The organism is Thiovibrio sp. JS02, from assembly GCF_053485635.1.
On sequence record NZ_CM130715.1, the window covers coordinates 1,881,415 to 1,939,085 of the forward strand.

Annotated in this window: 38 protein-coding genes, 2 tRNA genes, 5 rRNA genes, 1 other RNA gene and 1 riboswitch (2 of these 47 only partly in view); of the genes, 22 read left to right on the forward strand and 24 right to left on the reverse strand. The window is 56.8% G+C overall.

Annotation, left to right across the window (positions count from 1 at the left end; translation table 11 throughout):
• Both ACUUL3_RS08760 and ACUUL3_RS08765 read right to left on the reverse strand, forming a co-directional pair.
• A protein-coding gene (locus tag ACUUL3_RS08760) for a TonB-dependent receptor plug domain-containing protein (protein ID WP_448550606.1) crosses the window boundary here: on the reverse strand, nt 1-974 show its 5' end (the start). 1,015 nt of this gene lie to the left of the window's left edge; the window shows 974 of its 1,989 coding nt (coding positions 1-974); it begins with the start codon at nt 972-974; the stop codon falls past the left edge of the window.
• Between the two features lie 39 nt (nt 975-1,013).
• Nucleotides 1,014-1,316 (reverse strand): energy transducer TonB, encoded by a 303-nt coding sequence (locus tag ACUUL3_RS08765; protein WP_448550607.1) that lies wholly within the window; start codon nt 1,314-1,316, stop codon nt 1,014-1,016.
• Between ACUUL3_RS08765 and ACUUL3_RS08770 the strand changes: the two genes are divergently transcribed.
• The 6 genes from ACUUL3_RS08770 to ACUUL3_RS08795 all read left to right on the forward strand — a co-directional run bounded on the left by ACUUL3_RS08770 (nt 1,302) and on the right by ACUUL3_RS08795 (nt 7,254).
• On the forward strand, nt 1,302-1,490 hold the full coding sequence (locus ACUUL3_RS08770) for a hypothetical protein (protein WP_448550608.1): 189 nt from the start codon (nt 1,302-1,304) through the stop codon (nt 1,488-1,490). The two genes, ACUUL3_RS08765 and ACUUL3_RS08770, sit on opposite strands and share 15 nt — an antisense overlap.
• 163 nt (nt 1,491-1,653) lie before the next feature.
• A complete protein-coding gene (locus tag ACUUL3_RS08775) occupies nt 1,654-1,818 on the forward strand; it encodes a hypothetical protein (RefSeq protein ID WP_448550609.1) in 165 nt (54 codons plus the stop codon).
• 379 nt (nt 1,819-2,197) lie between these two features.
• Nucleotides 2,198-2,384: riboswitch (cobalamin riboswitch) on the forward strand.
• Between the two features lie 260 nt (nt 2,385-2,644).
• Complete coding sequence (locus tag ACUUL3_RS08780) at nt 2,645-4,663, forward strand: TonB-dependent receptor plug domain-containing protein (protein ID WP_448550610.1); 2,019 nt, start codon at nt 2,645-2,647, stop codon at nt 4,661-4,663.
• Nucleotide 4,664: 1 nt separating this feature from the next.
• A complete protein-coding gene (locus ACUUL3_RS08785; protein WP_448550611.1) occupies nt 4,665-5,552 on the forward strand; it encodes an ABC transporter substrate-binding protein in 888 nt (295 codons plus the stop codon).
• A 232-nt stretch (nt 5,553-5,784) separates the two neighbouring features.
• Entirely contained in the window at nt 5,785-6,141 is a 357-nt protein-coding gene (locus ACUUL3_RS08790; RefSeq protein WP_448550612.1) for an ArsR/SmtB family transcription factor, read from the forward strand.
• Nucleotides 6,142-6,144: 3 nt separating this feature from the next.
• Complete coding sequence (locus ACUUL3_RS08795; RefSeq protein ID WP_448550613.1) at nt 6,145-7,254, forward strand: SO_0444 family Cu/Zn efflux transporter; 1,110 nt, start codon at nt 6,145-6,147, stop codon at nt 7,252-7,254.
• A gap of 70 nt (nt 7,255-7,324) precedes the next feature.
• On the opposite strand, the gene ACUUL3_RS08800 is transcribed toward ACUUL3_RS08795, so the two are convergent.
• Nucleotides 7,325-8,683, reverse strand: a complete 1,359-nt coding sequence (locus ACUUL3_RS08800; protein ID WP_448550614.1) for a PAS domain-containing protein — start codon at nt 8,681-8,683, stop codon at nt 7,325-7,327.
• Nucleotides 8,684-8,856: 173 nt separating this feature from the next.
• Complete coding sequence (locus ACUUL3_RS08805; protein ID WP_448550615.1) at nt 8,857-10,587, reverse strand: ATP-binding protein; 1,731 nt, start codon at nt 10,585-10,587, stop codon at nt 8,857-8,859.
• A gap of 400 nt (nt 10,588-10,987) precedes the next feature.
• Between ACUUL3_RS08805 and ACUUL3_RS08810 the strand changes: the two genes are divergently transcribed.
• Nucleotides 10,988-11,410 carry a hypothetical protein gene (locus ACUUL3_RS08810; RefSeq protein ID WP_448550616.1) on the forward strand — a complete coding sequence of 141 codons (423 nt, stop codon included), beginning with the start codon at nt 10,988-10,990 and terminating at the stop codon, nt 11,408-11,410.
• Nucleotides 11,411-11,504: 94 nt separating this feature from the next.
• Here the strand turns inward: ACUUL3_RS08810 and rrf (ACUUL3_RS08815) are convergent.
• From rrf (ACUUL3_RS08815) to ACUUL3_RS08835, 5 genes are all read right to left on the reverse strand, one after another.
• Nucleotides 11,505-11,621, reverse strand: a 5S ribosomal RNA gene (rrf, locus tag ACUUL3_RS08815).
• Nucleotides 11,622-11,799: 178 nt separating this feature from the next.
• Nucleotides 11,800-14,756, reverse strand: a 23S ribosomal RNA gene (locus ACUUL3_RS08820).
• Between the two features lie 173 nt (nt 14,757-14,929).
• Nucleotides 14,930-15,005 (reverse strand) — tRNA-Ala (locus ACUUL3_RS08825).
• Nucleotides 15,006-15,022: 17 nt separating this feature from the next.
• Nucleotides 15,023-15,101, reverse strand: a tRNA-Ile gene (locus tag ACUUL3_RS08830).
• Nucleotides 15,102-15,220: 119 nt separating this feature from the next.
• Nucleotides 15,221-16,782 (reverse strand): 16S ribosomal RNA (locus ACUUL3_RS08835).
• The 16S, 23S and 5S rRNA genes sit together here with 2 tRNA genes alongside, the layout of an rRNA operon.
• Before the next feature lie 495 nt (nt 16,783-17,277).
• Here ACUUL3_RS08835 and amrS point away from each other — a divergent pair.
• The 11 genes from amrS to ACUUL3_RS08890 all read left to right on the forward strand — a co-directional run bounded on the left by amrS (nt 17,278) and on the right by ACUUL3_RS08890 (nt 34,195).
• Nucleotides 17,278-18,297, forward strand: a complete 1,020-nt coding sequence (gene amrS / locus ACUUL3_RS08840; RefSeq protein ID WP_448550617.1) for an AmmeMemoRadiSam system radical SAM enzyme — start codon at nt 17,278-17,280, stop codon at nt 18,295-18,297.
• 161 nt (nt 18,298-18,458) lie between these two features.
• Nucleotides 18,459-19,787 carry a 3-deoxy-D-manno-octulosonic acid transferase gene (locus ACUUL3_RS08845; protein WP_448550618.1) on the forward strand — a complete coding sequence of 443 codons (1,329 nt, stop codon included), beginning with the start codon at nt 18,459-18,461 and terminating at the stop codon, nt 19,785-19,787.
• A 21-nt stretch (nt 19,788-19,808) separates the two neighbouring features.
• A complete protein-coding gene (carA, locus tag ACUUL3_RS08850; RefSeq protein ID WP_448550619.1) occupies nt 19,809-20,921 on the forward strand; it encodes a glutamine-hydrolyzing carbamoyl-phosphate synthase small subunit in 1,113 nt (370 codons plus the stop codon).
• Between the two features lie 45 nt (nt 20,922-20,966).
• Nucleotides 20,967-24,182, forward strand: a complete 3,216-nt coding sequence (carB, locus tag ACUUL3_RS08855) for a carbamoyl-phosphate synthase large subunit (RefSeq protein ID WP_448550620.1) — start codon at nt 20,967-20,969, stop codon at nt 24,180-24,182.
• 237 nt (nt 24,183-24,419) lie between these two features.
• Entirely contained in the window at nt 24,420-26,243 is a 1,824-nt protein-coding gene (gene ftsH, locus ACUUL3_RS08860) for an ATP-dependent zinc metalloprotease FtsH (protein ID WP_448550621.1), read from the forward strand.
• A gap of 91 nt (nt 26,244-26,334) precedes the next feature.
• A complete protein-coding gene (folP, locus tag ACUUL3_RS08865) occupies nt 26,335-27,174 on the forward strand; it encodes a dihydropteroate synthase (RefSeq protein ID WP_448550622.1) in 840 nt (279 codons plus the stop codon).
• 45 nt (nt 27,175-27,219) lie between these two features.
• A complete protein-coding gene (locus ACUUL3_RS08870; protein WP_448550623.1) occupies nt 27,220-29,193 on the forward strand; it encodes a class I adenylate cyclase in 1,974 nt (657 codons plus the stop codon).
• A 26-nt stretch (nt 29,194-29,219) separates the two neighbouring features.
• Nucleotides 29,220-32,189 (forward strand): sensor histidine kinase, encoded by a 2,970-nt coding sequence (locus tag ACUUL3_RS08875; RefSeq protein ID WP_448550624.1) that lies wholly within the window; start codon nt 29,220-29,222, stop codon nt 32,187-32,189.
• Nucleotides 32,186-32,848, forward strand: a complete 663-nt coding sequence (locus tag ACUUL3_RS08880; protein ID WP_448550625.1) for a response regulator transcription factor — start codon at nt 32,186-32,188, stop codon at nt 32,846-32,848. The genes ACUUL3_RS08875 and ACUUL3_RS08880 overlap by 4 nt, the downstream gene beginning before the upstream one ends.
• A gap of 44 nt (nt 32,849-32,892) precedes the next feature.
• Nucleotides 32,893-33,159, forward strand: a complete 267-nt coding sequence (locus tag ACUUL3_RS08885) for a thioredoxin family protein (protein ID WP_448550626.1) — start codon at nt 32,893-32,895, stop codon at nt 33,157-33,159.
• A gap of 109 nt (nt 33,160-33,268) precedes the next feature.
• The gene (locus ACUUL3_RS08890) at nt 33,269-34,195 is read left to right on the forward strand and encodes an HDOD domain-containing protein (protein WP_448550627.1); all 927 of its coding nucleotides are present in this window, start codon (nt 33,269-33,271) and stop codon (nt 34,193-34,195) included.
• A 93-nt stretch (nt 34,196-34,288) separates the two neighbouring features.
• On the opposite strand, the gene ACUUL3_RS08895 is transcribed toward ACUUL3_RS08890, so the two are convergent.
• From ACUUL3_RS08895 to ACUUL3_RS08910, 4 genes are read right to left on the reverse strand one after another with little or no spacing between them, the layout of a single operon-like run.
• Entirely contained in the window at nt 34,289-35,617 is a 1,329-nt protein-coding gene (locus tag ACUUL3_RS08895) for an HD domain-containing phosphohydrolase (RefSeq protein WP_448550628.1), read from the reverse strand.
• 48 nt (nt 35,618-35,665) lie between these two features.
• The gene (locus ACUUL3_RS08900; protein ID WP_448550629.1) at nt 35,666-36,487 is read right to left on the reverse strand and encodes a response regulator; all 822 of its coding nucleotides are present in this window, start codon (nt 36,485-36,487) and stop codon (nt 35,666-35,668) included.
• Between the two features lie 4 nt (nt 36,488-36,491).
• Entirely contained in the window at nt 36,492-37,667 is a 1,176-nt protein-coding gene (locus tag ACUUL3_RS08905; protein WP_448550630.1) for a sensor histidine kinase, read from the reverse strand.
• Between the two features lie 44 nt (nt 37,668-37,711).
• Complete coding sequence (locus ACUUL3_RS08910; protein WP_448550631.1) at nt 37,712-39,310, reverse strand: ATP-binding protein; 1,599 nt, start codon at nt 39,308-39,310, stop codon at nt 37,712-37,714.
• A 232-nt stretch (nt 39,311-39,542) separates the two neighbouring features.
• Between ACUUL3_RS08910 and ACUUL3_RS08915 the strand changes: the two genes are divergently transcribed.
• A complete protein-coding gene (locus ACUUL3_RS08915; protein WP_448550632.1) occupies nt 39,543-41,831 on the forward strand; it encodes an ATP-binding protein in 2,289 nt (762 codons plus the stop codon).
• A 4-nt stretch (nt 41,832-41,835) separates the two neighbouring features.
• On the opposite strand, the gene ACUUL3_RS08920 is transcribed toward ACUUL3_RS08915, so the two are convergent.
• Nucleotides 41,836-42,594, reverse strand: a complete 759-nt coding sequence (locus ACUUL3_RS08920) for an ABC transporter permease (protein ID WP_448550633.1) — start codon at nt 42,592-42,594, stop codon at nt 41,836-41,838.
• A gap of 72 nt (nt 42,595-42,666) precedes the next feature.
• Entirely contained in the window at nt 42,667-43,596 is a 930-nt protein-coding gene (locus tag ACUUL3_RS08925; RefSeq protein ID WP_448550634.1) for an ABC transporter ATP-binding protein, read from the reverse strand.
• 282 nt (nt 43,597-43,878) lie between these two features.
• On the opposite strand from ACUUL3_RS08925, the gene ACUUL3_RS08930 reads away from it, so the two are divergent.
• The 3 genes from ACUUL3_RS08930 to ACUUL3_RS08940 all read left to right on the forward strand — a co-directional run bounded on the left by ACUUL3_RS08930 (nt 43,879) and on the right by ACUUL3_RS08940 (nt 50,171).
• A complete protein-coding gene (locus tag ACUUL3_RS08930) occupies nt 43,879-44,865 on the forward strand; it encodes a serine O-acetyltransferase (protein ID WP_448550635.1) in 987 nt (328 codons plus the stop codon).
• Between the two features lie 238 nt (nt 44,866-45,103).
• Nucleotides 45,104-48,649: a pyruvate:ferredoxin (flavodoxin) oxidoreductase gene (nifJ, locus tag ACUUL3_RS08935; protein ID WP_448550636.1), complete on the forward strand. Its 3,546-nt coding sequence runs from the start codon at nt 45,104-45,106 to the stop codon at nt 48,647-48,649.
• A gap of 283 nt (nt 48,650-48,932) precedes the next feature.
• On the forward strand, nt 48,933-50,171 hold the full coding sequence (locus tag ACUUL3_RS08940) for an LL-diaminopimelate aminotransferase (RefSeq protein WP_448550637.1): 1,239 nt from the start codon (nt 48,933-48,935) through the stop codon (nt 50,169-50,171).
• A gap of 85 nt (nt 50,172-50,256) precedes the next feature.
• Here ACUUL3_RS08940 and ACUUL3_RS08945 read toward each other — a convergent pair whose 3' ends face one another.
• The 9 genes from ACUUL3_RS08945 to ACUUL3_RS08985 all read right to left on the reverse strand — a co-directional run.
• A complete protein-coding gene (locus ACUUL3_RS08945) occupies nt 50,257-50,778 on the reverse strand; it encodes a hypothetical protein (protein ID WP_448550638.1) in 522 nt (173 codons plus the stop codon).
• 163 nt (nt 50,779-50,941) lie between these two features.
• On the reverse strand, nt 50,942-52,153 hold the full coding sequence (gene tyrS / locus ACUUL3_RS08950) for a tyrosine--tRNA ligase (RefSeq protein WP_448556462.1): 1,212 nt from the start codon (nt 52,151-52,153) through the stop codon (nt 50,942-50,944).
• 37 nt (nt 52,154-52,190) lie between these two features.
• Entirely contained in the window at nt 52,191-53,750 is a 1,560-nt protein-coding gene (rny, locus tag ACUUL3_RS08955) for a ribonuclease Y (RefSeq protein ID WP_448550639.1), read from the reverse strand.
• Between the two features lie 497 nt (nt 53,751-54,247).
• Nucleotides 54,248-54,429, reverse strand: a non-coding RNA gene (gene ssrS / locus ACUUL3_RS08960) — 6S RNA.
• 12 nt (nt 54,430-54,441) lie between these two features.
• Nucleotides 54,442-54,723, reverse strand: coding sequence for a cell division protein ZapA (locus ACUUL3_RS08965; RefSeq protein WP_448550640.1), 282 nt, complete (start codon nt 54,721-54,723; stop codon nt 54,442-54,444).
• A gap of 58 nt (nt 54,724-54,781) precedes the next feature.
• Nucleotides 54,782-55,105, reverse strand: coding sequence for a hypothetical protein (locus tag ACUUL3_RS08970; protein ID WP_448550641.1), 324 nt, complete (start codon nt 55,103-55,105; stop codon nt 54,782-54,784).
• Nucleotides 55,106-55,345: 240 nt separating this feature from the next.
• The gene (locus tag ACUUL3_RS08975; RefSeq protein ID WP_448550642.1) at nt 55,346-56,353 is read right to left on the reverse strand and encodes a bifunctional UDP-N-acetylglucosamine diphosphorylase/glucosamine-1-phosphate N-acetyltransferase GlmU; all 1,008 of its coding nucleotides are present in this window, start codon (nt 56,351-56,353) and stop codon (nt 55,346-55,348) included.
• Nucleotides 56,354-56,459: 106 nt separating this feature from the next.
• Nucleotides 56,460-56,576: ribosomal RNA gene (gene rrf, locus ACUUL3_RS08980) — 5S ribosomal RNA — on the reverse strand.
• Nucleotides 56,577-56,754: 178 nt separating this feature from the next.
• Nucleotides 56,755-57,671, reverse strand: a 23S ribosomal RNA gene (locus ACUUL3_RS08985) (it continues 2,040 nt past the right edge of the window).

Consider the following 57,671-nt stretch of genomic DNA (forward strand, 5'->3'; position numbering starts at 1 on the left):
AGATAGCCGTGGTCGAAGTCCCAGTTGTAGGTGTAGCCCTTGAGCGAGAAAAAGTGGGCCACGCCCGCCTGCCAGTCCGCACCGCCAGCGAGCCGGTAGCTCTTTTCCTTGCGGTCGTCCTCCTTTTCATAATCGCTCGCCTCTGCCTTGGCGAAAAGACGCAGGCGCTCGCTGGGGTCGACATCCACCTTGGCCAGCACCGAATGGCGGTCGGAGTCGATCCGGCGCTGGCCGTTGTCCTCCCCGCTTTCCTGACTGTACTGCAGGAGATAGCCGACCTTTTCCAGGGGCCGGTCCCCGAAATAGGCATAGGCTTGGGACTGATTGCGGTTTTCAGCGAAAGCCTCCTCGATCACGTCGTTTTTGAGCCGCTCCTTGACATCGTACCAGCCATGGGCAACGCCGGCGCCGGCCACCTGCTTCTTTGGGGTTCTCCTGGTGATGATGTTGATCACCCCGGCCATGGCGTCGCTGCCATAAAGGGCTGAACCGGGGCCTTTCACCACCTCGATCCTCTCGATCATCTCCACCGGAATCTGGTTGAGGCCGATGCCGTATTCCCCCATGCCGCCGCTCTGCCCTGACCCCATCACCCTCTGGCCGTCCACCAGAACCAGGGCGTAGCCATCGTTGATGCTGAGTCCCCGCATCCTGGCATTCCAGGTATAGGTTCCGAAGGTGTCGTCATGGGCGGATACGGAAACGCCGGGGATGCTTTTGAGGACATCCATGGTGTTCTGGGCATTGGTTTTGCCGATTTCTTCCCGGTCGACCACCAGGGTTTCCACCGGCGTATCCCGCAGAGCGTGGGGGGTCTTGGTGCCGGTGACCACGATCTGGTCCAGCATGTACGCGGTCGTCCCTGGCTGATCCTCATCGGCTCGCGCCTGCCCGCCGGGCAGCGCCATGGCCAAGGCCCCAATCAGCGCGGCGCAACAACCCGGGTATCTCTTTGTTCCTGCTTCTTTTTTCATCTCCCCTCTCCTCATCTTTCTTTTCCGGTGCGGAAAAATTCACGACAAATTAAAAACAATGTTCAGTTCGACCACGACAGCCCCAGCGAGCAGACCGGCCGGCGGCGGCGGAAAGGGGGCAGCGTCCTGCACGGCCCTGATGGCGGCCCTGTCGAGGATCTCTTGGCCGGAGCTTGCGCTGACCCTGATCTCCTGTGCTCCACCAGTGCCGGCAAGAAGAAAGCGGATACCCACCCGACCTTCAAGCTGCCTTCGTCTGGCCAGGGGAGGGTATTTTTTGCAACTGGCGATCCTCTCCCGAACAAGTTGCAGATACTGGGCAAGAGGATGAAGACCGCCCATGCTATTCAGATTCCCAGGCCCGAAGCCATCCTTTCCAACTCCTCCAGCTTCTCCCGCTCCCGGGCGGAAATCTTCCAGGGCCCCACCGTCCGCCGCCCCGGTCTCTGTTTCCGTGCCCCCGGCAACTTCAGCCTCTGCTCCCTCTCCCTCATTTTCGGCCTCGATTTTGTCTGACATTGCTGCCTGCGGCTGAGGTTCCGATGCAAGACTCTGCCGATCCGCCGGCCGGGGCGGTTTTTTTGGGGCTTCCTTGGAAACGGACTTCCTCGCGATGGGGGCGCTGACCGACTTTTTCTCTTCCGCCCTTGCTTCTCCGACCGGAGACGCAGGCGCGTCCATGGCCAAAGGGCCAACCAACGAAGAGGAAGAGGACGGCAGCTCAAGCAAGCTGATCTCAATGACCTTGCTCTGCTGCGGCCTGGGAAATGCGGCAAAAACCGAGAACACCGCCCCGTGCAGCGCCAGGGAAACCCCCAAGAAAAACAGCCGCCGGTATCGATAGCGCACCGAGACCATTTTTGAGCTCTTATCAGTCGCGACGGAGAAGCAAGATGGGCCGGCAGTAGATACCGGCACATCGAGGGCACGGGAATTCCCCTCTTCGTTGCTCAAATCGAACATGGCTTCTCCTTTCCTGGCTGCCGGCTGCCTGCCGCGCCACCTGCCCCAACCGCAGTGACACAAATTTTCAAACGGTAGCACCGTAACGGAAACAAATTCCGGTTTCAAGAAAAATGTGAAAAAAATAAATTTCGTGCTACTAGGAAGCTCTCGCAATACCCTGTTTTTCCGAAACTTTTATTTCACCATCCGACCAAAACCTCATATCATTGGGGAGGCCCATCCTTTTTTCCGCTTGCTCTTTGCCAAGCCATTTATTAATTTGCCCACCTGTTTCAGATGCTCTTAACCGAGCTTAATAGGGAACCCGGTGTAAATCCGGGACGGGCCCGCCGCTGTGACCGGGGACGAATTTTGCAGGTATGCCACTGACCGCGACGAGGTTGGGAAGGCGCAAAAGGAGGACGAACCGGGAGTCAGAAGACCTGTCTGAAAAACAATAAGAGCCTGCCCCCGCGGACAAGGGGCGGAATGCTCACCTTATTCGCGGGAACACCAGGGAATCCCCGGATCAATTTTCATTGGTCCGGGGATTTTTTTTGCCCGGACTCACAAACAATGTGCCGCTTGGCTCATGCGGCGCAGAGAAGAGGAGAACGGGATATGGTCACAAGCGAAAGAAGTTTCTGTAAACACACCCTGCTGTCTGTCAGGGACTGGAATGTTTTCCAGTTTGCCATGCGGCGCTGTCTCCCAGGAGGCCGGGCATGAAAAAAGGAATCTGCTCCCTTATCCTGCTGAGCCTTTGCCTCAGCACATCTGGTTTTGCCCAAGAAACCGCAATTCTGGACGAGGTGGTGGTCACCGCCACCCGCAGCGAGGAAAAGGTCGCGACCATCCCGGCCAAGGTGGAGGTGATCGACGGCCAGGACCTTGAACTCACCACCGGCGACACCTTGAGCGAAAAGCTCAAAAAAAACAGCTCGGTGGGCGTTGTCGAATATCCCGGAGCTCTCGCGGGCATCGGCATCCGCGGTTTCCGGCCCGAAGCCCTCGGCATCACCAGGCACTCGCTGATCCTCATCAACGGCAGGCCGGCGGGAGCGACCAATCTCGCGGCCATCCCCATGGACAATGTGGAAAGGATCGAAGTCCTCAAAGGCCCAGCCTCCTCGCTTTACGGTGGCGAGGCCATGGGCGGGGTGGTCAACATCATCACCAGAAAGAGCACCGGACCGCTTACCGGCATGGCCGAAATCGGCTTTGGCTCGTTTCAGGCCAACAGCCAGCAGACAGCCATGGGCGGGGCATCGAGCAATGGCTTTGACTTTGACCTCTCGGCCAGGCGCTTTGCGCAGGTCGGCGACTATGAGATGGGAAACGGCGAGACCAGGGCGCATACCGGCTATGAAACCCGGAACAGCGCCCTCCGTCTCGGAAAAGCCCTTGCTAAGACCTGGCGGCTTGACGCAAGCGGCGACCTCTACCAGGGCCTGGACATCGAAACCCCCGGCGATCTCGCGGACGGGGATAAGAAGTCGGGCCATAAGGATATCGACCGGTACGGCCTTGACCTGCGGCTGGGCGGAAATCTGGGTGCCGACAACCGGATCGACCTCACCGCCTTCAAAACCAACGAAACAACGGAAAACCACAAGCATTACACGGGCTGGAGTGTGCCGGTCCAGGTCGCGCCCCACCGCGACCATGAAGCGGATACCGATTGGCTCGGGTTCCAGCTCAAGGATGAATATGCCTGGAAACGGCATCGCTTCATCGCCGGCATTGATTATCAGGATATCAACTCGAAAAAACGCGGCTACAACCAGGACGGCACCAGAAAAGCCCCTTCTTCCCCGGACGAGGGCCGGGAAAACTGGGGCGGCTATCTGGAAACCGTCTGGAAACTCCTCGATGAGCGGCTCACCGCAACCCTGGGAGGCCGCCACGATACCTTTACCGTCGAAACAAAAACAACCCCATACAAAACCGATTTCACCCCCAACTCGGAAGACTTTTCCACCTTCAGTCCCCGTGCCGGACTGAACTATCTCTTCAAACAGGGCGTACGCTTCCACACCACCATCGGCAAGGCCTTTGTGCCACCCACCGCCGCCCAGTTGGCAGGCTATTCGGAAGAGGCGGTGGGTGGTGTCACCATGGTGATCCAGGGCAATCCAGATCTTGACCCGGAATCCTCCACGACCTTTGATTTCGGCGCCGGCTACGACCGGAGCGATTGGGGGCTTTCTTGCGATCTCACCTGTTTCCATACCGATGTGCGGGACAAGATCATCAGCGTGACAAGCACCACCACCACGACCTACGAAAACAGCCTCAGCGCGGAAATGGCGGGGCTTGAAACCGAGCTTTCCCTTGACATCGGCGCCCCTCTCCATTGGCACCGCTCCCTTGTCTTCTTCGTCAATTCCACTCACATGCTCACCGCGGAAGAGGAAGAGAGTCCGGCCATCATGCGGGATATCCACAACGTGGCCAAGCACACCGTGAATTACGGCCTGCAGTATGCCGGCGGGGCTTTCGACGCCAGACTGCAGTGCCGCCGGCAGGGGAGAATGAAGGATACGGACTGGAACACGGCCGGGTACCCGGAGGTGGAGTATCCCTCCTTCACGGTGGCGGATCTGGTGATCGGTTTCTCGTTTCCGAGCAACCACCGGCTCACCGTAAAGGCGGATAATCTCTTCAACGAGGAGTATTACGAAAAGAAGGGCTTTCCAAAACCGGGCCGCGCGTTCTTCGCCAGCTACAGGTATGAATTCTAGCATGGAAACCCATTCGACCATGGGGCAGGCAGGGATTTTTACCCTGCTCTGCCTATTCATCCTGCTCTCCCCTTCCCCGGGAAAATGCGAAGGATCTTTGCCGCAGGCCAAGCGCATCGTCTCCTTAGGGCCGCTCAACACCGAGAATGTATATCTCCTCGGGGCAGGCGACCGTCTTGTCGGCGACACCAGCTACTGCGTCCGGCCGGAGGCGGCGAGGCACAAGGAAAAAATCGGCTCGGTGATGCAGGTTTCCATCGAGAAGATCATCAGCCTCAAGCCGGACCTGATCCTGGCCACCGCCCTGACCAGGCCGGAGCAGCTCAAGCAATTGCAAAACCTGGGACTGCGGGTTGTCCGCTTCAGGCAGCCAGCCTCGTTTAAGGAAATCTGCGGCCAGTTCAGCGAGCTTGGTCAGTTGTTGGGGGCAACGGCAGAAGCCCGGCGCATCATTGATCAGGCCAGGGGCGAGGTGGAGGCGGTTCAGAGAAAAGTGGCGCACCTTCCCAGGAAAAAGGTCTTCCTCCAGGTCGGGACCAGGCCGCTCTTTGCTTCGCTGGAAAGTTCCTTCACCCACGATTTCATCGCCCTGGCCGGAGGCCTCAACATCGCCGCCGACCAGCGCTCCGGAGTGCTGAACCCTGAAAAGGTGATCGCCGCAGACCCCGATCTGATCGTAATCGCCATAATGGGCTCGGAAACGGGCATCGCAGGCGAGGAGAAAGAAAAGTGGCAGCGGATGCCGGTCCTGAAGGCGGCGCGGGCCGGAAGGGTGCATGTCCTCGACCCGGCTTCGGTCTGCAGCCCTTCGCCCATGACTTTTGCCAGAACCCTCGGGATCATCGCCGCCCTGATCCATCCGGAGATCGATCAGCGGGAAAATCGCTGAAGCAGGGTATGGCAGCGAACAGGGACCACCGAGGCGTTTCCGGTGTATTCGCCCAAAAACAGCCGGAACGGGACGGGCGCCTGCGGCACGCGACCGAAAGAGACCGGATATTCGCAAGCAGACCTGTGCGGCCCTGCTTTTTTGCGCGCCCACCGCCTTCACCTTCCCCCTTGACAAGACCCCTGATAATGGCAATATATGAACATATACTCATATATCATCCGGAGGTATCATGCAAAACCCGCTCGATCAGTGCCAATGCCGGATCATCCATACGGAAAGGGTGCGGCGCGCAAAGGATGCTCTCCTGCCCGGCGGAGAGATAGAACGGCTTGCCCAGTTTTTCAAGGCCTTTGCCGACCCGACCCGTCTGAGAATCCTCTGGGCCTTGCTCAAGGAAGAGATGTGCGTCTGCGATCTGGCGGCCTTTCTCGAAGTGAGCGAATCCGCGGTGAGTCATCAGCTGCGGCTGCTCAGACAGATGGCCCTGGTGGCCAATCGCCGGGAAGGCCCGGTTCTCTATTACCGGCTGGCCGACACGCACGTGGGCCAGCTTGTCCGGGTCGCGCTGGAACATATCAAGGAATAAGCCATGGAATTTCTCACTGCCATTCTCTCCGCCTCCTGGGATCTGCTCCTCGATGCCTCGACATACATCCTTTTCGGCATCGCCATCGGCGGGCTGCTCAAGGTTTTTCTTTCCCCGGCCTATGTTGCACGCCATCTCGGGGAGGGTCGCTTCAAATCGGTTTTCAAGGCCGCCCTTTTCGGCATCCCCCTGCCCTTGTGCTCCTGCGGGGTGCTGCCCGCGGCGGCCGCCTTGAAAAAACAGGGCGCCAACAACGGCGCCACCACCGCCTTCCTGGTCTCCACCCCGGAATCGGGGGTGGACTCCATCGCCATCACCTACGCCCTCCTCGACCCGATCATGACCGTGGCCCGGCCGGTTGCCGCCTTTATCTCGGCAATGGTTGCCGGCATCAGCGAGAACATCATGAACCCTCCCAGGCCGCGGCTGATGACGCCGGATCTCAGTTGCGCGGTTGACGGTTGCTGCAATGGCGCAAACTGTTCTCCGGAAGAACACGCTGCCCATCACGGCCTTGCCGAAAAAATCCGGGCGGGCATGGGGTATGCCTTTGGCGAACTCTGGGGAGATCTGGCCGGCTGGTTCTTTGCCGGCCTCTTCCTGGCGGGCCTCATCACCGTGCTGGTGCCGGACCACCTCATCACCAGCTATCTGACCGGAGGGATTTCCGCCATGCTGCTCATGCTGGCCTTCGGGATTCCCCTCTATATCTGTGCCACCGCCTCCACCCCCATTGCCGCCGCCCTGATCCTGAAGGGAGTGAGTCCCGGCGCGGCTCTGGTCTTTCTCCTGGTGGGCCCGGCCACCAACATCGCCTCACTGACGATGCTGGTGGGTTTGCTTGGCAAACGATCCACCGCCCTCTATCTGTTCTGTATCGCCGTGGTCTCGGTCTTGTGCGGTCTGGCCGTTGACTGGCTCTATCGCGCGGCGGGAATCTCTGCGCAGGCGACCCTCGGGCAAGCCGGCGAAATAATTCCCTACCCGCTCCAACTAGCCTCGGCCTTTCTCATCCTTGCCCTGTCGGCCGCTCCCCTGACCCGCTCAGTCCGGGCCGGCCTGCGCAGGAAAAACAGGGGCAAGAAACACGGGGAGTGTGGCTGCGGCAAATGATCCTGCCGCAAAAAGCCGCAATGGGGCCGGACAACGGGAAAGATCAGGGCGAACAAGAAGAAATCGTGGCTCAGGGGGACTTGGGGATGCTCTCCACCACCTTGCCCTCTTCGTCGAGGGAGAGGAAGGGATAGAGCTTTTTGACACATTCCGGGCAGATGCCGTGGCTGAACTGCGCTTCGGAATGGTCACGGATATAGGCCTCGATCTGGTTCCAGTAGCCCTTGTCATCACGGATCCGTTTGCAGGAGGCGCAGATGGGCAAAAAGCCGCTGAGGGTCTTGACATTGTCAAGGGCTTCCCGCAACTCGACGATCAGGCTCTCCCGTTCCTGCTGCGCCTTCTTTCTCGCCGTGACGTCGCGGACCATGCCCACCATCCGGACGAGCCTGCCTTCCCGATCCCGGAAGGCAAGGCCAATTTCCTGCAGCCAGCGCTCCGTCTGATCCGGCCAGAGGATACGGTGTTCCACCTCATAGGGGATATCATTCTCCATGGCGACCGCCACCAGCTCGACGATCAACGGACGGTCCTCCGGATGCACGCATTCCAGAAACGCCTCATAGGTGCCGGCAAACTCTCCCGGCTGCATGCCGAACATGGGCTCCACCTCATCGGACCAGATCAGCTCCCCAGTCGCCACGGTCAATTCCCAGCTCCCGACCTTGGCCACCCTCTGGGCGAGACGGTAAAGCTCCTGACTGCGATGCAGCGCCTTTTCCGCCTCAAGCCGCTCGACGATTTCCCGCTGCAACTGGACGTTCATCTGCTGAATGGCAAGCCGGCGCAGGCGGTCATTTTTCTCGATTTTTCTGAAAAAGAAAAAAGAAAGAATGGCAAAGACAATGGAAAAAACAACCAGAAACATCTGCACGGCCTTGAAACGTACCAACTCGTGCTGGACACGATTCTGGAGCAGGGTCTCCACCTTGTCCGCCTGTCGGATGAAATTGGCGAAAACATGGTCGTACTGCCGGTCGATTCCGCTCCCCGCCTGATTCTCACGATGGTTTGCGACCCGTTCCTTGGTGATTTCGACAAACCGTTGCAGCTGTCTGTGCGTTTCGGCAATCTCCTTCCGCAGCACCGGATCCTTCAAGGGAAGAAATAACCCCTCCTCGTTTTGCCCTCCGTTAAGCATGGCCTTTGCATACCAGTCAGCCTTGTCGTAGTGAGCGTACACGGTTTTCAGCTCCGCATCCCGGTCCCCGGAAAGGATTTCTTCGAGCCAGAGATGACCGAAGGTCGCCTCAAGCTTGATTTCCATCGCCGCGTCGATCAGAGGCGAATAGAGGTTGGTGATTCGGGTCGAAGTATAAAAGCCATGCCCGATGACCAGAACAATCAAAACCGTCACCAGCAGGACCACGGGATAGATGCGCCACGCGGCAGGGAGGGGAAACTTCTTTAAAAAGCGATTCACATCCACGCCAAGCCCCTCCACGCCTTCTGAACGTCAGGCGAAAAGCTGTTTACACATTTAAAGGTTAGGCCATATTGTCACAATAAAGGGAAGAATGGGAAAAAGAAAGCGCAAAATACCCAGGAAGTAAAAGGAGCAACCGGACCGGAGGGGCAACGAAAAAGATGCCGCCTGGTCTTCTAGCGGAAGACGGTGAGGGAATCGTCGAGCCGGGGAGCCCCGTGAATGGGCAGAACAATCGCGAAGGTCGTCCCCTTGCCGGGTCTGCTTTTCACCGCGATGCTGCCGCCATGCCTCTTGACGATCCCGTAGCTGATGGAAAGCCCCAGGCCGGTGCCCTCGACAGCCGGTTTGGTTGAATAGAAGGGTTCGAAGATGTAATCCATGTCCTTCGCCTTGATCCCCTTGCCGGAGTCCTGGATGCTGATCCGCACATTTTCGCCAACAACCTCGGTGGTGATGCGGATCGTGCCGCCAGTCCCAGGAATGGCTTCTTCGGCGTTGGCGATGACATTGAGAAGCACCTGCTTGATCTGATCCGCCACCGCCTGGATCCTTGGCAATTCAACGGCGAAATCCCGCTCCACCGTGATGTGCTTGTCCTTGAGCTTCTTGTTGCTGAAAAGAAGCAGATCCTCAATGATCCGGTGCAGGTCGACCGGGGCGAACTTGCCGGTGGTGGGCCGGTTGAAATCCTGCAAGCTGCTGATCAGATCCTTGATGCGGCCGCACTCGGTGATGGCCAGGTCCAACATTTCCGTATCGGTCTCGCCGAGCTGGATTTCCTTGCGCAGACTCTTTAGAAAATTGCGGATGCCGATGATGGGGTTGCCGAACTCATGGGCGATGGAAGCGGCGAGCTTGCCCACCGCGCTCAACTTTTCCGCATGCAGCAACTGCTCGTGCGTAAGCCGCAACTGGGTGGTGCGCTCTTCCACCCTGGCCTCCAGCTCATCGTTCATCTGCCGGATCTCCGCCTCCATCCGTTTGCGGTCCGTCACATCCTGCAGGGTTTCGATGGCGCCGATGATCTCACCGGCGCGATTCTTGATGGGCGCCGCCGTAAAAAACAGCCATTTGCTGGCCGCCCCGAAATCGAAAAAATCCTCTGCCTCATAGGCGCCGGTGAGCAGGGAGGAAGGCCGGTACTTGCCGGCGTAAAACCTGGCGATCTGCGGCTCCCTGGCTGCCTGCACCACCAGATCGGCCAGCGTGGGCCGCTGGTAAAGATAAAAAGCCTTCCATTGGTTCTGGGTGCCAACCATCTCATGGGTCGGATACCCGGTGAGGCGGGCGCATGCCTTATTCCAATGGGTGATGGTGTGATTTTCGTCAATGACAAAGGTGGCAATGGAGCTGCCCTGAAGAATCTGCGCCAACCGCTCCCTGCTTTCCAGGAGATCTTCCTCGGCCTGCTGCCGTTCAACGATCTCCTGGGCAAGAATGGCGTTGTATTCCTGATAGCTGCTGGTCCGGGAAACGATCTGCTTTTCAAGGGACGCATATTCCTCGCGCTGGCAGATCTCTTTCTGCTTCTCCCTGGTCACATCGCGGATAATCTCGGAAAAGCCGCACAAGCGCTCGTTCTGGTACACCGGGCTGAAGGATCGCTCAAAAAAACAGGCTCCGCTTCCGGAAGAACCGCGGCTGAAATCAACGGTAAATCGTTTACCCGACAAGGCGCGCTGGTACAGGTCATTGGCCCAGGAACGCTGACCATTGGGCAGAACATACTGATGCCGGGCTCCTGGCGCCACCGTCAGGTTGAAGACCTCTTTCATGAAGCGGACATAGGCGCTGTTCAGATACACAAAGCGCGCTTCATTATCAACCAGGGCTATGCCCTCTTCCCGGCTCTCCAGAAGAAGACCAAGGGATGGCTCGGTTTGGGGAAAGGAAGTTACCGGCATAATCGACGTATTTCAGGGAGTAATCTGCAAAAAAAGAATGTAGCCGGACCATACCAGCTCGGCAAGAAAAATAACAGGACTTAGCCTCTCCAGCGCGACAGAGGCAAAAATATCTCTTTTTTGCATGGGCCGCCAGGATACAACTTCCTATTTTTGGGAATTTCACCAGCTTCAACACTTGGGAATTTCACCAAATTCCGGAAAAAACCCCCTAAGATCGGCAAACGAATTTGTCCGTTCTTACGGAAAAACATCGCCAAGGCGCTGAATTATCGACACATTAAGACAACAACGACCAGAAACCGGAAAAACTTTCAACAGGGCCTGGAAATTGCAAGAAACAGAGACAAGCCCGCCGAGATATCCCCGACAGGTGCGAACTGACAACGGGAGGTGGCACATGCACGAGATAGACAGATTGGCATTGTTGGCGCAACTTGGAGAGGAATGCTGCGAACTCAACCACGGCCCCGGCACCAGGAGGGAGGATTTTCCCGCCTCCGACTATCTCGTGATGCCGTTGGGCTACCACGAAAATGAGGTCAGCGACGTCGCGGTCCGGGAATTGGTGATCCCGGTGTGTCACGAATGCGCCCAGGCACTGGTGGGCAATGAATGGACGTTGCTCTACTGCTTTGAGTGCGCCAGCAGCCAGTGGCTCTATCGCCCCATGGCCAGGATGCGCTATCGGCACCATGTGCTCTGGCTGAAAGGCTGCCCCGATTGCGGTGACAAGTTCGGCGGCCTCTATTTCAGCGACCTGGAAGCCATTGTCGGCGAGGCGGATCTCCTGGGCAGGCAACTGCGTATCCACGCAGCCTGACCTCGGCCGGGGAGCAGGCGGGGGCGAAGAGGCCGGGGCCACCCAGCGGGCAAAAAAAAACCCTTCCTTTTGAGGGGAAGGGTTAAAAAAAGAGGATCGGCGGCGACCTACTCTCCCACCAAGCTTCCCTGGCAGTACCATCGGCGCTGAGAGGCTTAACTTCCGTGTTCGGAATGGGAACGGGTGTTTCACTCTCGCTATTACCACCGAAAATCCATAAATTCGGGTGCCTTGCGGTTGGATCCGACCAACGGCTGCTGCCACCGGTCACCATGGCCACATGGCTGGTATATATAAAAAACCTGGATAATTGAATATTTTGTGTTGTCCCGTTTGCCGGATATATAAAAAATGATCAAGCGAATGATGGTCTCTCTTTATAAAAAGAGATGGTCAAGCCGCACGGCTTATTAGTACCAGTAAGCTCCATGTGTTGCCACACTTCCACACCTGGCCTATCAACGTTGTGGTCTGCAACGAGCCTTCAGGTGGGTTACCCCACGGGATATCTTATCTTGGAGTGGGCTTCCCGCTTAGATGCTTTCAGCGGTTATCCCTTCCGAACGTGGCTACCCTGCCGTGCCTCTGGCGAGACAACAGGAGCACCAGTGGTTCGTCCATTCCGGTCCTCTCGTACTAGGAACAGCTCTCCTCAAATATCCTACGCCCACATCAGATAAGGACCAAACTGTCTCACGACGTTTTAAACCCAGCTCGCGTACCGCTTTAATTGGCGAACAGCCAAACCCTTGGGACCTGCTCCAGCCCCAGGATGCGATGAGCCGACATCGAGGTGCCAAACCTCCCCGTCGATATGGACTCTTGGGGGAGATAAGCCTGTTATCCCCGGCGTACCTTTTATCCGTTGAGCGACGGCCCTTCCATACGGGACCGCCGGATCACTAAGACCTACTTTCGTACCTGCTCGAAATGTCTCTCTCGCAGTCAAGCTCCCTTATGCCTTTACACTCTACGGCTGGTTTCCAATCAGCCTGAGGGAACCTTCGCGCGCCTCCGTTACACTTTGGGAGGCGACCGCCCCAGTCAAACTACCCACCAGACATTGTCCCAAACCCGGATTACGGGTCGTGGTTAGAAGCCTAAAATAATCAGGGTGGTATTTCAACGTTGACTCCACAAGAACTGGCGTCCCTGCTTCACAGTCTCCCACCTATCCTACACAAATCATTTCAAACTCCAATGCCAAGCTATAGTAAAGGTGCACGGGGTCTTTCTGTCTTGATGCGGGTAACCGGCATCTTCACCGGTGTTACAGTTTCGCTGAGTCTCTAGTTGAGACAGTGGGGAAATCGTTACGCCATTCGTGCAGGTCGGAACTTACCCGACAAGGAATTTCGCTACCTTAGGACCGTTATAGTTACGGCCGCCGTTTACTGGGGCTTCGGTTCAGTGCTTCGCCGAAACTAACACTTCCCCTTAACCTTCCAGCACCGGGCAGGCGTCAGACCCTATACTGCGTCTTTCGACTTCGCAGAGTCCTGTGTTTTTAGTAAACAGTCGCTCCCCCCGTTTCTCTGCAACCCCCTTCCGCTCCATAAGTGAATTACTTCACGTAATGAGGGCATACCTTCTCCCGAAGTTACGGTATTATTTTGCCGAGTTCCTTAACTAGAGTTCTCTCAAGCGCCTTGGGATACTCTCCCTACCTACCTGTGTCGGTTTACGGTACGGTCACTCTATCAGCTCGCTACGAGGATTTTCCTGGCAGCATGGGATCAATCACTTTAGTGCGGTAAACCGCTTCGTCGTCGCGCCTCAGCGTTAACAAGGTTCCGGATTTGCCTGGATCCTCCGCCTACACGCTTAAACCGGGACAACCAACGCCCGGCTGACCTACCCTTCTGCGTCCCCCCTTCGCTCAAACGCTGATAAAATGGTACAGGAATATTAACCTGTTTCCCATCGACTACGCCTCTCGGCCTCGCCTTAGGGACCGACTAACCCTGAGCAGATTAACTTTACTACAGGAAACCTTAGGTTTTCGGCGTGCGGGTTTCTCACCCGCATTTTCGCTACTCGTGTCAGCATAAGCTCTTGTGATACCTCCAGCACTCCTCGCGGTGTACCTTCTCAGGCGAACACAATGTTCCTCTACCACCACGCTTGCGCGTGGTCCGTAGCTTCGGTAGCATGCTTAAGCCCCGTTAAATTTTAGGCGCAGACCCATTCGATCAGTGAGCTATTACGCTTTCTTTGAAGGATTGCTGCTTCTAAGCCAACCTCCTGATTGTCTGGACAGTTCCACATCCTTTACCACTTAGCATGCATTTAGGGACCTTAGCTGACGGTCTGGGCTCTTTCCCTTTTGACCACGGAACTTATCTCCCGCAGTCTGACTCCCGTACTTGAACTTGACGGCATTCGGAGTTTGATAAGGGTTGGTAATCCTGTGGGGACCCCTAGCCTTGTCAGTGCTCTACCTCCGTCAGTCATCATACGAGGCTATACCTAAATATATTTCGAGGAAAACCAGCTATCACCGAGTTTGATTAGCCTTTCACTCCTAGCCACAGCTCATCCGAACAGTTTTCAACCTATATCGGTTCGGGCCTCCACGAAGTGTTACCTTCGCTTCACCCTGGCCATGGCTAGATCACCCGGCTTCGGGTCTACCCCATGCAACTTGTCGCCCTATTAAGACTCGCTTTCGCTACGGCTACACCTTTCGGCTTAACCTCGCTGCATAGGATAAGTCGCTGACTCATTATGCAAAAGGCACGCGGTTGCACTGTATTGCTACATAGTGCTTCCACTGCTTGTAGACAGACGGTTTCAGGTTCTATTTCACTCGGGTCCCCCCGTTCTTTTCACCTTTCCCTCACGGTACTAGTTCACTATCGGTCACCGGGTAGTATTTAGCCTTGGAAGATGGTCCTCCCAGATTCCCACTAGGTTTCACGTGCCTCGTGGTACTCGGGGACACCCTAGGGTGCTTCAGGATTTCGCATACCGGACTATCACCGTCTGCGGTGGGCCTTTCCATGCCCTTCTGCTATCCATCCACAATCCCATGTCGGGGCCCCACAACCCCATGTCATAAATGGCATGGTTTGGGCTTCTCCGCGTTCGCTCGCCACTACTTACGGAATCTCTAAATTGATTTCTACTCCTGCAGGTACTTAGATGTTTCAGTTCCCTGCGTTCGCCTCGTTACACCTATGTATTCAGTGCACGATACCTGAACATTACTTCAGGTGGGTTTCCCCATTCGGAAATCTCCGGTTCAAAGCCTGTTAGCAGCTCCCCGAAGCTTATCGCAGCTTACCACGTCCTTCTTCGCCTCCCGGTACCCAGGCATCCTCCGTCTGCCCTTAGTAGCTTGACCAAAAAACGCTTGATCATTTCTTATCTCAGCTATTTGGGTACAACAAAAACAAAATATTCAATTATCAAAGATCTACTCGCAGAATCTCTCTGCCTGAGCTGAAAGCTCAAAACTAAAAGCCTATTCCCATAGACTTCTACTCTTCAACCTTCATCCCTTTCCATTACTGCTAATGGTGGAGGTGAACGGGATCGAACCGATGACCTCCTGCGTGCAAGGCAGGCGCTCTCCCAGCTGAGCTACACCCCCACTCGTTACCAGTCTGGTGGTGGGCCTAACTGGACTTGAACCAGTGACCTCACGCTTATCAGGCGTGCGCTCTAACCGGAACTGAGCTATAGGCCCGTTCGTTTTCTCTACGTCTGGTGTCACTGAACAAAACAGCGATCACTCAAAACTGAATAGTGATGTAAGACAGGGTTGACCAGGTATGCATTACCGTTACCGGTAACGTGCATCCTTTAAAAGGAGGTGATCCAGCCGCAGGTTCCCCTACGGCTACCTTGTTACGACTTCACCCCAATTACCGACCATTCCTTGGCAGCCTGCCCCCCGAAGGTTAGCTCAACCGCTTCTGGAACAACCGACTCTCGTGGTGTGACGGGCGGTGTGTACAAGGCCCGGGAACGTATTCACCGTGGCATGCTGATCCACGATTACTAGCGATTCCAACTTCACGGAGTCGAGTTGCAGACTCCGATCCGGACTGAGACAGGCTTTTCGGGATTCGCATCACATCGCTGTGTCGCTGCCCTTTGTACCTGCCATTGTAGTACGTGTGTAGCCCTAGACATAAAGGCCATGAGGACTTGACGTCATCCCCACCTTCCTCCGGTTTGACACCGGCAGTCCCTCTAGAGTGCCCAACTGAATGCTGGCAACTAAAGGCGAGGGTTGCGCTCGTTGCGGGACTTAACCCAACATCTCACGACACGAGCTGACGACAGCCATGCAGCACCTGTCACCGGGCTCTTTCTAATGAAAGCACTTCACTGTTTCCAGCAAATTCCCGGGATGTCAAGCCTAGGTAAGGTTCTGCGCGTTGCGTCGAATTAAACCACATACTCCACCGCTTGTGCGGGCCCCCGTCAATTCCTTTGAGTTTTAACCTTGCGGCCGTACTCCCCAGGCGGTGCACTTAATGCGTTAGCTGCGACACAGGAAAGGTCAACACTCCCCTACATCTAGTGCACATCGTTTACAGCTGTGGACTACCAGGGTATCTAATCCTGTTTGCTCCCCACGCTTTCGCGCCTCAGCGTCAGTATTCGTCCAGAAAGTCGCCTTCGCCACCGGTATTCCTCCCGATATCTACGAATTTCACCTCTACACCGGGAATTCCACTTTCCCCTCCGATACTCAAGCCAACCAGTTTCAGATGCACTTCTCATGGTTAAGCCACGGGCTTTCACATCTGACTTGATCGGCCGCCTACGCGCCCTTTACGCCCAGTAATTCCGATTAACGCTCGCACCCTCCGTATTACCGCGGCTGCTGGCACGGAGTTAGCCGGTGCTTCCTCTGCAGGTACCGTCAAGCTGCGCAGATATTAACTACACAGCATTTCTTCCCTGCTGACAGAGCTTTACGACCCAAAGGCCTTCATCACTCACGCGGCGTCGCTGGATCAGGCTTGCGCCCATTGTCCAATATTCCTCACTGCTGCCTCCCGTAGGAGTCTGGTCCGTGTTCCAGTTCCAGTGTGGCGGATCATCCTCTCAGACCCGCTACCCATCGTCGCCTTGGTAGGCCTTTACCCTGCCAACTAGCTAATGGGACGCAGGCTCATCTCTGCACAGTAACTTCCAAGGAGAGGTCACCTTTCCTCATAAAACTCGCGTTCCATGAGTGTATCCGGTATTAGCAGTCCTTTCGAACTGTTATCCCAAATGCAGAGGTAGATTACCTACGCGTTACTCACCCGTGCGCCACTCTACTCAGGGCCGAAGCCCCTTTCTCGTTCGACTTGCATGTGTTAAGCACGCCGCCAGCGTTCAATCTGAGCCAGGATCAAACTCTCCAGTTTGAAATATCTTATCAACCCGTAAGCTGATATTCTTCTCATTCAAGAGCTTTTGATTCTCTTTTTACAAAACTCGCCAGGGCTTTCACCCTGGACTTCTTGGGCCCATCTTATTCTCACTATTCAGTTTTCAATGATCGCTGCGCCAAGACCTTGACCGGAAGTCAAACTTGGTTTCCCTCGTTGGGAGAGGGGGAAGTTAGCCGATGTCTTTTCACAAGTCAACGGTATTTTTTCACCCTGCTGTTTTTTCTCGCCGTGCATTCCGGCGAACAGCTTCCCTCGTCGAGAGAGCGGGAAAATAGCCGATGTGGCCTCCCGCGTCAACGGTATTTTTTGTTTTTTTCGAGCAATACCGCAAAAAAGACACTAATTCATCAAATTAGATTGATCCATTTTGTGTTGACCCCCGTTTCCCCTTTATGACTTAATATATATGTATTAGGCGACAGCTCGACATCCCAGGCGCCGTTGGCGTCACAACAAGGGGGGGGGAATATGCAGGACGCACGCTTTTACCGAACCATCGACAGCAAAACCCTGGAGGTGCAATGCCATCTCTGCAACCATCATTGCCGGATCCCCAATGGCAAGCGCGGCATCTGCCAGGTTCGCGAAAACCAGGGTGGGGTTCTGAAAAGCCTCAACTACGGCAGATTGGTAAGCGAAAATATCGACCCCATCGAAAAAAAACCGATCTTCCACCTTCTGCCCGGCACCCGCTCCTACTCCATCGCCACGGTCGGCTGCAACTTCCGCTGCAAGCATTGTCAGAACTACGAGATATCCCAGTACCCGAGGCTCTCCCCCGGCCCCTTGCCCGGCACCCTGCGCACCCCGGCAGAAGTGGTCTCCGCCGCCCGGGAGAGCCGCTGCCAAAGCATCAGCTATACCTATGTGGAACCCACCATCTTTTACGAATTTGCCTATGATTGCGCAAAGCTTGCAAAAGAGGCCGGGATCAGGAACATCTTCGTCAGCAACGGTTACACCGGCGCCGAGGCGACCCGGGAACTCGCCCCTGTTCTCGACGCCAACAACATCGACCTCAAGGCCTTCACCGACAAGTTTTACCGGGAGGTCTGCAAGGCGCGGCTGCAACCGGTGCTGGACACCATCAAGCTCATGCATGAACTCGGGGTGTGGGTGGAGGTAACCACCCTGGTGATCCCCGGCTTAAACGATTCCGAGGCGGAACTCCTCGACATCGCCCGCTTCATCAAATCCATCTCCGTGGATATTCCCTGGCATGTCACCCGATTCTGGCCGACCTATGAGATGACCGACCGCCCACCCACCCCGCACTCCACCCTGATCAGGGCCAGGGAGATCGGCCTTGCCGAGGGGCTGCGCTTTGTCTATGTGGGCAACATCCCGGGCGGCGAAGGCGAAAACACCTACTGCCCTGAGTGTAAAACCCTGCTGATCGAACGCATCGGCTTTTCCATAAGCCAACTGCTCGTGAGCGCCGAGGGCGCCTGCCCGAAATGCGGGACCAGAATCGCGGGCGTTTTTTAGCGGGAAAACCGTGATCCGCGCGGGCGGTCACCGTCCCCTTCCCCGCGCGGATCAGCCCCGAATTCCTATTGACTTACCCCCCGCAATCAGTTTTAATGTTGTGATTTTATCCAGGGGTCGGAAACGGCATTTTCTCTCGCACATAAAGGGCAACTTCATCCTTGTTATATCTTCTGTATCAGCTCGTTGGTTGGCTCTTGTTCATCGTCGTTTCCCCCTTTGCCTTTGTTTACATTTTCGCCACCGGCAAACATCGCCAGGGGATTCGGCAACGCTTGGGTTTTTTTGAGGATCTCCGTCTTGACGAGGAAAAATCCCAGCGCATATGGATTCACGCGGCCTCGGTCGGCGAAGTCCAGGTGGCCCGCGCCCTGATCGCCCAGATCAGCACGCAGCTTCCGGAGGCCGCCGTTATCCTCTCAACGGGAAATCGCCATGGCTACAGCGTGGCGGTAAACCAGTTGCCGGCAGAGGTCACCTGCATATACGCCCCCCTCGATCTGATGGGCGTTGTCAACCGGGCATTGGACGCAATCCGGCCCACGGTATACATCTGTCTGGAAACGGAATTATGGCCCAACGTCATCCGGCAGGCATATAGTCGCGGCGTAAAACTGCTCCTGCTCAACGGCCGGCTTTCCGAGAACTCCTTTGCCGGTTACCGGAAAATAAAGGGATTCATGCGGGATCTGCTCTCCTGTTTCACCAAAATAGCCGTGATTCAGGGAGGAGACGCAAAACGCTTCCGGACCCTTGGGGCAAAGCCGGACCGGATACGCATCCTGGGCAACGCAAAATATGATCAGGTTGCGCGCGGCATTGACCGGGGAACGGCGGAACGTTACCGACGGCTGCTTTCGCTTCACCCCAAACAGCCGGTCCTGGTGGCGGGCAGCACCCACACCGGCGAAGAAGAGATGCTCATCGAGGTCTTCCGCTCCCTGCAGCAGCGATTGCCGGACTTGATCTGGGTGGTGGCGCCCAGGCACCTGCGGCGTCTTGATGAAGTGGAAAAACTGTTCAGCGAAAAAGGGATCGCCATTGAACGCCTGAGCCGGATTTCCGAGCAGGGCCGTTTGGCCGAGGTGATCCTGGTGGACGGCATGGGCGAGCTGGCAGGTCTTTACTCCATAGCCACCTATGTTTTCTGCGGCGGCAGCCTGGTGGAACGCGGCGGTCACAACATCCTGGAAGCAGCGGCCTGGGGAACACCGGTTTTTTACGGACCCTGCATGAAGGATTTTCTGGATGCCAAGGCGCTCCTGGAATCGGAGCAGGCGGGCTTTTGCGTGAAAAATCACCAGGAGCTGACAAAAAGGCTGCTCTATTATATCGACCGACCGGAAGAGTATGCCGTGGCCGGCAGAAGCGCCATGAAGGTCGCCAAAAGGCAGGAAGGCTCCGCGGCAAAACAGGTCGCACTCCTCAAAGAGGTTATAGAAGCGCAACGCAATGCGCATAGTTTCGTGCGGACTGCGGACACCAACTAATTTATTGTTTAGGGTATTTCTATGAAAGCACTTATCGCCCTTGAAGACGGCACCATTTTTGAGGGAAGATCATTCACCGGCGCCGGCGAGACCTCCGGCGAAATCGTCTTCAACACCGGCATGAGCGGTTACCAGGAGGTTCTGTCCGATCCCTCCTACAAGGGACAGATCGTCACCATGACCTACCCGCTCATCGGCAATTACGGCATCAATCCGGAAGACATGGAATCGGAGAAGGTGCAGGTGGAGGCCTTCCTGATCAAGGAATACAACGCCATCCCCAGCAACTTCCGGGCCACCGGCACCCTGGCCGATCTGCTTAGGAAATACAATATTCTCGGTGTCGAAGGCATCGACACCAGGGCGCTGACCCGTCATATCAGAATGGCCGGGGCGCTCAAGGGTATCGTCTCCACCGAGGATCTTGATCCGAAATCCCTGGTCGCCAAGGCAAAGAACTCCCCCGGCCTTGTCGGCCGCGATCTGGTACGCGAGGTGACCTGCAAGGAGCCCTATGGCTGGAAGAACGACGCGCCGGTTCCCGGCAGCGACTTTTCCACCGCCGGCCCAGGCAAACACAGGGTGGTGACCATTGATTACGGCCTCAAATACAACCAGCTCCGCCTGCTGTCCGAAAGGGGCTGCAGCGTCCAGGTTGTTCCCTGCACGGCCACCGCGGACGAGATCCTGGCCATGAAGCCGGACGGTGTTTTTCTCTCCAACGGCCCCGGCGACCCGGCCGGTATCCCCGGGGTCATCCAGGTGATCCGCGACCTTCTCGGCAGGAAGCCGATCTTCGGCATCTGCCTGGGCAACCAGCTGCTCGGCCTTGCCTACGGGGGCACCACCTACAAGCTGAAATTCGGCCACCGCGGCGCCAACCAGCCCGTCAAGGACCTCACCACCGGCAAGGTGGAGATCACCTCCCAGAACCACGGCTTCTGTGTCGACATGAACAGCCTGGACAAGGACGAGGTGGAGCTTACCCATCTCAACTTAAACGACAACAGTGTCGAAGGCATGCGCCATAAGAAGTTTCCGGCCTTTTCCGTGCAATACCATCCGGAAAACGCGCCCGGCCCCCACGACTCCCTGTACCTCTTCGACAGATTCGTCGAAATGATGCGGAGATAGCGACAACAGACCCAACCGACCCAACCTTAACGGTGACATACGAAAATGCCTAAAAGAACCGACATCAAAAAAATCCTCATCATCGGCTCCGGCCCGATCATCATCAGTCAGGCCTGCGAGTTCGACTACTCCGGCACCCAGGCCGTGAAGGCCCTGAAGGAAGAGGGCTACGAGGTCGTCCTGATCAACTCCAATCCGGCCACGATCATGACCGATCCCGAGATCGCCGACCGCACCTATATCGAGCCGATCACCCCCGAGATGGTGGCCAAAATCATTGAACGGGAACGGCCCGACGCCCTGCTGCCCACTCTGGGCGGCCAGACCGCCCTGAACACCGCCATCAAGGTGGCCGAACTGGGGGTACTGGACAAATATGGGGTGGAGCTGCTTGGCGCCAACATCCCGGTCATCAAGAAAGCGGAGGGACGCGACTCCTTCCGGGCCGCCATGCGGAAAATCGGCCTCAAGGTGCCGGAAAGCGCCATCATCCACACCCTTGAAGAGGCCAAGGCCGCCAGCGAGCAGATCGGCTTCCCCATCATTGTTCGACCCAGCTTCACCCTGGGTGGCACCGGCGGCGGTATCGCCTACAACTCCCAGGAACTGGAGGAATACTGCAAGGCCGGCCTCGACCTGAGCATGAATTCCGAGGTCATGCTGGAACGGAGCCTGCTGGGCTGGAAGGAATACGAGCTTGAGGTGATGCGCGACAGAGCCGACAACGTGGTCATCATCTGCTCCATCGAGAATATCGACGCCATGGGCGTACACACCGGCGACTCCATCACGGTGGCTCCGGCCCAGACCCTGACCGACCGCGAATACCAGATCATGCGCAACGCCGCCATCGCCATCATGCGGGAGATCGGTGTCGAAACCGGTGGCTCCAACGTGCAGTTTGCCGTGAATCCCAAAAACGGCGAACTGATGATCATCGAGATGAACCCCCGGGTGTCGCGGAGTTCCGCCCTGGCTTCCAAGGCCACCGGTTTCCCCATCGCCAAGATCGCGGCCAAGCTCGCCGTGGGCTACACCCTGGACGAACTCAAGAACGACATCACCCGGGAAACCATGGCGGCCTTTGAACCCACCATCGACTACTGCGTGGTCAAGATCCCCCGCTTCACCTTTGAGAAGTTCCCCGAGGCCGACGACTTTCTGACCACGGCCATGAAGTCGGTGGGCGAAACCATGGCCATCGGCCGCACCTTCAAGGAGGCCTTCCAGAAGGGCATGCGCTCGCTGGAAATCGGGGTGAGCGGCTTTGGCGCCGATCCCAAGTTCAATCTTGAGAAGCTGGACCAGCAGGACCTGGAAAACGGCCTGCGCAAACCAAACTCCAAGCGGTTCTTCCAGGTCTTCGAAGCCCTGCGCCGTGGAATGAGCATCGAAAAAATTTACGCCCTCTCCTTCATCGACCCCTGGTTCCTGCACAACTTCAGACAGATCGTCGACACCGAGACGCGCATCCGCGAAAAGGGCTTCAACGGCCTTGATCGGGAGTCGCTCCGGGAATTCAAGGAACTCGGCTATTCCGACCGGCAGCTTGCGTATCTTACCGGCACCTCGGAGGAAGACATCTGGGAACTGCGCGAAAAACTACAGGTTCAGCCGGTCTATAAACTGGTCGATACCTGCGCCGCCGAGTTTGAGGCATACACCCCCTACTATTATTCAACCTATGAACTGGAGGACGAGGCGCGGGAAACCTCCGGCCGCAAGGTCATGATCCTGGGCGGCGGCCCCAACCGCATCGGCCAGGGCATCGAGTTCGACTACTGCTGCGTACACGCCTCCTTTTCCTTGCGGGAGATGGGCATTGAATCGATCATGGTCAACTCGAACCCGGAAACGGTTTCCACCGACTATGACACCTCGGACAAGCTCTATTTCGAGCCGCTGACCAGGGAAGACGTTCTTCACATCATCAACAAGGAAAAGCCCGACGGCGTCATCGTCCAGTTCGGAGGCCAGACTCCGCTCAACCTCGCCGTGCCCCTGGCCAAGGCCGGCGTACCCATCCTCGGCACCTCGCCGGACTCCATCGACCGCGCCGAGGACCGGAAACGCTTCCAGCAGTTTCTGCACAAGCTGGACCTGCGGCAACCGGAAAACGGTACGGCGCAGACCGCGGACGAAGCCACCGCCATCGCCGGCCAGATCGGCTATCCCGTGGTGGTGCGCCCATCCTACGTGCTGGGCGGCCGAGCCATGCGCATCGTCTATAACGAAAGGGACCTGATCTCCTACATGCATTCGGCCATCGATGTCTCCCCGGAACGCCCCATCCTGATCGACAAGTTTCTGAAGGATGCGGTGGAGATCGACGTGGACGCCATTTCCGATGGCGAAAACACCATCATCGGCGGCATCATGCAGCACATCGAAGAAGCGGGCATCCATTCCGGCGACTCCGCCTGCGTACTGCCGCCCCATTCCATCTCCAAGGAGATGCTCGAAACCATCAAGAACGCCACCCGGGCCATGGCGGGCGAGCTCAAGGTCAAGGGGTTGATGAATGTCCAGTATGCGGTAAAGGACAACACCCTTTACATCCTGGAGGTAAACCCTCGGGCCTCGCGGACGGTGCCCTTTGTCAGCAAGGCCACCGGCGTGCCCCTTGCCAAGCTGGCCACCATGGTCATGCTCGGCAAGACCCTGCCCGAACTGGGTCTCACCGAGGAGGTGGAGGTTTCCCACTATGCGGTCAAGGAGGCGGTCTTCCCCTTTGACCGCTTCGACAACGTGGACACCCTGCTGGGTCCGGAAATGAAATCCACCGGCGAGGTCATGGGCATGGACGAATGCCTGGGGCTTGCCTTTGCCAAATCCCAGCTGGCGGCAGGCCAGAGGATCCCCACCGAGGGCAACGTGCTCCTGAGCGTACGCCACAACGACAAGCCGGCCATTGTCCCCATTGCCAAGAAGATCATCGCCCTGGGCTTCAAGATCCTCGCCACCCGCGGCACCGCCAGGATTCTCGCGGAAAACGGGATCGAATGCGCCAGCGTGTTTAAAATTTCCGAGGGCCGGCCGCACATCCTGGACAAGATCCAGGACAAGCAGATCCAGTGGATCGTCAACACCTCGCTGGGCACCAGGACCACGGAGGATGCCTATACCATCCGCCGGGCCGCCCTGAACTACCATCTGCCCTATACGACCACCATCGCCGGGGCGGAATCCATGGTCAAGGCCATTGGCACCATGCAGCAGGAATCCATGGAGGCCAAATCGGTGCAGGAGTATTTTCAGTAAAGAGCCCCGCGGATAGCGCGCCCCGCTCCGCCGGGACGCGGACGCACTCCGTGGCCTTGAAAAAATGAGGGATTGTCCCCCCATCTATGGACTTTCTCGGCCGACTGACTTATTGTTGGAAAGATATCGAATCAACTCCGCCCATTCCATGGTCTTTCCCTTTCGACGGAACAAGGAACCCGCGGCAGACTCCGCAAGTCACACTCTGCAACAGGCACGTGCTCAGGGAGGTTTTGTTTGAACAGCTTTTATAAAAATTTGTCCATGTGGCTGGTAATCGGCCTTACCATGATCCTGCTCTTCAACCTCTTCAACAAGCCGCAGACCTCGGTGGTCGAAATGAGCTACAGCGATTTTCTCACCAGCGTCGAGTCGGGCGCCGTGACCGCGGTATCCATCCAGGCCGATGAGGTCACCGGCGAATCCAGCGGCGGCAAGACCTTCAAGGTCATCATCCCCATGGACTCCGAGTTGATCCCGACCCTGCGCAAGGCCGGAGTTAATATCAAGGTCAAGCAGCAGGAGGAAACCCCCTGGTACGTCACCGTGCTGATTTCCTGGTTCCCCATGCTTCTCCTCATCGGGGTCTGGATCTTCTTCATGCGCCAGATGCAGGTGGGCGGCGGCAAGGCCATGAGCTTCGGCAAGAGCCGGGCCCGCCTCATGGACCAGGAACAGAGCAAGATCACCTTTGCCGATGTGGCCGGAATCGAAGAAGCCAAAGAAGAACTTTCCGAGATCATCGACTTCCTCAAGGACCCGAAAAAATTCACCCGCCTGGGTGGCCGGATCCCCAAGGGCGTGCTGCTTGCCGGCTCCCCGGGTACCGGCAAGACCCTGCTCGCCAAGGCCATAGCCGGCGAAGCTGACGTGCCCTTTTTCTCCATCAGCGGTTCGGACTTTGTCGAGATGTTCGTCGGCGTGGGCGCCTCCCGGGTGCGCGACCTCTTCATCCAGGGCAAGAAGAATGCGCCCTGCATCATCTTCATCGACGAAATCGACGCGGTGGGCCGCCATCGCGGCGCCGGCCTGGGCGGGGGACACGACGAACGCGAACAGACCCTGAACCAGCTCCTTGTCGAGATGGACGGCTTCGAGTCCAACGAGGGCGTCATCATCATCGCGGCCACCAACCGGCCGGACGTTCTCGACCCCGCCCTGCTCCGGCCCGGCCGTTTCGACCGGCAGGTGGTGGTGCCGGTCCCCGACGTCAAAGGCCGGGAAAAAATCCTTGCCGTGCATGGCCGCAAGAAAGCCCTGGCCGACAATGTCGACTGGGAGATCATCGCCCGCGGCACCCCGGGTTTTTCCGGGGCGGACCTTGAAAACATGGTCAACGAGGCGGCTCTGCTCGCCGCCCGCGGCAACGCCGAGAAGATCACCATGCAGCACCTGGAGCAGGCCAAGGACAAGGTGATGATGGGCGCTGAGCGCCGCAGCATGATCATCACCGAAAAAGAAAAAGAAATCACCGCCTACCACGAGGCCGGCCACGCCCTGGTGGCCAGGCTGCTGCCCGGCACCGACCCGATCCACAAGGTGACCATCATCCCGCGTGGCCGGGCTTTGGGGCTCACCCAGCAACTGCCGGTGGACGAAAAACATACCTACTCCAAGTCCTATCTCCTGAACAATCTCTGCATCCTGCTGGGCGGCCGGGCGGCCGAGGAAATCGTCTTCGGCGAGATCACCACCGGCAGCGGCAACGACATTGAACGCTGCACCCAGATGGCCCGCAAGATGGTCTGCGAGTGGGGGATGAGCGAGACAATGGGGCCGCTGACCTTCGGCAAGAAGGAAGAGCAGATCTTTCTGGGCCGCGAGATCGCCCAGCACCGCGACTACAGCGAGACAACCGCGATCCGGATTGATGACGAAGTGAAAAACATCGTGCTGGCCGCCAACGAGAAGGTGCATCAGCTCCTTGCCGGGCATATCGAAATATTGAAGGCATTGGCCGCCGCTCTTCTCGAAAAGGAAACCCTGGCCCTTGACGATATCGAGGTGCTCATGCGCGGCGGGGCAGCCCAGGAAGCCGACGGGGCCATGGCCGCCTCCTGAGGGAGACCCGAGCGCAGAGACGTAACAAAGACATCAATCCAAGGCCCTTTGAGGATCCCTCCTCAAAGGGCTCTCTCTTTTCAAGGCCGCCGTGCAGATTCCCCTGAAAAACAAAACCCTTGTCGTTGGTCCCCGCTCCCTGATCATGGGGATCCTCAATGTCACTCCTGATTCTTTTTCCGATGGCGGCAGCTTTCTGGCCGAGTCGAACCTTGCCGCCCAGGTGCGGGCCATGCTCACGGCGGGCGTCGACATCATCGATGTCGGGGGCGAATCAAGCCGCCCTTTTGCGGAGCCGGTTTCCGCCCCGGAAGAACTGCGGCGCGTCCTGCCCGCCATCGCCTGCATCCGACGGCTGGCGCCCGACATTGCCGTCTCCATCGACACCACCAAGGCCGAGGTTGCCGAGGCTGCCCTGACGGCCGGCGCCGATATCATCAACGACATCAGCGCCCTCCGTTTTGCGCCGGAGATGATCCGGGTCGCCCTTGCCCACCAGGCCCCGGTCATCATCATGCACATGCTGGGAACCCCCAAGGACATGCAGGTTGCGCCCGCCTACCAGGATGTGGTCGCCGAGGTAAAGGAATTTCTGGCGGAAAGGATTGCCTGGGCGGAGGCGGCGGGACTTTCCCGCGCGAGAATTATCATTGACCCGGGCATAGGATTCGGCAAAACTATAGATCATAACCTGACGCTCTTAAAGCATCTGCCAAAGCTTAAGAGCCTCGGTTGCCCGCTCCTTGTCGGCCATTCCCGCAAGGCGTTCATCGGCAAGATCCTCGATCTTCCCGTCCAGGAACGCGACGTGGCTTCCGCCGCCATTGCCGCCTATTGCGCCGGTCTTGGGGCTTCGATCATCCGCGTGCACGATGTGGCAAAAACCGTCCAGGCGGTGCGGATGATCGAAGCGATCCGGCAGGCTTCATAACGAAAACGCCTCATCGCAGGCACAGGAAGAGTATACCGACAGCCCATGAGCGCCTTTCAGGAAAAGATTGCCAGCTACCGGAAGTACAACGAGGAAAGAAAGGCCAAAGCCGCGCTCTTCGACACGCACCAGAGCAACCTCCTGCTCAAGGTGATCCCCTATCTCCTGCACAGCAACTATCCCGACCTGCCCGGTTATCTGGCAAACCAGAACTGCCCCTACGGCATTCATGCCTTTAACCCTGAAGAGGAGATGAGCCACGAGCTTTTCCGCCGGTACTTCCCAAACTCAACGGCAATGCGCATCGACACCCCCTCCCCCCACACGGAAACCCCCTGCATCCACTCTTTAAAAACCATCGGCAGCATCGGCACCATCGCCCAGTCCGAAATCTCCGACTGCGACTACTGGGTGAGCATCCGCAAGGAGGAAATCGGGGAAGAGGGGCTTGCGCTCCTGCTGCAAAAATGCAAGGCCGTGGAAGAGTGGATGCTCAAACGCGGGCTGGAAGTGCATTTTTTCCTCATGGACATCGATCAGACCAGGGAAAACTCCTTTGCCAGCGAGGCGGACGAGGAGTCGGCCGGCTCGGCGATCAAGGCGCTTCTCAAGGACGAGCTGTTCCGCACCCATATCCTGGTTGCCGGGAAAATGCTGCTCTGGTGGCTCATCCCTCCCGGGCTCACCGAAGGGGAGTACCGTATCTTTGTCAAGAACCTCATTGCCAATAACAAGATCAATCCCGACGATTTCGTCGATCTCGGCTACCTCTCCGATATCCCGAAATCGGAGATTTTCGGGGCCTGCCTCTGGCAGATGAACAAGGCGCTGGACAGCCCCTTCAAGTCGGTCATCAAATTCGCCTACCTGGAACTGCTCCTGCGCCGGGAATCAAAAACCCTGCCGCTCTTCTCCGACAGGGTGAAGTGCCTGGTCACCTACCCGGAAAAATTGCCAGAGGAGGAACAGGGAAAGATCGAACTGGCCGAGGTTGATCCGTACATCCTTCTGGCCCGGGAGATCGTCGCCTTTTATCAGCAGGAAAAGACCGAGCAGAAACGGGCACCGCTCATCCAGGAATGCCTTTTCCTGAAAGCCCTGGAAGGCATGGAGTCCCAGCAGAACACCAAGTTCGGCGAACGCAGCCACCTGAAGGCGACCATGAACATGATGCAAGCCTGGAATCTGCTGCCGGAAAACTACGCCCATTTTCTCCGCTTCCGCGACTGGAAATATAAGGAGCTGATCGCCTTCGGGGCCAAGGTCCACGATTACCTCATCGAAACCTACAAGCGGCTGCGCTGGATCTTCAAGAGCTTCGGCGTGGAGACCGGGCTCACCATCACCGAGCGCGACATCTCCATCCTCGGCCGCAAGCTGTTCACCTTCTACGAGCAGAAGGAAAACAAAATCGATTATATCCGCAGCGTCTCCCGGGATCTGATGGCGCAGAACCACATCACCATCCATATCACCAGGTATGAGGGGGTTTTCTACTATTACGCCTTCCAGGGCGAACATGACCAGGAATCGGTCAAGCGCAATGTGGAATCGGTGATCAAACGGGAAGACAACATGGTCCGCCTCATTGTCTGGCTCCTGGTCAACGGCATTCTTTCCGCGAAAACCAACCTCCACCTGACCAAAAACTTCCTGCCCATCGATCTGGTGGACATCCAGCAGCTCACCGACACGCTGGTGAAAACCTTTCCCATCATCCACTTCTCAAAAATACCGCCGGCAAACCTTCTCAAGCGCGAAACCGTGATCAGGGCGCTGGTCATCGTCAACTTCGAAAAGGAGCCGGTCAAGGGGAGCAAGATCCTGAAGTCGACGGTGGTGACGGAGAGCAGCTACGGCGAGTACTTCATCCAGTCCCATACCACCCTGACCCAGCTGAAAAACGCCATGCGTCAACTTCTGACCCAGCACTATGTGAGCCGCTGGAACAAGAATCTGGATATCTTCATCCCGCCCCAGGATGAGCAGAGCTACCTCAAGGCCATGATCGAAGGATAAAACAGGATGCACCTTCCCATGAGGGTATGATGACGACGGCAATCGGGCGTGGGAACAGCGAGGTTGGCGAGCAGCTGAAAAGAACGGGTCTTGCCGCCCTCCTTGCCGTGCTCGGGCTGGCCGGCAACGCCCTCGCCCTGCCTGTTTCCTTCGGCGTCTCCTTCATCTTCGGCAGCATCTTTTCCATTCTCGCCGCGGCCCGACTCGGGGTCTGGCATGGCGCATCCGTTGCGCTGGTCGCCTCGCTCTACACCTATTTCCCCTGGAACCACCCCTACGCCATATTCATTTTCACCCTGGAAACCCTCTGGATCGGCCTGGCCTTCAAACAGGGCAGATCGAACATCCTTCTGATCGACGCCCTCTACTGGCTGTTCCTCGGCTCGCCCCTGATCGCCCTTTTCTATGGGGCAGTCATGGATCTTGGCGCGCAACACACCACGACCATTATTCTGAAACAGACGCTGAACGGACTCTTCAATGCCCTGATCGCCTGGCTCCTTCTTTCCTTCCTCCCAATCGTCCCCAGATTGGGCGGCCCCGTGCTCCAAGGACGGATTCCCTTTCAGCAGCTCATCTTCCAGATGGCCGCCATTTTTTTGATGGTTCCTTCCCTGGGGATGTTCCTTTTTCAGGCACATCGCGAGGTTTCCGCAAGCCAGCAACGGATCGCCCGCGACATCCTGGCCGAATCGCAATTGACCGCGAATTCCGTGGCCCATTGGGTGGCCGTCCATGTCAATGCGGCTCGCGTCATAGGCGAACTCGGCTCCAGCCACCCCCTGACCCCCTCTGAAAAACTGCAGGAAGAGGTGGCGCGCATCCACGCCCTGTTCCCTGATTTCCACAACGTATTCCTGGGCGACGCCACCGCCACCACCGTCGCCTTCCATCCACCGGTGAACGAAAAGGGCCAGCCAACCATCGGCATCAACTTCGCGGACCGGGCCTGGTTCAAGGAACTGAGCAGCACCCTGCGGCCTACGATTTCCGATGTTTTCCTGGGCCGGGGAGGGATCTTTGCCCCGACATTTTCCATCAGCGTCCCCATCCTCCGCGACGGCAAGCTCTCCCACTTCGGCCTGGGCGCCATAAACCTCCGGCATATGCGGAAATTGCTTGACCTGGCCCGCGAGGGCAAGGAGTTCATCTACACCGTGGTCGACCGAAACGGCAATGTGGTGATCAGTACCGATGAGACAAGAAGATCCCTCGCCCCCCTGGTAAAAACCAGGGGCGGAACGACTTCCGCCATTGCCCCGGGAGTCACCCTCACCGTCCCCGGCGCCAGAAAACATATCAGCGTCATGGAGGCATGGGAGGGCGCATACTACGCGACGACCCTGCCGGTTTCGGGAACGCCCTGGACCTTGCAAACGGAATACCCGATCGCGCCGGTGCAGCACTATTTCTATAAATCCACGATTCTGGGGTTCTCCATCGTCGCCGGCTTCGCCGCGATTATGATCGCTTTTGCCGCGATCATCAGCCGGATGCTGACTGCGCAGATTCTTTACCTGGCCCGTGTTTCCAAAAACCTCCCGGCCAGGATCGAAAAACGCGAGCCCATCAGCTGGCCCCAGTCAAAAATCATGGAACTCGCCGAACTCATTGAAAATTTCCAGCAAGCATCAACCAGCATTGATAAAAATTTCAGCAAAATCAACGAGTACAGCCTGAATCTCGAAGAAACCGTGCAAAAACGTACCGCCGAGCTGGTCCGGGAACGCCAGCGCCTCGACCATATCATCGAAGGCACCAATGTCGGCACCTGGGAATGGAACGTGCAGACCGGGGAAGTGACATTCAATGAACGCTGGGCAGGGATCATCGGCTACCGACTTGCGGAGCTTGCGCCCCTCAGCATCCAGACCTGGCTGACCCATACGCACCCCGACGATCTCAAGGTCTCGGAGGCGTTGCTTGAAAGACATTTTTCCGGTGCAACGGATTATTACGAGTGCGAATGCCGGATGCGTCACCGGGCGGGCCACTGGATCTGGGTTCTTGACCGTGGCAAGCTGGCCTCCAGAACCGAGGACGGCAAACCGCTGATCATGTCGGGAACCCATGCGGACATCACCCGCCGTAAAAATACCGAGCTTGAGCTTCGGGAGAAAACCTCGCAACTGCAAGCCCTCACCAATGAACTGGAACAACGGGTCGAAAAGGAGTTGGCCCTCCGGCGCAAAGGAGAACAACTCCTTTTCCAGCAATCAAAGCTCGCGGCCATGGGCGAGATGCTGGGCGCCATCTCCCACCAGTGGCGGCAACCGCTGAACGCGCTCGCCCTCATCATCCAAAATATCCGGGACGCCTACAGTTTCGGGGAAATGGCTCCAGAGCGCCTGGAACATTCCGCCCAGAAGGCCATGGCCCAGATTCAGCACATGTCGGGAACCATCGACGACTTCCGCAATTTTTTCCGGCCGGACAAGGAAAAGGCGGAGTTCGATCCGATGCGGGCTGTCGGCGATGTGCTCGGCCTGATGTCCGCGCAGTTGGCGGCCAACGGCATCACCTTTCGCCTGGCCTGCACCACCCATGGCAGGGTCTACGAAAACGAGACCGAATTCATCGCCTGCGAGTCAATGACGGTCACCGGCCATCGCAACGAGTTCCAGCACGTCATCCTCAATCTCCTCAACAACGCCCGCGACGCCATCATCGAACACGGAAAAGCCGTCTCCGGAGCCACCCGGCCACCGGGTCGAATCGACCTGGAGTTCCAGCACACCGGGGCCGCTGTCATCATCGCGGTGAAAGACAACGGCGGCGGCATCTCCCCTGAAATAGTCGACCGTATCTTCGAACCCTATTTCACCACCAAGGCCCCTGACAAAGGCACGGGGTTGGGACTTTACATGTCCAAGGTGATCATGGAGCACATGGGAGGCACCCTGACCGCCGGCAACAGCGGGCAGGGTGCGGTATTTGTCATTGAACTGCCCTTTGCGGAGAGCAGCCACGGCACCCCGACGAGGAATGAATCATGACCGAACTCGAAGGCAATGACCTCACAATCCTCTACGTGGAGGACGACGACCTCACCAGGGGGGAACTGGAACAAATCCTGAAACGGCGGGCCGGCAAGGTGCTGGTGGCGGAAAACGGCCAGGTCGGCCTGGAGCTTTTCCGCAGGTTCGCTCCGGATCTGGTGATCACCGACATCCGCATGCCGGTCATGGACGGACTCCGGATGGCGCGGGCGATCCGCGAATTGTCCCCGGGGGCAAGAATCATCGCCACCACCGCCCACAGCGAGACATCCTACCTCCTGGAAGCAATCGAGGCCGGAATCGACCATTATGTCCTCAAGCCCATCGATGTCGGCAAGCTCACTGCCGCCATCGAAAAATGCAGTCTCGACATCCTTGCCCGGAAAGCCCAGGAGCGGTATCATCAGGAGCGGGAAAACCTGATCACGAAACTGCGGGCCGCCCTGGAAGAGATAAAGACCCTGCAGGGAATCCTGCCGATTTGCAGCTTCTGCAAAAACATTCGCAACGACCAGGGATACTGGGAACAGGTGGAGGCGTATATCAGCCGTCACACCGATGCCGAGTTCAGCCACTCGGTCTGCCCGGACTGCCTTAAAAAACATTACCCGGAGCACTATGAAAGCATCATGGCCATCCGCAAAAAGAAGGAGTGAAGCGGGGAGACGGTGAAAGCACCTCCGCCGCGCAGCAACCACCTATGATGAAAATAGAATTCTACCGGACCGTTCTCTGCCCGCGCTGCCTCTATGTGGATCGGGTGCTGAAAAAAATCTGCGCCGAGATCCCTGACCTTGTCATCGAACGCATCGAGGTCATCACCAATCCGGAGCGGGCGCGGAAAGCTGGCGTCCGCAGCGTGCCAACCCTCAAGATCGGCGACGATCTGCTCGCCGGCTTCATGCTTAACCGCAAAAAAATCGATCACTTTCTGGAAAGATGCCGGCGAAGCAGTGAAGGGGCGTGACGAAACCCGCTTTGTTCCCTGGACGTTATCCGCCCTACCCGCCGCAACAATTTGCTATGAAAAACTGTTCGTGATATGGTGGAATACAGCAGGCGCGATCAACAACCAAATGGAGCCGAAACGGCATGTCCGCAACCAAAGACGCATTGCCCACACACCCATGAATTCCATCCAGTTCGTAAAAACCCTTCAGGATCTTCCGACCCTCTCCGCCGTGGCCAACCAGATAAACGAAGCGGAAAACAAGGCGGCCCTCAATGCCAAATCCTTAAGCGTAATCATCAAGAGGGATCCCGCCCTGAGTTCCAAGATCCTCAAGCTGGCGAACTCCGCCTATTACGGATTGGCGAAGGAGGTGAAAACCATTGAAAGGGCCGTCACCGTTCTCGGTTTCAGCACCATCAAGAATCTGGCGTTGACCATTTCCGTATACAAACTTTTCAAGTCCCAGATGGAAAGCTGTTTTGATATGGAAGGGCTCTGGCATCACAGTCTGGGGTCCGCGGTGGCGGCCAAGAATCTCGTTCTGGACGCACAGGCCGACGTCAACCTCGCCGAACAGGCTTTTTTGGGGGGCATCCTGCACGACATCGGCCTTATCGCCTTTGCCCACAAGATGCCGGAAAAAATGAACGAAGTCCTGCAGATGGTCAGTCAGATGCACTCCCCGCTCTCGGAGGTGGAAAAGGATATTCTGGGTTTCACCCACCAGAAGGTCGGCGGGCTTCTCGCCCAGATCTGGAATTTCCCGGAGGCGTATGTGCATGCCATCAAGCACCATCACGGCGATTTCCCCTCCACCCTGGATGAGGATCGGGACGTTGCCACCGTGGTCCGCGCGGTTTTCATCGGCAACCAGATGAGCAAGGTTCTCAAGCTTGGCAACAGCATTGAAATGACCCCGGAAAAAATTCCGGTGACGGTCTGGCAGGCCCTTGGCGTGCACCGTCAGAATCTGCCCGCCATCCGCGACAAGATCCTCACCGACTATCAGGCCCTGAAAGAATCCTGGAATCTCCAGGAAGAAGCGGCCTGATCCTGCCCATCCCGGCCGTTGCCTTAAGCGCGGCTTCAGCGGATTCCGAAAAACCGGCAATTGCCGATTGACCGTCAGCCTTGCCGGCGGCCATCATCCTTTCATGGAGATAAAAACGCCATGGGAGGCCGGATCAAGCTCATAGTAACGCTTCAGGATCTCGATGTTGGTCCGGTTGAGAGCCGCCCCCTTGCCGAGCAGAAGAATGCCTGTCCCGCTGAAGACGTCGCGGCTGACCACCATGCCTTCGGCAAGATCCCGGGGATAGATCTCCAGTTCCAGGTGATCGGTCCTGGGCAGGTTTTTCCGGTAAAATATCTTTGCCGCGTCACAGACCCCGGGCACCAGTCTGGGGTCGAATCGTTTGCCTGCTTCATCCAGGGCCTGCCGCAGCGCCAGGTCGATCCCCGCGGTTCCCTCGTATTTCCTCACCCGGTTGTCGATGAAATCGGCGATGGCGATCAGCCTGGCCGCCAGAGGAATCTCCTTCTTCTTGAGTTTGTCCGGATACCCTTCCCCGTCAAAGCGCTCATGATGATGGCGGATGATCACCCCTGCTTCGTCCAGATCGCTGATGCTGGCCAGGGCCGCCTGGCCGCGCACCGGGTGCTTGATGTACTCCTCGCGCTCCTCGATGCTCATGTCGGATGCCTCAAGCCGCAGCATGATGTCCGGAATGCCGATCTTGCCGATATCATGCAGGAGGGCGGCGACCAGGAGAACTTCCCGCTCCTCGGCCCCCATGCCCAGCTTGGCCCCGACATTGGCGGCGATCTCCGCCACATTACGCGAATGACTGCGCATGCGCTTATCCCGCAGCTCCAAAAGACCGGCAAAGGCCATGATCGAACTCTTGAAATTCTTCCGGAGCCGTTCAGTGAACTTGCGTTCCTCGTCATAGCGGACCTGCAGTTCCATGGTCTGCTCCTGAACCATCTTTTCAAGCTCGGTATTCCACCGTTTCAGCTCCTCGTTCTGCTGCTTGACGATTTCGTTGAGCCGCCGGTTTTCCTTGATCAGAAAATAATTCTGCAGGGCGGACTGCACGGTGCGGACAAGCTCTTCGTCATTCCAGGGCTTATTCATGTAACGGAAGGCACCGCCCCTGTTGATGGCATCGACGGCGGCATTGATGTCGGCATAGCCGGTGAGAAGTATCCTGATCGAGAGAGGGGAGAGCCTTCGGGATTGTTCCAAAAATTCGACGCCGCTCATCTCCGGCATGCGCTGGTCGGAAACAATGACTCCGATGTCTTTTTCCGACTCCAGAATCCTTAAAGCCTCCTTGCCGGAAGAGGCGGTAAACACCGCAAAGGCATCGTCCATGAACAACCGTTTCAGGGCGCGAAGAATATTCACCTCGTCGTCGACAAACAGGATCTTCCCCGGTTCCGGACTGATTTCCTCTGTATTGACTGCCATTGTTGCGACCTCCAGAACTGCGGGACTGCCCGTTCCCAGGGGGTCGGGCTAACGCCCCACCGGTTCAAGAACCAAAACGGTTCCTTCCTGCCCCTCTTCACCTTTCATATGCCTCGCCCTGACCACCATCGCCCCGGAGGGAAAATCCACCTGGGCCAACATCGTCTCTCCCGCCTTAAGTTCCGCCAGCAGGTCAACGAGCGCCCGGGGCAGAACCTCCCGCGCCCTTGTCCCGGTCAGGACCCCGCACGCCGTGCCGATGACCTCTCCGGCGCTATGGTTGCACTGGACAATGGCGTTGTCGACATCGAGACCGAGGACGCCCACCGGCAATGCATCCAGAATGAACTGGCTGTGGCGCAACACCCTGTTCTGGAAAAGCAACTCTTCGGTGCGTTCCCGTACCAGTTGTTCAAGATTCTCATTGAGCAGGCGCAGTTCCTCGTTCGAAGCACTGAGATCTTCGGTGAGCTCCCGGTTTTTCTTTTGCAGGAAATAAAAATCAAGGGCCTTGGAAATCGTCACCTTCAGTTCATCGTCATTCCAGGGTTTTGGGATGAATTTGTAAATCTTCCCTTCATTGATCGCCTCCACGACGGCCGCGGTATCGGCATAGCCGGACAAGACGATGCGGACCGTATCCGGTCGCAACGCGCAGACCTTTTTCAGGAAATCGACACCGTTCATCCCCGGCATGCGGTAGTCGGAGAGAACCACCTGCACGGCCGGCTCCGCCTCTAAAATCTCCAGCCCTTCCTCGCCGCTGCAGGCCCGCAATATTTCGTACTCTTCGTCAAGAAAAAGCCGCTCCAGCGCCCTTAAAACATTCACCTCGTCGTCGACGCAGAGAATTCTGACCGCTTCCTGCATGGATTCACTCCTCAATGATCGGGATTCTGACCGTGAACACGCTTCCCATCCCCGGCGTGCTCCTGACATCTATTTCGCCATGGTGCTTCTTGGTGATTATGTCATAGGCGATGCTCAAACCCAGCCCCGTCCCTTTTCCGACCTCCTTGGTGGTAAAGAAAGGATCAAAAAGCCGCGGCAGAACGTTTTCGGCAATCCCGCATCCCGTGTCGCTGACGCTTGCGAACACGGAAGCGTCGTCCGCCCAGGTTTTCACGGTGATTTCCCCACGTTCCTCAATGGCTTGCGCCGCGTTCATCAACAGGTTCACGAAAACCTGGCTGAGTTGCTGCGGATTGCATTTTGTTCTCGGCACCTCGGCAAACTCCCTGTGCAGGGTCGCCTTGTATTTGATTTCGTTCCAGACCATGCCAATGGTGCTTTCCAGTATGTCATTGACGCTGTCGTACTTGACCAGATCCTGATCGGCTCTTGAGAAGCTTTTCAGATCCTGGACGATTTTCTTCACCCGCTCCGTGCCCTCAAGGGAGTCGTCAATCAGGCTTTTCACATCTTCGAGAATAAAATCGATCTTCAGCTCCTTTCGTTTTTGCGCCAGTGTTTCCAGGGCGTTATCCCCCTGTCCTTCCCGGGAGGCGAGGATCTCGACAAATTCGAGAATACGGGCGATATACTTCTTCAGCGAGCCGAGATTGCTTGCTATGAAACCAATGGGGTTATTGATCTCGTGGGCAATGCCGGCGGCAAGCTGCCCGATCGAGGCCATCTTCTCATTATGCATCATCTGGGCTTGACTTTTTTTCAATTCGTCCTGAAACTGTTTACGCTCCAGGGAATAGCGCATTGCCTTCAGCAGAAGAGGGCCGTCCATCTCCCCTTTCATGAGATAGTCCTGGGCACCGAGCTGCAGAGCCTGAGTGGCAAAGGATTCATCGCTCAGGCCGGTTAGAACTATTACGGGAACATCCGCCGAGGTTGCATGCACCTTTTCGAGGGTCGCAAGTCCGGTGCTGTCCGGCAGATTCAAATCAAGCAGCACAAGGTCCGTTTCCCCCCGCGCCAGTGCCCGTAATCCTCCGGCAAGGTCGGCAACGCGCGCGACCGCAAACTGTTCGCCACCGTAACAGGCGATTACCTCGGTGATAACCTCGGCAATGAGCGGCTCATCTTCGATCAGCAAAATATTCGTTTTTCTTGCGTTCAAACCGTCAGATACCATTTCTTCTAGTTTTCTCCGGCCGACAAAGGCAGTTCGACTGTAAAGGTTGATCCCACTCCCACCGTGCTTTTGACGGAAATCGTTCCGCCATGTTTCTTGGTGACAATGTCATAGGCAATGCTCAAACCCAGCCCGGTGCCCTTTCCCACCTCCTTGGTGGTGAAAAAGGGCTCGAAAAGACGGCCGAGATTTTCCCGCGGAATCCCACAACCCGTATCGCGAATCTCCACCATGACCCTGTTGCCCTCCTCCCAGGTCTTGATAAAAATATCCCCGTGCCCCTCAATGGACTGCCCCGCATTCACCAGGAGGTTCATGAAGACCTGATTGAGCTGCTGGGGATAGCATTGCAGAAGAGGGAGGTTCCCCAGCTCCTTGTGGACGGAGGTTTTGTATTTCAATTCGTTCCAGACAATGTTCAAGGTCTCTTCCAGGCACCTGTTGACATCGGCTTTCACCACCTCAGCCTGGTCGATTCTGGAAAAACTTTTCAGATTCCTCACTATGCCCTGCACCCGATCAACACCGTCCAGCGACTCCTTGATGAGTTCCACGGCATCCGCAAGCACATGGTCGATTTTCAATCTCTCCCTTTCCCGTCGCAGCTCCTCGGCGCCGGGCAGATTTCCGGCCCGATCCAGGACCGCGGCCTGCGCGCCCAAAAACGCCTCCAGGCGTCCGACATACTTGGCCAGGGTGCCGAGGTTGCTTTTGACAAAGCCGACCGGATTATTGATCTCATGGGCGACCCCTGCGGCAAGTTGCCCGATGGAGGCCATCTTCTCCTGATGGAGGAGATGCGACTGGGATGCCTTCAGCTTGTCGTAGGCCTCGGAGAGTTCCTGGTTCTTTGCCTCCAGGATAAACATCATGCGATTGAATTTTTCGCCGATCAGATGCACGGGATCGGTGATCGATTCGTTATAGAACCTGCACCGCTCGCAGTCACCTATCTTTTGCGCATGAGTCCCCTGTGCCTCCCCCAGACACTGCGTCCCGGCGATCCGCCAGCAGCACATGGGCTCCCGCCCGTAACAGGGACAATCCGTCTGCCCGCATTGCATGCTTTGCCAGCATTGTCCCATCCCGGGAGGCAAGGAAAAATAGGCCCCGAACTTTTGTTGTCCGGCAATGCGCTCAAACATGCCGGAAAGGTCGTCAAGGGCACCCAGCAAGGCTGTTCTGTGCTCCAGCAGCTTCTGCGTCGCGGCGGTCCGCTCGGTGATGTCCTGAAGAACAACAACGGTGCCAATCCGCTCCTTCTTGATAACCAGGGGATACATCCGACGGTGGTAGACTCGGCCGGAACCCTGATGGATCATTTCCACCGCGCCCTCCGGCTCACCGCCGCCATCCCTTTCCCGCAGCCCGCCGGCCTCTGCCTCCTCCGGCCAGCTCCGGCCGAGGAGCTGGGAAAAATTCTTTTCACAAAATACACTGAAGGCGAGGTTGCACCTTCTGATGTTGTTCTGTTCGTCGGTGAGGATGACCATGTCCGTCACGCAGTCCATGGCCTTTTCCCACTCCTCCTTGGCCGCCTCGACTTTGCGCAGTAAAGCGCTCAAGGCATGACCGTCCCGGAGATTATCCTGCTCCGCTCCCATAACCACCCTCTTCACGCGTATCTCGCCCCCGCCACCAGGAACTGAAAGGTGATTTCAGTATAGGTAAAATCTTCACAAAACAGCAAGCGGCACGACATGATGACAATTCACTCCGTGGAAGCAGTTCTGGACAGGCACGAAACGGTTGTGATACGATTAACGTCGTTACAACGGCACATTCCGCACCTTATTACCCTACACCCATGCAGTGCGCACAAGCCTCAGGTGGCCGATGAGATTTCGTCTCATATTTTTTTCTCTAGTGGTTCTTCTCTTTTTAACGTTAACCGCTGGCGTCCTCATTTATCTCAACGGAATCCGCAAGGCGGCATATACGGAGACCGCGGCCCTGGTGCAGGATACGGCGAATTATTTCAGCGACAAGATAAATTTCTTCATTGCGCCTGCCCGGCACGGCGTGAAGGCGCTTGCCGGAGAGGAGGCAAGCCTGGCGCTCTACCGCGAAAAAACAAGGCCGGCAGCGGCGGCCGCGGCCATCACATCCCTCAGAAACTACCGAAATGCCCTCAATGCCTCACTCTGTTATCTGCTGGACAAGAATGGCAGGATCATCGCCATAAGTGACCAGGATGCCCCGGAGAATAGCCACGGCGACAGCCGTGCAACATCTGTCTATTTCCCAGAAGCCGTTGCCGGACGGGTCGATACCGCCGTGATTGTCGACCCGGTCACCGGCGGCAAGGGCATCTATTTCAGTCATCCCGTTTTTCTTGAACAAGAGGTTGTTGGCGTTGCCGTCATCAAAATGTCAACTGCCGACCTGGACAGACTGCTGGCCAATATCCTCGGCGAGCTGGCCTTAACGGATGAACACGATACGGTCTTGGCAAGCAGCGACAACGATTGGCTTTTTAAAACACTCAAGGCCCCTCCGCCGGGGAAAAAAATCCCCCTTCCCGCTGAAAAAAAACCGCCCGCCCGGGCTTCCGCCCCGCTTCATGTCCAATTTGCGCGGAATGCAAACAAGGCCGTTCTCCCCGATGGCGAAGAATATCTCTATCACAGAAGCGTTGTTCAGGGGACCGATGGCTGGACGGTGACATACTTTTACCAGGCGAGCAATCTGAACAGAAAATTTTATCTGGGGATACACCGCAAGGTTTCATACGCGCTTGCCGGGATCACGCTCCTGTTTTTCGGCACCACCATTTTCCTCTATCGGCAAGCCAATGTCGCCTGGCGGGAACGCGAACACCTGGACATGAAACACCGGGCCGCCAGCAGTTTTCTTGCCCAGATCTTCAATCTCGCCACCGAGGGAATCCGGATAATCGACAACAACTTCAACGTGATAAAAGTTAACAAATCCTTCTGTCAGATGACCGGCCATAGCCCTGACAACATCATCGGCCATAAATGTTACGATAATTTCTGGGGACCACGCTGCCATACCCCTGAATGCACGCTTGCCCTGATCAAGGCCGGGAAAAAGCGTCTTGAGTTTGAAATCGTCAAGGAAGGCCTGGCGGGCCCTCTCAATTGCTGGGTTGCCGCGGTTCCTTTCGTCGACGCCAACGGCAAGGTTCTCGGGGTTCTCGAAACCTTCAGGGATATCAGCGAACGGCTTGAGACGGAAATCTCCATGCAGAAGGCCTTTGAGGATGCCCACAAAATGGCGGAAGAACTGGCAGCCTCCCATTATCAGATAGTCCAACAGAAGAAAGAGCTGGAAAAGGCCTACGACCTGCTGAAACAAAGCCAGTCCCAGATCCTGCAGCAGGAAAAAATGGCCTCGATCGGGCAGCTTGCCGCAGGAGTCGCCCACGAGATCAACAATCCCATGGGGTTTATCGCCAGCAACCTGGGCACCCTCGGCAAATACATCGACCGTCTTGCCTCCTATCTGGAAAACGTTGAGAAAAAACTCCGGGAGGAAAAGGAGAACAGCCAGGAACTCGACGATCTACGGAAAAAATTGAAGATCGCTTACATCCTCAACGACGGCCGGGAGCTGGTGAGGGAATCCCTGGACGGCGCCGAGCGGATTCGGAAGATCGTGCAGGGGCTCAAAAACTTCTCCCGCGTCGATCAGGCGGAAAAAGCACTGGCCGACCTGAACGAATGCATCGACAGCACTGTCAACATTGTCTGGAACGACCTGAAATACAAGGCGGAGATAATAAGGGAGTATGGCGACATCCCGCGCACCGTATGCATGCCCCAGCAGCTGAATCAGGTTTTCATGAACCTTCTGCTGAATGCGGCCCAGGCCATTGAAGAGCACGGATCGATCACGGTGAAAACGTGGCACGACGGAAAATGGATCTTTGCCTCGGTCAGCGATACAGGAAAGGGGATTCCCCAGGAACATCTGACCAAGATCTTCGATCCGTTCTTCACCACCAAAGGGGTGGGCAGCGGTACCGGCCTGGGCCTCAGCATCGTTTACGACATTGTCGTAAAAAATCATAAAGGCGACATCATTGTCGCCAGCGAAGAGGGCAAAGGCGCGACCTTTACCCTGAGGCTCCCCGTGGTATCGACGGAGGACAATGCCTGAGCGGTCAGCGGATCAACCTCCGCCTGACGAGGATCACCGCCAGGAAGGTGGCAAGAACGGCGATCAGCAGAGAGCCGACAATCTTCAAAAGCATCGGTTCCTGCAGGTTGCCGTAGCAGAGCATTCTCGCCAGGCTGACAATGGGAGTGAGTGGCAAAAGCTCCAGCACTGCCCTGGCGGCGGGGGCCACATTCCGCAGGGGAAAGAAGATGCCGGAAAAAAGAAACAAAGAGGTGATGATGAGCGAGATGAAATAGTTGAAGAAGTCATAATTGGTCGCCAGCGCGGTCATGATCAGGCCGCTTGCCGCGAAAAAAATCCCGGAAACAAAGAGGACCGGCAGGAGGGCCAGGGTCCAGGGGGAAGGAAAAACCCCGAAAAGAGGGAGACAGAGCAGCATGATCAGGCCTGCCAGCAGGCCCTTGCTCGCACCCCAGACAATCTCCCCCACCACCAGATCCGCCAGGCCCAGCGGGGTCATGAGGATCGCCTCGTAGGTTTTCTGCACGGCAAGCCTGGTATAGGAGCCATAGGTCGTCTCAAAGGCGGCGCTGTACATGACCGCGCTTGCAACCAGCCCCGGGGCGATGAACTGCAGATAGCTGAGGCCCTCGATGGGCGCGAGATCCCGGCCAAGGCCATAGCCCATGGCCAGCAGAAAGAGCAGGGGTTGCCCCAGGTTGCCGATCAGGGTGGCCAGCATATGTTTCCGCCAGACCCTGGCATTGCGCAGCCACACTGTCAAAAAAGATACGCTGTTCACGATGTTCTCCTGCCCGATTCCCTCCCGCGGGCGGGCGTCGTTTGTCCCGGCCCCCAGGCTTGGGGGAAAATACTATGATTCCCGCAGGGACCGGCCGGTGAGCTGAATGAAAAGATCCTCGAGGTTTGCCGGCCGTCGCAGCCAGTTGCGCGCCTTGGCCAACACCTTTTCCAGCCGGGAACAATCCTCCCTCGTGTAGACGAAAAGGCGATCCCCCACCCTCTCCATGCTGGCGTTGCACCGGGTAAAAGCCATGGCCAGCGCGTCGAGCTCGCTTGCGGTTCCCTCCACCTCATACACCTCGATCCCGACCAGATCGGTGATCAACCGCTGGGGTTGACCCTGGGCCACAATCTGGCCATGATCAAGGATAAGCACCCTGCCGCACAGTCGGGAAACCTCGTCCAGATAATGGCTGGTCAGCAGCATGGTGGTACCCCGCTCCTGGAGAACTTCCAGACGCTCCCAGATCAGATGGCGGGCCTGGGGGTCAAGGCCGATGGTGGGTTCGTCGAGGATAAGGAGCCGGGGCTCGTTGATCAGGGCCCGGGCCAGCAGCAGCCTCCGGCGCTGGCCGCCGGACAGATGTTCGATGATCTCATTGCGCCGGTTATAGAGGGCGAAAAAGTGGAGCAGCTCTTCTGTCCGCTCCCTGGCGAGCCGCCGCTCCACCCGAAAATAGCTGGCGTAGGTGAGCAGATTTTCTTCCACGGAAAGATCAGGGTCAAGGCTGTCCGCCTGCGGCACCACGCCGATGCGGAACTTGGCCGCGCGCTGGTGCCTGGGCACCTCCAGGCCGAGGATGCGGACCTCGCCGACGCTTTTTTTCACCAGCCCGAGGAGGATATTGATGCAGGTGGTCTTGCCCGCGCCGTTGGGGCCGAGAAAACCCACGCTCTCTCCCTGGGAAAGGGTAAAGGAGACCCCGTCGAGAACGCGGCGCGCCCCGAAATACTTGCCGAGCCCCTGGGCCGATATCACCGGCGCGGCATCTGTGTTCACTCCGTTTTCCACTTTGCTTCCCCAGCAGGCGGTTGAAAAAACAGGACCGGGGCCGCCCCGCGACAACCGCCTTGAACCTTGGCAGGCGCCCACGGCCGAACCACACACTCTCTATACCATATTGCCGAGGAAATTCTGAATAATTCTCCGCCACCGCCTTTCACGGCCCCACTTCGCCCGGAGCCCGCTCTTGTCGGAAACGGCAATCACTGCTAAGGTGAATTCATCGCGAATGAGATATGCTTCTTTCCCGTTTGTTTGTAATGATTCCGGAGGATGACCGTGGCGCCTGCAAAAGCAATTCCCCATGCCAAAAACGAAGCCTGCCCCAAGGAGCAGCTGAGCAAGAGTGATTTCCGGAGTCAGCTTCCCGGAATAGTCGATCAGGTGGTCGCCACCTGTTACGACAATGCCTGTTTTGAACACGTTGAATCGGAACCGCTGCCGAGCCGTCAGCATGTGATCGAAATCCTCGATTCCTGCCGGGACATTCTTTTCCCCGGCTATTTCCGCAACCAGGGCATCGACCGGGTAAGCCTCAACTACCAGCTGGGCCTGGAGATTTCCGGCCTTTATGAAAGGCTGGCCAGGGAAATCACCCACGCCATCCGCCACGAATGCCTGCGCCACGAACACAGCTGTTCCCATTGCGAGGGGGCCGGCAAGGAAACAGCCTTCCACTTCATCAAGGCCCTGCCGCGCCTGCGGGCGATACTCGCCACCGACGTCCGCGCCGCCTACGAAGGAGACCCCGCCGCCGGCAGCTACGACGAAATCATCTTCAGCTACCCCGGCATGTTCGCGATCACGGTCTACCGCATCGCCAGCGAGCTGAACAACCTTGCGGTTCCGATCCTGCCGCGGATCATGAGCGAACACGCGCACAGCATCACCGGCATCGACATCCATCCCGGCGCCGTTATCGGCGATTCCTTCTTCATCGACCACGGCACCGGCGTGGTCATCGGCCAGACCAGCATCATCGGCAACAGGGTCAAGCTCTACCAGGGGGTGACCCTGGGGGCGCTCTCCTTCAGGCGTGACGATACCGGCGATCTCGACCGCCGGAGCAAACGCCACCCCACCCTGGAGGACGATGTCACCGTCTATGCCGGCAGCACCATTTTGGGCGGCGATACCGTCATCGGCGCCCGCTCGGTCATCGGCGGCAACACCTGGCTTACCCAGTCGGTGCCGCCGGACACCAAGGTGCTGCTCAAATCTCCCGAGCTGATCATGAAAACCACGCAAAACCAATCCGTAAAATAAAAATCTGGATATTCTTGCAAACTTCGTTTAGATTAGCAAGTTCGCCGGGCCAACCAGGGGAAACGACACGTTTTATCTCCTCGTATTTGTGCATTAAGCGCTGTGCCACCTTTCTCCGGCAATCATTCGTTTAAGCGATTTTGGTCACCTCCTGTCCATGCCCATGGATTACAACAGGGGATAACTGACCGGAATTTTACAACATATTAACCAATGAAAAATGGAAGGAGATGAGTCTATGTCCCGGAAAATGGTCACCATTGATGGTAATCAGGCATGTACCCACGTGGCCTATGCCACCAGCGAGATCATAACGATCTACCCCATCACCCCCTCTACGCCCATGGCGGCGGAGTCCGATACCAAGGCAACCGCCAGGCAGGAGAACATTTGGGGTTCCATCCCGGTTGTGACCCAGATGCAGTCCGAAGGCGGCGTCGCGGGGGCGCTGCACGGCAGCCTGACCACCGGCGCGCTCTGCACCACCTTCACCGCCTCCCAGGGCCTCTTCCTGATGATCCCCAACATGTACAAACTGGCCGGCGAGCTGACCCCCACCGTTTTCCATATCACCGCCCGCTCCATCGCCTGCCAGGGTCTCTCCATCTTCGGTGACCATGGTGACGTCATGGCCGCCCGCCAAACCGGCTGGGCCATGCTCTGCTCCCAGAACGTGCAGGAGTGCCAGGATATGGCGCTGATCGCCACCCAGGCGGCACTGGCGAGCCGCATCCCCTTCATGCACTTTTTTGACGGCTTCCGGACCTCCCACGAGATCCAGAAGATCGAACAGCTTACCTTTGACGACATGCGCAAGATGATCGACGAGGATCTGGTCGTCGCCCACCGCGAGCGCGGCCTTTCCCCGGACCGCCCCATGATGCGCGGCACCGCCCAGAACCCCGACGTCTACTTCACCGGCCGCGAGACCGTCAACAAATTCTACAACGCCACCCCCGGCATCGTCCAGAAGACCATGGACAAATTTGCCAAACTCACCGGCCGTAAATACCATCTCTTTGATTACTACGGCTCCCCGGATGCCGAGGACGTCGTCATCATGATGGGCTCTGGCGCCGAAACCGTGGCCGCCACGGTCGAGCACCTCATCAAGAAGGGCAAGAAGCTCGGCCTGGTGGTTGTCCGCCTCTTCCGGCCCTTTGACTCCGCCGCCCTGATCAAGGCCCTGCCCAAGAAGGTCAAGCGCATCACCGTGCTCGACCGCACCAAGGAGCCGGGTTCCGCCGGCGAACCCCTCTACCTCGACATCCGCGCAGCGGTTGGCGAGGCGGTTGAGGCCGGCACCCTGAAGAAGGCCCCCTCCATCCTGGGCGGCCGTTACGGCCTGGGTTCCGCCGAGTTCACCCCGGCCATGGTCAAGGCGGTTTTCGACAACATGGCGGCCAAGAAAGCGAAGAACCACTTCTGTGTCGGCCCCGACGATGACGTGGCCCGCACCAGCCTCAAGTACAACTCCTCATTCGACATCGAGGGCAAGGACGTCTACCGGGCCATGTTCTTCGGTCTGGGCGCGGACGGCACCGTCGGCGCCAACAAGAACACCATCAAGATCATCGGTACCGAAACCCCCAACAACGCCCAGGGCTACTTTGTTTACGATTCCAAGAAGTCCGGCTCCATCACCACCAGCCACCTGCGTTTCGGCAAGAACAAGATCGTGGCCCCCTACCTGATCAACAAGGCGAACTTCGTGGCCTGCCACAACTTCACCTTCCTTGACAAGTACGACATGCTTTCCAACCTGGAAACCGGCGGCACCTTCCTGCTCACCACCACCTACAACAAGGATCAGGTCTGGAAGCAGTTGCCCGCCGTGGTCCAGAAGGACCTGCTCGCCAAGAAGGCCAAGTTTTACATCATCGATGCCATCAGCCTTGCCGAAGCCATCGGCCTTGGGGCCCGCATCAACATGATCATGCAGACCGCCTTCTTCCTGATCTCCGGCATTCTCACCAAAGCCGAAGCGATCAAGGCCATCAAGGACGCGATCAAGAAGACTTACGGCAAGAAGGGCGACAAGGTCGTCAACATGAACTACGGCGCCGTTGATGCGGCAGTGAACAACATCGTCGAGGTCAAGATGCCCAAGAGCGCTGACGGTCATGCGAAGCCGCCGGTCGTTCCCGCCGAGGCTCCCGACTTTGTCAAGGAAGTCACCGCCAAGATGATCGAGGGCAAGGGTGACCAGATCAAGGTCTCCCAGATGCCCAATGACGGCACCTGGCCCACCGGCACCACCCAGTATGAAAAGCGCAACATCGCCGTGCATGTGCCCGAGTGGATTCCGGCCAACTGCATCCAGTGCGGCCGTTGCTCCCTGGTTTGCCCGCATGCGGCCATCCGCCTGAAGATCGTCAAATCCGCGGACCTCAAAAAAGCCGCCAAGAGCATGAAGAGCGCCGAGGCGGTGGGTGCCCAGTTCAAGGGCAGCAAGGCCATCGTCCAGGTCTTCACCGAAGACTGCTGCGGTTGCACCCTCTGCGTCGATGCCTGCCCGGCCAAGGAAAAAGCCCTGAAGATGGTGGAGAACAACGAAAAACTCCGTGTGCAGGAAGCCGCCAACGTGAAGTTCTTCCTGGCGCTCCCCGAGGTGGCCAACAAGGATATCGATCCTTCCACCGTCAAGGGCAGCCAGCTGCTCCGGCCCCTTTTCGAGTTCTCCGGCGCCTGTGCCGGCTGTGGCGAAACCCCCTACATCAAGCTGGCCACCCAGATGTTCGGCGACCGGATGTTGATAGCCAACGCCACGGGCTGTTCCTCCATTTACGGCGGGAACCTGCCCACCACCCCCTACTGCAAGCGCGCCGATGGCCGTGGTCCGGCCTGGGCAAACTCCCTGTTCGAGGACAACGCCGAGTTCGGGCTTGGCATGCGCAACACCGTGAACAAGTTCGCGGCCCAGGCCACCGAGCTTCTCGAAAAGGCGGTTGAGGAAAAACTGATCACCAAGAAGGTGGCCGATGAGTTGATCAAGGCCTCCCAGAAGAACCAGGACGAGATCGAGGCCCAGCGCGGCCGGGTTGCCAAGTTGAAAGACACCCTTGCCAAGAGCAAGTCGGCAACCGCAAAGCGCCTGTTGCCCATCGCCGACTATCTGGTCAAGAAATCCGTCTGGATCTTCGGCGGCGACGGCTGGGCGTACGACATCGGCTACGGCGGTCTGGACCATGTCCTTGCCTCCGGCGAGAACGTCAATGTCCTGATCATGGACACCGAGGTCTACTCCAACACCGGCGGCCAGATGTCCAAGTCCACCCCGCGCGCAGCCACGGCTCAGTTCGCCGCCGGCGGCAAAAAGATGCCCAAAAAAGACATCGGCATGATCTTCTCCACTTACGGCAACGTCTATGTGGCCAAGGTCGCCCTGGGCGCCAACCCGCAGCAGGTGGTCAAGGCCTTTGCCGAGGCTGAAGCCTATGATGGTCCTTCCCTGATCATCGCCTATGCCCACTGCATCAACCACGGCATCAACATGGCCAAGGGACTTGACCAGCAGAAAAAAGCGGTTGCCTGCGGACATTGGCCGCTCTACCGCTACAACCCGACCCTGGAGGATGAAGGCAAGAACCCGCTGCACCTCGACAGCAAGGCGCCGACCATTCCTTTTGCAGAGTATGCCTTGAATGAAAACCGTTACCGGGCTCTGAAGCTGATGAACCCGGAGCACGCAGAGGAACTTATGGTGATGAGCCAGAAGGACGTGGAAAAATCCTGGAAATTCCTGGAAGGCCGCGCCAAGGCCCTTGAGCCTGAAAAGAAGTAGAATATCGTTGGCTTGACCAAAGCCTGTTTCACCGATCCTGCCTTGCATGGCTGCAAGGCAGGATTTTTTTTAGACCCTTTGCGGAAATCCGTGCAGGCCGCAAGGAGAATGAAAACTGAATCTTAAATCGTTTCGACGCTGCACATAGGCACCGTGGCGAATCCGGACCACTTCCGCTGTGATGGCCGCGAGCAAGCCCTGAACTTGGCGGCCCCCCGGCTGGCGGGAGCCGGCAAGCACCGCGTCTGTATTTTGGCGTAAATACGAATGGTTGGAGAATGCGATGACATTAATCAATGAAAACTATCTGAAACTGAAGGCCGGGTATCTCTTCCCGGAAATCGGACGCCGGGTAAAATCCTTTGTCGACAGTCATCCGGAAGCCAAGGTGATCCGCCTCGGCATCGGCGACGTGACCAGGCCCCTGGCGCCGGCTGTGATCAAGGCCTTCCATGAGGGCGTCGACGATCTGGCCCGTGGGGAAACCTTCCACGGCTATGGGCCGGAGCAGGGATACGACTGGCTGAGCAAGATCATCATCGAAAAGTCCTATAACCCGTTGGGCGTCGATCTCAATCCCTCCGAGGTCTTTATCTCCGACGGCTCCAAGTGTGATTCAGCCAACATCCTGGATATTTTTTCCCTTGCCAACAAGGTGGCGATCTGCGATCCGGTCTACCCCGTGTACAACGACACCAATGTCATGATCGGCCGCAGCGGCGAGGCCGATGCCAAAGGCTATTACGAAGGCATCGTCTACATGCCCTGCACCGAGGCGAACAATTTTACCCCGGCCATCCCCGAAGAAAAGGTGGACATCATCTATCTCTGCTACCCCAACAATCCCACCGGCATGGTCGCGACCAGGGATGAACTTGCGGCCTGGGTCGACTATGCCAACACCAACGGCTCCGTCATCTTTTTTGACGCGGCATATGAGGCGTTCATCACCGAGCCAGGTATACCCCACTCCATCTATGAGATTGCCGGCGCCAAAAGCTGCGCCATAGAGTTCCGCTCCTTCTCCAAAACCGCCGGCTTCACCGGAGTGCGCTGCGGCCTGACCGTGGTGCCGGAGGAGCTCAAGTCCCTTACGGTTTCCGGCGAAAAAGTTGCCTTGAACAGGCTCTGGAACCGCAGACAGTGCACCAAGTTCAACGGCGTCTCCTACCCTGTCCAGCGGGCGGCCGCCGCGGTCTATTCCGACGAGGGCTGGCCACAGGTGCGGGAGACCATCGCCTTTTACCTGGAAAATGCCCGCCTGATCCGGGAAGGATTGAGCGCGGCCAAGATCACCTGCTACGGCGGAGTGAACGCCCCGTACATCTGGCTGAAAACCCCACGGGGTCTGGCGAGCTGGGATTTCTTCGACAAGCTCCTCAATGAATGCCATGTGGTTGGCACTCCGGGCAGCGGCTTCGGACCCAGCGGCGAAGGCTATTTTCGCCTATCCGCCTTCGGCTCGCGGGAAAACGTCCGGGAAGCGGTTCGGCGAATCCAGGAGAAATGGGGGAACGGCTGACTCCCAATTTCCTGCGCCCTGACTGACTGCAGAAAAGAAGGCGGGATGCCGTTACCCGCCTTTTTTTCTGCATCCCCGCTTGCGATCATTCGCCCATGAACTCCCAGGCCTGTTCATGGATCTTGTGCTGAATCTCCCACATTTCCTTGCGCTTCTTCAACAGCTCCTTCCTGTCCGCCTTGGGGTTACGGGCCGCTTCGGCGTATTCAAACTGCTTGTCGTTCAGTTTCTTGCGCAGCTCCTTGGTTGCATTCAGATATTTTTGCTGGTTTTCCGGGCTGAGGTCGCCAAGTCCGGGCAGCATCCCGCCCATGCCACATGGCCCCATGCCCATGCCTCCCCCCATGCCCATGCCTCCCCCCATCATGCCTCCTCCCATCATGCCTCCCCCCATCAGACCGGAGCCCATCATCATCCCCTGTCCATCACCCGCGGGCGGCGTAGCTGTTTGGGAAGGTTTTTCAGGCGCTCCGCCATGATGTGAAGCATCCTGGGCAAAAACAGGAGTTGCGGCCAACAGGCATGCCAATACGGACACGACAATACTGTTCGTTTTCATGAAATCCTCCTTGCTGGATGGTGAATGGAACGGCGTGCCGGCAATCAATTCGTTGCGGCTGGATGTAACATGGATAATCATCCTACGGCAAAGGTAGAAAAATCAAGGGAATTACCAAAGAGTGCGTCAGGCAACCACTCGTGAAAACCATAAAAAAAGGCGCCGCATTCAAGCAGACGCCTTTTTATGATTCATTTTAAAACATTACCACTCAGCTGAAGCGCACCTTGCAAAAACGACGCTTGCCGACCTTGAGGATCACCTCGCCCGCGGCCGGAACCATATGCTCGACATCATTCACCTTGTCGCCGTTAATGGTCACTGCATTCTGCTGAATCATCCTCCGCGCTTCCCCGGTCCCGGCCACCAGCTGGGATTCCACCAACAATTTGGGCAACCAGAACCCTTCTGCTCCGGAAGCGAGGATGATCTCGGGCATATCCTCAGGATTTTCGTGCTGCCTGAAAACCTTTTCAAAGTTCTCTTCGGCAAGCTGCGCGGTCTGAAAGTCGTAAAAACGGGCGGTCAACTCCCGCGCCAACTGCTGCTTCACCGCCTTGGGGTGCAGCCGGCCGGCCTCCATCTCCTGCTTTAACACAGCGATCTCCTCGGTGGTAAGGTCGCTCAGCAACTCGTAGTAACGGAACATCAGGGCATCGGAGATGGAGAGGACCTTGCCGTAGATGTCATCGGCTTTTTCCGCGATGCCGATATAGTTGCCCAGGGATTTGCTCATCTTATTGACGCCGTCCAACCCCTCAAGCAACGGCATGGTGATGACCACCTGCGGCTCCTGCCCCCAGACCCGCTGCAGATCCCTGCCCATGAGCAGATTAAAGAGCTGATCCGTACCGCCGAGCTCCACATCCGCCTTGAGGGAAACCGAGTCATAGCCCTGAATCAACGGGTAGAGAAACTCATGGATGCTGATGGGCCGCTCGTTCTCGAAGCGCACCTTAAAATCCTCACGCTCGAGCATTCTGGCCACGGTGAGATGGGAGGCCAGGCGAATAAAATCATGGGACGTCAGCTTGTTGAGCCAGGTGCTGTTAAAAACGATCCGGGTCTTCTTGGGATCGAGGATCTTGAAGATCTGCTCCTTGTAGGTTTCGGCATTCTTCTTGACCTGTTCCACGGTCAGGGGCTTGCGCGTTTCCGATTTCCCGGTGGGATCACCGATCATGCCGGTAAAATCGCCGATCAGAAAATAGATATCATGCCCAAGCTCCTGAAAGTGCTTGAGTTTTTGAATGAGCACCGTGTGACCCAGGTGCAGGTCTGGCGCCGTGGGATCAAAGCCGGCCTTGATCTTCAGGGGCACCCCGCTGGCATTGGACTTTGCAAGTTTTTTGAGCAGGTCTTCCCGGGAGATGACGTTCACAGCCCCCCGCTCAATCAGTTCTACCTGTTTTTCCAGTGAAATCTTCATAAATTCGGCATCAAGCTTTCTGAGATTAATCCTATTTTGCGTACTCTACGGCCCTGGTTTCCCGAATCACCGTTACCCGGATCTGACCGGGGTAGGTCAGCTCCTGTTCGATTTTCTTGACGATATCCTTGCTGATGATCATTGCCTCGGCATCATTGATCATACCGCTGTCGACAATGATGCGCACCTCGCGACCCGCCTGAATGGCATAGGATTTTTCAACGCCCTTGAAGGAGTTGGCGATTTTTTCAAGATCCTCAAGCCGCTTGACATAGGATTCCAGCATTTCCTTGCGCGCCCCAGGCCTTGCCCCGGAAAGGGCGTCTGCGGACTGAACCAGCACATCGAGCACGCTTTCCGGCGGCACATCCTCATGGTGGGCGGCAATGGCATGGACAATGTCAGAGGCCTCCCCATACTTCTTGGCCAGATCCGCGCCGATGCTGGCATGGCTTCCCTCGATTTCGTGGTCAACCGCCTTGCCGATATCGTGCAGCAGGCCGGCACGCTTGGCCCGTTTCACATCGATGCCGAGTTCCGCCGCCATTACTCCGCAGAGAAAGGCGACCTCCAGGGAATGCTGCAATACGTTCTGGCCATAGCTGGTTCGATATTTCAGCCTGCCCAGGAGCTTGATCAACTCCAAGTTCACACCGTGCGCGCCCACGTCAAAGGTCGCCTGTTCGCCGGCCTCGCGCATGGTCACCTCAAGCTCCTCGCCAACCTTGAGCACGATCTCCTCGATCCGGGCGGGATGGATGCGGCCGTCGGTGATCAACCGCTCAAGGGATTGTCTGGCAATCTCGCGCCGCACGGGATTAAAGCCGGAAAGGATTACCGCCTCCGGGGTGTCATCGATGATGATATCAATGCCGGTTGCAGCCTCGATGGCGCGAATATTCCGACCTTCACGGCCGATGATCCGACCCTTCATTTCCTCGTTGGGCAGAGGCACGACGGAAACGGTCTTTTCCGCGACATAGTCGCCGGCATAACGGGAAATGGCCAGGGCGATAATGTCCTTGGCCTTTTTATCGGCCTGCATTTTCATCTCGTTTTCAATCTTGACGACCATTTTGGCCGCTTCCATCCGCGCTTCGCTCTCAATACTCTCGATGAGCTGTTTCTTGGCCTCATCGCAGGAAATGCCGGAAATCTTTTCCAGCTGAAAGCGCTGTTCCTCGACGATGTTATCGATTTCCTTCTGCCTCCGCCCCAGGGCCTCTTCCTCCCTGGCAAAAGACTGCTCCTTTTTCAGGAGCTCCATCTCACGTTTGTCCAGGATATCGATCTTTCTTTCAATCTGCTCAAGCTTCTGAATGAGCTTCTTTTCCTCTTCAACAACGTCCTTCTTGATCGCCTTGATCTCTTTTTCCGCTTCCTGTTTGAGAGCAAAGGCTTCATCCTTGCTGTGCAGCAAGGCTTCCTTCTTGATCTGCTCGGCTTCGGACAAAGCACTCTCGATGAGCTTTCTGCCCTGCTCCTCAAGATTTGCCTGCCGGTCCTCGATGAATTTCTTGCGCAACAAGACACCGATTCCGACACCGCCGCATATGCCAAACACAACTGATAAGATTATCTGTACTGTCACGGAGCCAACCTCCTGCGCGAATTTATTTGAAAAGCGCTACCGCCGCCCATGGGCGATGACGCGCTCATGCTGAAAGAGAGGGGCATTGTCCCTGAAAACGGGAGCGCTGCCGACTCGAGATGATAACAGCCCAACAGCCGTTACCTTTTATGGGCTCGGGGGGAGAAAGAAATGCTGTGAGGGGGGATTTCCGCTTCAAGCAGCCCACCAGGGATGGGTTGCTGTTTCCTCAGACGACCGTATTTTGTCTTTTTTACTATCATATCCCCAAAAGAGAGGGGAAAATCGTTCCTGTCGTGTGATTGTACAGCACCAAAAACCGAAAAAATCCCTATTCACAAGTCCTGCCTGACAAGAAGCCACGCAGTGAACATTACAATTCTCACATCTTCATGATCCTGAGGAATACTTGCGAAGATTCCCGCACATCAGAAGACCTTTGCCCAAATAAAACTATATAAAACGCCCCGGTATTCCCGGCGCAGATAATTGGCTATAAATCCCCCGCCATTGAAGTGTCTGGCAGTGACATCGAACCTAACTTCGTTAGGTGGGCGGTACTCGTACTCCCTTCAAGGAATTCCACCGGAGCGGATTCCTTTCCAGAAGAAGCGAAGTCGCTCTAAATAATAATGTTGGCTCGAGACACTCTGCCAGATCACTAGCAAGGCAGGGGAATCTTAGTACTCAACTAAAAATTTTTCTCTATCCTTTCGCTGAGTAAATTTATCTTCTCTTCAACCCGCTGTTTGTATTCGTCGTATTCTCTTTTGAGTTTCACATACTTACTGGCGATATTCAAACTCGTCAGAACGGCGATCTTGTTTGCGGGCAAAACATGCGCTGAGTTGTGTCCGGCATTTTCCAGCTGGGACTTCACCAAGAGCAGAATCTCTTGCACATCTTGCTCAGGGGCATCGGTATAGAGCGGATATTCCTGGCCGAGCACCTTAAATTTGACCAACCGTTCCACGATGCACCAATAATGAAAGGGTTACCAGAATAACACCCTGAAGGCAATATGTTTTCAATCAGTTTCCAACAAGAACTCCCTGCACCGGATCTGATTGCGTTTTTCCTGCCACCGCGGCAGTTGCCTTGGCTGCGGTTTCTCCGGCAGAGGCGCCTGCTTTCTCCCATTTCTCAATGGCCGCGATCAACGCCGTCACGCGCTGATGGATAAGATTCTTTTCCTCCTTCAAACGCTTCACGTCATCTTCAAGTTCCTTCCTGGCCAGCTCAAGGCGTGCAATATCACCCTTCAATTTCACCCGGTCATCCTGGGCTGTATCAAGGGTGCTGAGCAACCGCTCAACATTGGTTTCAAGCTTTTTAAGGTCCTGCTCATAATCCATGACGAACTCCTCTTCTCCCATAATTCAAAGGGGATAGCTAATTTTCTCAAGGTAAATTGGATGCGGCAAAAAGAAGCAAGATATCCCGGCAAAGTGGACGACACATCTGGGGAAAATGCCGGATGACAGACCTACGATTTAATCCCTCGGCAAAAGGAAAGTCAAGGTCTTTGTATGGGGAGAGTGAGCTTGGCAACCACTGGAAACCACTCTCGACGCAAAGGGTGCTGAGAGTTTTGCTCAAATCCGCGGGGAGTGAATCTGCGTTCGGGGGGGGACCTTCTCCTGCCGTAGATGGGTAAAAGCGCCGATTTGGCAGCCATCGCCGATATGACAGTCGTTGATCTTCACGAAAGAATCGATGGTTACCGAACAACCGATTTCAGTTTTCCCAGCCAGGAAAACAAAGGGTTGGATAACGGAATCACGGCCAATTACAACCGTTTTGGCAATTGAAACATTGTGGGGCTGGGGAATGGTTACCCCGGAATCCATCAGAAAATCAAGGTGGCGCGCCTGCAATGCCTGGTGTGCCAAAGCAAGCTCTCTCCGCGAATTGACCCCCAATATCTCGCCGCTGTCCTCGCACACATATTTCTGCACCCTGACTCCATCGGCGGTCGCGATGCCGACGATGTCCGTCAAGTAAATCTCTCCCTGTTTATTATCGCTGCCGACCCGCACGAGCGCAGAAAGCAGCAGCTCCGCATCGACGCAATAAATGCCGGCATTGATTTCCCTGATCTTCTTCTGCTCCGGCCCGGCGTCCTTTTCTTCCACGATGCTGAGAACATTGCCAGCGGAATCGGAAAGAATACGACCGTAATGGCTCGGATCGGCTACTTCCGTCGTCATGATGGTCAATTGAGAAGCATTGCACCTGTGGCTTTCCAAAAAATCCCGCAGGGTTTCCGGCCTGATGAGCGGGGTGTCGCCACAAAGGATCAGAACCGGGCCGGCATGGGATGAAAGCATTTCCTGGCACGCCAGGACAGCATGGCCGGTGCCGAGTTGTTTCTCCTGAAAGACAAAGGCTGGCCTGTAGTCGGCAAGCGCCTCTTCCACAAGCCTGTGCATGTGCCCCGTGACGACAATGGTTTTGGCAAGGGATAGAGGTGAGAGGGCGTCAAGAACGTGATGAACCATGGGGGCAAAGAAAACCTCATGGAGAACCTTGGGCTTCTCCGATTTCATTCTTGTCCCCTTGCCTGCCGCTAAAACAATGCCAATCACAGCAGAATTGTTCATATCTCCTCCCCAGTTGCGAAAACAGACAACGTATGCAAGAAAGAACACTTACGCCCAGCGGGCAAAAAAAAACCCTTCCTTTTGAGGGGAAGGGTTAAAAAAAGAGGATCGGCGGCGACCTACTCTCCCACCAAGCTTCCCTGGCAGTACCATCGGCGCTGAGAGGCTTAACTTCCGTGTTCGGAATGGGAACGGGTGTTTCACTCTCGCTATTACCACCGAAAATCCATAAATTCGGGTGCCTTGCGGTTGGATCCGACCAACGGCTGCTGCCACCGGTCACCATGGCCACATGGCTGGTATATATAAAAAACCTGGATAATTGAATATTTTGTGTTGTCCCGTTTGCCGGATATATAAAAAATGATCAAGCGAATGATGGTCTCTCTTTATAAAAAGAGATGGTCAAGCCGCACGGCTTATTAGTACCAGTAAGCTCCATGTGTTGCCACACTTCCACACCTGGCCTATCAACGTTGTGGTCTGCAACGAGCCTTCAGGTGGGTTACCCCACGGGATATCTTATCTTGGAGTGGGCTTCCCGCTTAGATGCTTTCAGCGGTTATCCCTTCCGAACGTGGCTACCCTGCCGTGCCTCTGGCGAGACAACAGGAGCACCAGTGGTTCGTCCATTCCGGTCCTCTCGTACTAGGAACAGCTCTCCTCAAATATCCTACGCCCACATCAGATAAGGACCAAACTGTCTCACGACGTTTTAAACCCAGCTCGCGTACCGCTTTAATTGGCGAACAGCCAAACCCTTGGGACCTGCTCCAGCCCCAGGATGCGATGAGCCGACATCGAGGTGCCAAACCTCCCCGTCGATATGGACTCTTGGGGGAGATAAGCCTGTTATCCCCGGCGTACCTTTTATCCGTTGAGCGACGGCCCTTCCATACGGGACCGCCGGATCACTAAGACCTACTTTCGTACCTGCTCGAAATGTCTCTCTCGCAGTCAAGCTCCCTTATGCCTTTACACTCTACGGCTGGTTTCCAATCAGCCTGAGGGAACCTTCGCGCGCCTCCGTTACACTTTGGGAGGCGACCGCCCCAGTCAAACTACCCACCAGACATTGTCCCAAACCCGGATTACGGGTCGTGGTTAGAAGCCTAAAATAATCAGGGTGGTATTTCAACGTTGACTCCACAAGAACTGGCGTCCCTGCTTCACAGTCTCCCACCTATCCTACACAAATCATTTCAAACTCCAATGCCAAGCTATAGTAAAGGTGCACGGGGTCTTTCTGTCTTGATGCGGGTAACCGGCATCTTCACCGGTGTTACAGTTTCGCTGAGTCTCTAGTTGAGACAGTGGG

Excerpts from the sequence above, each read along its gene's own strand:
- ACUUL3_RS08770 (WP_448550608.1), top strand. The coding sequence starts at position 1,302 with ATGAAGACCGCCCATGCTATTCAGATTCCCAGGCCCGAAGCCATCCTT.
- ACUUL3_RS08810 (WP_448550616.1), top strand. The coding sequence starts at position 10,988 with ATGCACGAGATAGACAGATTGGCATTGTTGGCGCAACTTGGAGAGGAA.
- ACUUL3_RS08890 (WP_448550627.1), top strand. The coding sequence starts at position 33,269 with ATGGAGCCGAAACGGCATGTCCGCAACCAAAGACGCATTGCCCACACA.
- ACUUL3_RS08805 (WP_448550615.1), bottom strand. The coding sequence starts at position 10,587 with ATGCCGGTAACTTCCTTTCCCCAAACCGAGCCATCCCTTGGTCTTCTT.
- ACUUL3_RS08880 (WP_448550625.1), top strand. The coding sequence starts at position 32,186 with ATGACCGAACTCGAAGGCAATGACCTCACAATCCTCTACGTGGAGGAC.
- amrS (WP_448550617.1), top strand. The coding sequence starts at position 17,278 with ATGCAGGACGCACGCTTTTACCGAACCATCGACAGCAAAACCCTGGAG.
- ACUUL3_RS08875 (WP_448550624.1), top strand. The coding sequence starts at position 29,220 with ATGATGACGACGGCAATCGGGCGTGGGAACAGCGAGGTTGGCGAGCAG.
- ACUUL3_RS08795 (WP_448550613.1), top strand. The coding sequence starts at position 6,145 with ATGGAATTTCTCACTGCCATTCTCTCCGCCTCCTGGGATCTGCTCCTC.
- ACUUL3_RS08915 (WP_448550632.1), top strand. The coding sequence starts at position 39,543 with ATGAGATTTCGTCTCATATTTTTTTCTCTAGTGGTTCTTCTCTTTTTA.
- ACUUL3_RS08780 (WP_448550610.1), top strand. The coding sequence starts at position 2,645 with ATGAAAAAAGGAATCTGCTCCCTTATCCTGCTGAGCCTTTGCCTCAGC.
- ACUUL3_RS08885 (WP_448550626.1), top strand. The coding sequence starts at position 32,893 with ATGATGAAAATAGAATTCTACCGGACCGTTCTCTGCCCGCGCTGCCTC.
- ACUUL3_RS08895 (WP_448550628.1), bottom strand. The coding sequence starts at position 35,617 with ATGGCAGTCAATACAGAGGAAATCAGTCCGGAACCGGGGAAGATCCTG.
- ACUUL3_RS08785 (WP_448550611.1), top strand. The coding sequence starts at position 4,665 with ATGGAAACCCATTCGACCATGGGGCAGGCAGGGATTTTTACCCTGCTC.
- ACUUL3_RS08790 (WP_448550612.1), top strand. The coding sequence starts at position 5,785 with ATGCAAAACCCGCTCGATCAGTGCCAATGCCGGATCATCCATACGGAA.
- carA (WP_448550619.1), top strand. The coding sequence starts at position 19,809 with ATGAAAGCACTTATCGCCCTTGAAGACGGCACCATTTTTGAGGGAAGA.
- ACUUL3_RS08975 (WP_448550642.1), bottom strand. The coding sequence starts at position 56,353 with ATGAACAATTCTGCTGTGATTGGCATTGTTTTAGCGGCAGGCAAGGGG.
- ACUUL3_RS08900 (WP_448550629.1), bottom strand. The coding sequence starts at position 36,487 with ATGCAGGAAGCGGTCAGAATTCTCTGCGTCGACGACGAGGTGAATGTT.
- ACUUL3_RS08775 (WP_448550609.1), top strand. The coding sequence starts at position 1,654 with ATGGCCAAAGGGCCAACCAACGAAGAGGAAGAGGACGGCAGCTCAAGC.
- carB (WP_448550620.1), top strand. The coding sequence starts at position 20,967 with ATGCCTAAAAGAACCGACATCAAAAAAATCCTCATCATCGGCTCCGGC.
- ACUUL3_RS08970 (WP_448550641.1), bottom strand. The coding sequence starts at position 55,105 with ATGGATTATGAGCAGGACCTTAAAAAGCTTGAAACCAATGTTGAGCGG.
- ACUUL3_RS08870 (WP_448550623.1), top strand. The coding sequence starts at position 27,220 with ATGAGCGCCTTTCAGGAAAAGATTGCCAGCTACCGGAAGTACAACGAG.
- nifJ (WP_448550636.1), top strand. The coding sequence starts at position 45,104 with ATGTCCCGGAAAATGGTCACCATTGATGGTAATCAGGCATGTACCCAC.
- ACUUL3_RS08765 (WP_448550607.1), bottom strand. The coding sequence starts at position 1,316 with ATGGGCGGTCTTCATCCTCTTGCCCAGTATCTGCAACTTGTTCGGGAG.
- ACUUL3_RS08910 (WP_448550631.1), bottom strand. The coding sequence starts at position 39,310 with ATGGGAGCGGAGCAGGATAATCTCCGGGACGGTCATGCCTTGAGCGCT.
- ACUUL3_RS08940 (WP_448550637.1), top strand. The coding sequence starts at position 48,933 with ATGACATTAATCAATGAAAACTATCTGAAACTGAAGGCCGGGTATCTC.